At 62.5% G+C, this 56,613-nt stretch carries 53 protein-coding genes (2 of these 53 only partly in view); 31 read left to right on the top strand and 22 right to left on the bottom strand.

The annotated features are described in order from the left end of the window. Nucleotides 1-1,035: the 3' portion of an efflux transporter outer membrane subunit gene (locus JNB89_RS17295; protein WP_220363091.1), read on the top strand. Its footprint begins 468 nt before the window's first position; 1,035 of the gene's 1,503 nt are visible here — the last part of the coding sequence; the start codon falls outside the window, past its left edge; its stop codon occupies nt 1,033-1,035. A 176-nt stretch (nt 1,036-1,211) separates the two neighbouring features. Here the strand turns inward: JNB89_RS17295 and JNB89_RS17290 are convergent, their stop codons facing one another. Then, nucleotides 1,212-1,436, bottom strand: coding sequence for a hypothetical protein (locus tag JNB89_RS17290; protein WP_220363075.1), 225 nt, complete (start codon nt 1,434-1,436; stop codon nt 1,212-1,214). Between the two features lie 300 nt (nt 1,437-1,736). On the opposite strand from JNB89_RS17290, the gene JNB89_RS17285 reads away from it, so the two are divergent. The 8 genes from JNB89_RS17285 to JNB89_RS17250 all read left to right on the top strand — a co-directional run bounded on the left by JNB89_RS17285 (nt 1,737) and on the right by JNB89_RS17250 (nt 7,604). Continuing rightward, complete coding sequence (locus tag JNB89_RS17285) at nt 1,737-2,750, top strand: CobW family GTP-binding protein (protein WP_220363074.1); 1,014 nt, start codon at nt 1,737-1,739, stop codon at nt 2,748-2,750. A gap of 42 nt (nt 2,751-2,792) precedes the next feature. Further along, nucleotides 2,793-3,296, top strand: a complete 504-nt coding sequence (locus JNB89_RS17280; protein ID WP_220363073.1) for a DUF1097 domain-containing protein — start codon at nt 2,793-2,795, stop codon at nt 3,294-3,296. A gap of 36 nt (nt 3,297-3,332) precedes the next feature. Beyond that, on the top strand, nt 3,333-4,076 hold the full coding sequence (gene nthB / locus JNB89_RS17275; RefSeq protein ID WP_220363072.1) for a nitrile hydratase subunit beta: 744 nt from the start codon (nt 3,333-3,335) through the stop codon (nt 4,074-4,076). A gap of 62 nt (nt 4,077-4,138) precedes the next feature. Further along, entirely contained in the window at nt 4,139-4,777 is a 639-nt protein-coding gene (gene nthA, locus JNB89_RS17270) for a nitrile hydratase subunit alpha (protein ID WP_220363071.1), read from the top strand. Between the two features lie 2 nt (nt 4,778-4,779). Further along, a complete protein-coding gene (locus JNB89_RS17265; protein WP_220363070.1) occupies nt 4,780-5,163 on the top strand; it encodes a nitrile hydratase accessory protein in 384 nt (127 codons plus the stop codon). After that, a complete protein-coding gene (locus JNB89_RS17260; RefSeq protein ID WP_346656213.1) occupies nt 5,160-6,197 on the top strand; it encodes a HoxN/HupN/NixA family nickel/cobalt transporter in 1,038 nt (345 codons plus the stop codon). Before JNB89_RS17265 ends, JNB89_RS17260 begins: the two co-directional genes overlap by 4 nt. A gap of 31 nt (nt 6,198-6,228) precedes the next feature. Next, the gene (locus JNB89_RS17255; RefSeq protein ID WP_220363069.1) at nt 6,229-7,254 is read left to right on the top strand and encodes a GlxA family transcriptional regulator; all 1,026 of its coding nucleotides are present in this window, start codon (nt 6,229-6,231) and stop codon (nt 7,252-7,254) included. A 146-nt stretch (nt 7,255-7,400) separates the two neighbouring features. After that, a complete protein-coding gene (locus tag JNB89_RS17250) occupies nt 7,401-7,604 on the top strand; it encodes a hypothetical protein (protein ID WP_220363068.1) in 204 nt (67 codons plus the stop codon). 229 nt (nt 7,605-7,833) lie between these two features. Here JNB89_RS17250 and JNB89_RS17245 read toward each other — a convergent pair whose 3' ends face one another. After that, nucleotides 7,834-8,418, bottom strand: coding sequence for a glutathione S-transferase N-terminal domain-containing protein (locus tag JNB89_RS17245; RefSeq protein WP_220363067.1), 585 nt, complete (start codon nt 8,416-8,418; stop codon nt 7,834-7,836). A gap of 92 nt (nt 8,419-8,510) precedes the next feature. On the opposite strand from JNB89_RS17245, the gene JNB89_RS17240 reads away from it, so the two are divergent. After that, nucleotides 8,511-8,879 carry a winged helix-turn-helix transcriptional regulator gene (locus JNB89_RS17240; protein WP_220363066.1) on the top strand — a complete coding sequence of 123 codons (369 nt, stop codon included), beginning with the start codon at nt 8,511-8,513 and terminating at the stop codon, nt 8,877-8,879. A 197-nt stretch (nt 8,880-9,076) separates the two neighbouring features. On the opposite strand, the gene JNB89_RS17235 is transcribed toward JNB89_RS17240, so the two are convergent. Beyond that, nucleotides 9,077-9,517, bottom strand: a complete 441-nt coding sequence (locus JNB89_RS17235; protein ID WP_220363065.1) for a DUF488 family protein — start codon at nt 9,515-9,517, stop codon at nt 9,077-9,079. Nucleotides 9,518-9,985: 468 nt separating this feature from the next. On the opposite strand from JNB89_RS17235, the gene JNB89_RS17230 reads away from it, so the two are divergent. After that, nucleotides 9,986-10,951 carry a LysR family transcriptional regulator gene (locus JNB89_RS17230; RefSeq protein ID WP_220363064.1) on the top strand — a complete coding sequence of 322 codons (966 nt, stop codon included), beginning with the start codon at nt 9,986-9,988 and terminating at the stop codon, nt 10,949-10,951. On the opposite strand, the gene JNB89_RS17225 is transcribed toward JNB89_RS17230, so the two are convergent. After that, on the bottom strand, nt 10,948-11,892 hold the full coding sequence (locus JNB89_RS17225; RefSeq protein WP_220363063.1) for a cupin domain-containing protein: 945 nt from the start codon (nt 11,890-11,892) through the stop codon (nt 10,948-10,950). The genes JNB89_RS17230 and JNB89_RS17225 overlap by 4 nt on opposite strands. Nucleotides 11,893-12,168: 276 nt before the next feature. On the opposite strand from JNB89_RS17225, the gene JNB89_RS17220 reads away from it, so the two are divergent. Beyond that, nucleotides 12,169-13,224, top strand: coding sequence for an LLM class flavin-dependent oxidoreductase (locus JNB89_RS17220; protein WP_220363062.1), 1,056 nt, complete (start codon nt 12,169-12,171; stop codon nt 13,222-13,224). Between the two features lie 46 nt (nt 13,225-13,270). On the opposite strand, the gene JNB89_RS17215 is transcribed toward JNB89_RS17220, so the two are convergent. From JNB89_RS17215 to JNB89_RS17195, 5 genes are all read right to left on the bottom strand, one after another. Beyond that, on the bottom strand, nt 13,271-14,515 hold the full coding sequence (locus tag JNB89_RS17215) for an acyl-CoA dehydrogenase family protein (protein WP_220363061.1): 1,245 nt from the start codon (nt 14,513-14,515) through the stop codon (nt 13,271-13,273). Between the two features lie 14 nt (nt 14,516-14,529). Next, nucleotides 14,530-15,534 carry an NrtA/SsuA/CpmA family ABC transporter substrate-binding protein gene (locus JNB89_RS17210; protein WP_220363060.1) on the bottom strand — a complete coding sequence of 335 codons (1,005 nt, stop codon included), beginning with the start codon at nt 15,532-15,534 and terminating at the stop codon, nt 14,530-14,532. A gap of 32 nt (nt 15,535-15,566) precedes the next feature. Beyond that, nucleotides 15,567-16,307 carry an ABC transporter ATP-binding protein gene (locus JNB89_RS17205; protein ID WP_220363059.1) on the bottom strand — a complete coding sequence of 247 codons (741 nt, stop codon included), beginning with the start codon at nt 16,305-16,307 and terminating at the stop codon, nt 15,567-15,569. After that, nucleotides 16,304-17,143, bottom strand: a complete 840-nt coding sequence (locus tag JNB89_RS17200; protein ID WP_220363058.1) for an ABC transporter permease subunit — start codon at nt 17,141-17,143, stop codon at nt 16,304-16,306. Before JNB89_RS17200 ends, JNB89_RS17205 begins: the two co-directional genes overlap by 4 nt. Nucleotides 17,144-17,761: 618 nt before the next feature. Further along, nucleotides 17,762-18,151, bottom strand: a complete 390-nt coding sequence (locus tag JNB89_RS17195; protein ID WP_220363057.1) for a VOC family protein — start codon at nt 18,149-18,151, stop codon at nt 17,762-17,764. Between the two features lie 398 nt (nt 18,152-18,549). Between JNB89_RS17195 and JNB89_RS17190 the strand changes: the two genes are divergently transcribed. From JNB89_RS17190 to JNB89_RS17160, 7 genes are all read left to right on the top strand, one after another. Then, nucleotides 18,550-19,296 carry a GntR family transcriptional regulator gene (locus JNB89_RS17190; RefSeq protein ID WP_220363056.1) on the top strand — a complete coding sequence of 249 codons (747 nt, stop codon included), beginning with the start codon at nt 18,550-18,552 and terminating at the stop codon, nt 19,294-19,296. Between the two features lie 126 nt (nt 19,297-19,422). After that, the gene (locus tag JNB89_RS17185) at nt 19,423-21,033 is read left to right on the top strand and encodes a gamma-glutamyltransferase family protein (RefSeq protein ID WP_220363055.1); all 1,611 of its coding nucleotides are present in this window, start codon (nt 19,423-19,425) and stop codon (nt 21,031-21,033) included. Nucleotides 21,034-21,145: 112 nt separating this feature from the next. Beyond that, nucleotides 21,146-22,459, top strand: a complete 1,314-nt coding sequence (gene oxlT, locus JNB89_RS17180; RefSeq protein WP_013343404.1) for an oxalate/formate MFS antiporter — start codon at nt 21,146-21,148, stop codon at nt 22,457-22,459. A gap of 53 nt (nt 22,460-22,512) precedes the next feature. Continuing rightward, on the top strand, nt 22,513-23,289 hold the full coding sequence (locus JNB89_RS17175; protein ID WP_220363054.1) for an ABC transporter ATP-binding protein: 777 nt from the start codon (nt 22,513-22,515) through the stop codon (nt 23,287-23,289). Further along, the gene (locus JNB89_RS17170; RefSeq protein ID WP_135894631.1) at nt 23,286-24,140 is read left to right on the top strand and encodes an ABC transporter permease; all 855 of its coding nucleotides are present in this window, start codon (nt 23,286-23,288) and stop codon (nt 24,138-24,140) included. The genes JNB89_RS17175 and JNB89_RS17170 overlap by 4 nt, the downstream gene beginning before the upstream one ends. Nucleotides 24,141-24,179: 39 nt before the next feature. After that, on the top strand, nt 24,180-25,160 hold the full coding sequence (locus tag JNB89_RS17165; protein ID WP_220363053.1) for an ABC transporter substrate-binding protein: 981 nt from the start codon (nt 24,180-24,182) through the stop codon (nt 25,158-25,160). Nucleotides 25,161-25,180: 20 nt separating this feature from the next. Continuing rightward, the gene (locus JNB89_RS17160; protein ID WP_220363052.1) at nt 25,181-26,542 is read left to right on the top strand and encodes an amidase; all 1,362 of its coding nucleotides are present in this window, start codon (nt 25,181-25,183) and stop codon (nt 26,540-26,542) included. 249 nt (nt 26,543-26,791) lie between these two features. On the opposite strand, the gene JNB89_RS17155 is transcribed toward JNB89_RS17160, so the two are convergent. After that, nucleotides 26,792-27,355 carry a thioesterase family protein gene (locus JNB89_RS17155; RefSeq protein WP_220363051.1) on the bottom strand — a complete coding sequence of 188 codons (564 nt, stop codon included), beginning with the start codon at nt 27,353-27,355 and terminating at the stop codon, nt 26,792-26,794. A 217-nt stretch (nt 27,356-27,572) separates the two neighbouring features. Next, entirely contained in the window at nt 27,573-29,057 is a 1,485-nt protein-coding gene (locus tag JNB89_RS17150) for an HD domain-containing phosphohydrolase (RefSeq protein WP_220363050.1), read from the bottom strand. Between the two features lie 242 nt (nt 29,058-29,299). Between JNB89_RS17150 and JNB89_RS17145 the strand changes: the two genes are divergently transcribed. The 3 genes from JNB89_RS17145 (at nt 29,300) to JNB89_RS17135 (ending at nt 32,322) form a co-directional block, all read left to right on the top strand. After that, nucleotides 29,300-29,896 carry a TetR/AcrR family transcriptional regulator gene (locus tag JNB89_RS17145; protein ID WP_220363049.1) on the top strand — a complete coding sequence of 199 codons (597 nt, stop codon included), beginning with the start codon at nt 29,300-29,302 and terminating at the stop codon, nt 29,894-29,896. Nucleotides 29,897-29,945: 49 nt separating this feature from the next. Continuing rightward, entirely contained in the window at nt 29,946-31,427 is a 1,482-nt protein-coding gene (locus tag JNB89_RS17140) for an MFS transporter (protein ID WP_220363048.1), read from the top strand. A gap of 322 nt (nt 31,428-31,749) precedes the next feature. Continuing rightward, nucleotides 31,750-32,322, top strand: coding sequence for a DUF308 domain-containing protein (locus JNB89_RS17135; protein WP_220363089.1), 573 nt, complete (start codon nt 31,750-31,752; stop codon nt 32,320-32,322). A gap of 39 nt (nt 32,323-32,361) precedes the next feature. Here the strand turns inward: JNB89_RS17135 and JNB89_RS17130 are convergent, their stop codons facing one another. Further along, nucleotides 32,362-33,756 carry a dihydrolipoyl dehydrogenase gene (locus tag JNB89_RS17130; RefSeq protein ID WP_220363047.1) on the bottom strand — a complete coding sequence of 465 codons (1,395 nt, stop codon included), beginning with the start codon at nt 33,754-33,756 and terminating at the stop codon, nt 32,362-32,364. A 41-nt stretch (nt 33,757-33,797) separates the two neighbouring features. Next, a complete protein-coding gene (locus JNB89_RS17125; protein ID WP_013343393.1) occupies nt 33,798-34,334 on the bottom strand; it encodes a carboxymuconolactone decarboxylase family protein in 537 nt (178 codons plus the stop codon). A gap of 132 nt (nt 34,335-34,466) precedes the next feature. On the opposite strand from JNB89_RS17125, the gene JNB89_RS17120 reads away from it, so the two are divergent. Continuing rightward, nucleotides 34,467-35,447 (top strand): cupin domain-containing protein, encoded by a 981-nt coding sequence (locus tag JNB89_RS17120; RefSeq protein WP_223216791.1) that lies wholly within the window; start codon nt 34,467-34,469, stop codon nt 35,445-35,447. Between the two features lie 71 nt (nt 35,448-35,518). Here JNB89_RS17120 and JNB89_RS17115 read toward each other — a convergent pair whose 3' ends face one another. Then, nucleotides 35,519-35,947 (bottom strand): DUF1810 domain-containing protein, encoded by a 429-nt coding sequence (locus JNB89_RS17115; RefSeq protein ID WP_220363046.1) that lies wholly within the window; start codon nt 35,945-35,947, stop codon nt 35,519-35,521. 867 nt (nt 35,948-36,814) lie between these two features. On the opposite strand from JNB89_RS17115, the gene JNB89_RS17110 reads away from it, so the two are divergent. From JNB89_RS17110 to JNB89_RS17090, 5 genes are all read left to right on the top strand, one after another. Continuing rightward, nucleotides 36,815-37,597, top strand: a complete 783-nt coding sequence (locus JNB89_RS17110; protein ID WP_027210408.1) for a DUF3050 domain-containing protein — start codon at nt 36,815-36,817, stop codon at nt 37,595-37,597. Between the two features lie 94 nt (nt 37,598-37,691). Beyond that, entirely contained in the window at nt 37,692-38,618 is a 927-nt protein-coding gene (locus tag JNB89_RS17105) for a diiron oxygenase (RefSeq protein ID WP_013343389.1), read from the top strand. A 9-nt stretch (nt 38,619-38,627) separates the two neighbouring features. Then, nucleotides 38,628-42,347: an amino acid adenylation domain-containing protein gene (locus JNB89_RS17100; protein WP_220363045.1), complete on the top strand. Its 3,720-nt coding sequence runs from the start codon at nt 38,628-38,630 to the stop codon at nt 42,345-42,347. 78 nt (nt 42,348-42,425) lie between these two features. Then, nucleotides 42,426-42,926, top strand: a complete 501-nt coding sequence (locus tag JNB89_RS17095; RefSeq protein ID WP_135894621.1) for an SRPBCC family protein — start codon at nt 42,426-42,428, stop codon at nt 42,924-42,926. A 163-nt stretch (nt 42,927-43,089) separates the two neighbouring features. After that, on the top strand, nt 43,090-44,346 hold the full coding sequence (locus JNB89_RS17090; protein ID WP_220363044.1) for a PLP-dependent aminotransferase family protein: 1,257 nt from the start codon (nt 43,090-43,092) through the stop codon (nt 44,344-44,346). A 244-nt stretch (nt 44,347-44,590) separates the two neighbouring features. Here the strand turns inward: JNB89_RS17090 and JNB89_RS17085 are convergent, their stop codons facing one another. The 3 genes from JNB89_RS17085 to JNB89_RS17075 form a co-directional block, all read right to left on the bottom strand. Further along, nucleotides 44,591-45,070, bottom strand: a complete 480-nt coding sequence (locus tag JNB89_RS17085) for a PPC domain-containing DNA-binding protein (RefSeq protein WP_135894619.1) — start codon at nt 45,068-45,070, stop codon at nt 44,591-44,593. Next, the gene (locus tag JNB89_RS17080) at nt 45,067-45,600 is read right to left on the bottom strand and encodes a PCC domain-containing protein (protein ID WP_220363043.1); all 534 of its coding nucleotides are present in this window, start codon (nt 45,598-45,600) and stop codon (nt 45,067-45,069) included. Before JNB89_RS17080 ends, JNB89_RS17085 begins: the two co-directional genes overlap by 4 nt. A 150-nt stretch (nt 45,601-45,750) precedes the next feature. After that, entirely contained in the window at nt 45,751-46,656 is a 906-nt protein-coding gene (locus tag JNB89_RS17075) for a LysR family transcriptional regulator (protein ID WP_013343383.1), read from the bottom strand. Nucleotides 46,657-46,909: 253 nt separating this feature from the next. Between JNB89_RS17075 and JNB89_RS17070 the strand changes: the two genes are divergently transcribed. After that, nucleotides 46,910-48,082 carry a sigma-54-dependent Fis family transcriptional regulator gene (locus JNB89_RS17070; RefSeq protein WP_013343382.1) on the top strand — a complete coding sequence of 391 codons (1,173 nt, stop codon included), beginning with the start codon at nt 46,910-46,912 and terminating at the stop codon, nt 48,080-48,082. A gap of 237 nt (nt 48,083-48,319) precedes the next feature. Here the strand turns inward: JNB89_RS17070 and JNB89_RS17065 are convergent, their stop codons facing one another. Next, on the bottom strand, nt 48,320-49,261 hold the full coding sequence (locus tag JNB89_RS17065; protein WP_223216790.1) for an ATP-binding protein: 942 nt from the start codon (nt 49,259-49,261) through the stop codon (nt 48,320-48,322). Nucleotides 49,262-49,287: 26 nt separating this feature from the next. Then, the gene (locus JNB89_RS17060; RefSeq protein ID WP_013343381.1) at nt 49,288-50,193 is read right to left on the bottom strand and encodes a DMT family transporter; all 906 of its coding nucleotides are present in this window, start codon (nt 50,191-50,193) and stop codon (nt 49,288-49,290) included. 158 nt (nt 50,194-50,351) lie between these two features. Between JNB89_RS17060 and JNB89_RS17055 the strand changes: the two genes are divergently transcribed. Then, nucleotides 50,352-51,164 (top strand): AraC family transcriptional regulator, encoded by an 813-nt coding sequence (locus tag JNB89_RS17055; RefSeq protein WP_220363041.1) that lies wholly within the window; start codon nt 50,352-50,354, stop codon nt 51,162-51,164. 73 nt (nt 51,165-51,237) lie between these two features. Here the strand turns inward: JNB89_RS17055 and JNB89_RS17050 are convergent, their stop codons facing one another. The 3 genes from JNB89_RS17050 to JNB89_RS17040 form a co-directional block, all read right to left on the bottom strand. Beyond that, nucleotides 51,238-52,227, bottom strand: coding sequence for an aldo/keto reductase (locus JNB89_RS17050; protein ID WP_220363040.1), 990 nt, complete (start codon nt 52,225-52,227; stop codon nt 51,238-51,240). A 178-nt stretch (nt 52,228-52,405) separates the two neighbouring features. Beyond that, nucleotides 52,406-53,983: an acyl-CoA synthetase gene (locus JNB89_RS17045; protein ID WP_220363039.1), complete on the bottom strand. Its 1,578-nt coding sequence runs from the start codon at nt 53,981-53,983 to the stop codon at nt 52,406-52,408. A gap of 66 nt (nt 53,984-54,049) precedes the next feature. Next, a complete protein-coding gene (locus JNB89_RS17040) occupies nt 54,050-55,216 on the bottom strand; it encodes an acetyl-CoA acetyltransferase (RefSeq protein WP_220363038.1) in 1,167 nt (388 codons plus the stop codon). Nucleotides 55,217-55,619: 403 nt separating this feature from the next. Here JNB89_RS17040 and JNB89_RS17035 point away from each other — a divergent pair, with 403 nt between their 5' ends. After that, nucleotides 55,620-56,613, top strand: the 5' portion of a protein-coding gene (locus JNB89_RS17035; RefSeq protein WP_220363037.1) for a TRAP transporter substrate-binding protein. It continues 26 nt past the right edge of the window; only the first 994 of its 1,020 coding nucleotides appear in the window; its start codon is at nt 55,620-55,622; the stop codon falls past the right edge of the window.

Here is a 56,613-nt window from a genome sequence, read left to right as displayed (position 1 = left end):
CAGCGTGAAGCTGCGCTCGCGAACTATTCAGCCACTCAGGCAGCGGCTGTCGCCACCCGGCTTGCTGTCGCAGCTCAAATCGCAGACATCTACGTTACGATACGTGGCCTGCAGACCCGCCTGGATATCGCAAACCGGCAGGTAAAAACACAGGAAGAACTGCTCGCTGACGTAAAGCTCCTTTACTCGAAGGGCGCAGCGGCTGACTATCAGGTTCAGCAGGCACAAGGATCGCTCGACCAGGTCAAGGCAACGGTCCCCGTCCTGAATGCGGGACTGGACGCGGCGCTGAACTCCCTTGACGTCATGCTCGGCTCCCCTCCGGGTACCCACCGGACAGAGCTCACAGCCGCAGGTCCAATCCCCGCGGCCCCTTCCATCTCGGATATGGGCACACCCGCAGACCTGCTGCAACGGCGACCGGATCTGATCGCCGCGGAACGTCACCTCGCGGCGTCCAATGCCCGCATTGGCGCGGCAATCAGCGAGTACTACCCTACGGTCTCGCTGAGCGCATTCCTGGGCAGTGCAACCGCCGCGGCCACCGGCACGCTGTTCACGGGCGGCGCCAGCCAGATGGCAGGTCTCGTCGGGTTACGCTGGCGCCTGTTCGACTTTGGGCGCATCAACGCGGACGTCAAGGAGGCAAAGGGTGCGGATGCGGAAGCCCTTGCAGCCTATCGCCAGGCCGTCCTTCGCGCCACTGAGGATGTTGAAAACTCGCTCTCGTCGCTGGTGAACCGCGGTTCGCAGGCCGACACGCTTTCGCACGCAGAATCCTCACTATCGAAAGCGCGGGATTCCTCGATGGCCGCTTACCGCGGGGGCGCCGCAAGTTTCATCGATGTACTGCACGCCGACGAAACCCTTCTGCGGGCCTCTGACGCGAAGGCACAGGCGCAAACGGAAACGGCTCGCGCGGCTATCGCGACGTTTAAGGCACTCGGCGGTGGATGGAATCCGGATTCACTTCAACCACAGCAATCGCAATCTGCACGCTCCGTCGGGAAGAATGCGGTTGCGGGCGGCGCGTAAGTTCCGCATGCCAGACGCTGGTCGCATCGCCAGACGGATACCCGCAGCGGTGCTGCGCGCCTCCGACTTAGCGCTGCCAGAGGCCTGCAGGGCGGCGTCGCTTGCCCTAAGCCGCTCCGGAAGGAGTGGCAACCATGACGCCGGCCAAACGCGGGCGAAGGCTTGACGACTGTCTTTTATCGAGAGACCCGTATCTTCCTTCTCGCCGCGCTTAAGATGGCCGTCGCGCTCCTCACCCGGCGGGTTCCGGTGAATGAAGCTATCGTCGTTGGAAGATCAGCATCATGGAAATGGTGTTGATCCGCTTTAACTTCGGCGATCGCGCCTTTCACCTGCATGCGCAGGATGCGGTAGTTCGCATGGAGTGCCGCAGCCATCTGCACGCCTAGCAGTTCCTGCATAGCCAAAGGCCTTTCCAGAGCCAACCGCCTTCAACGCGACGCACCGCTTTGGGGTGGAAATGTGCGCTCACGGCACCATCCATGTGTGAAGAGCGGCTCATATGGTGCAGTCCCTCGTGCAATTTCTGAATGCGATCCGCACCGGGCAACGCAGATCGACGTCTCTTTTGGTTAGTTCGGGCCATTCGTGACACGCTACCCGACGCCGCGAGACAGCATTGGGTCCACGCGCGCCAGGCCCTGACTCTTGGCCTGCTCCTCGCTGTTTTCAGGGACGTTCGCTCACCCAGAGGCCATTAAATGTCCGCGCAGACCCCGCACCTCATTCGCAAGCTCCCGGTCACCGTGATCTCCGGCTTTCTCGGCGCAGGCAAGACAACGCTGGTCAATCATCTGTTGCACTCGTATGCGGGTCGTATTGGAATAGTTGTCAACGAGTTCGGCGAAGTGGGTATCGACGGCGAATTAATTGAGGCCGAGGAGCAAGCGCTTGTCGAAATTAACAACGGGTGTGTGTGCTGTACCGTTCGCGCTGATCTGGTCTCAAGCCTGAAAACTCTGCTCGCTCGTCAAAACGAGCAGGGAGCAACGCCCATCGACAGACTGATTGTCGAGACATCTGGCCTTGCGGACCCGGCGCCCGTGCTCCAGACATTCCTGGCGGATCCAGACCTGCGCGAGGCTTTGGATCTCGAGTCCGTCGCGACGGTCGTCGACGCCTGTAACTTGCCGCGCCAGCTTGGCGACGAAATTGCGCGCGAGCAGATTTCGTTCGCGGACGTCGTCATCGTCAACAAAATCGATCTCGTCGACAGCAAGGAGCGCGATCAGATCGAGCGATCCATACGAACGCTCAACCCCATTGCCACGCTCATGTCCGCGAGTCACGGCCGGATTGCCGCCGACTCATTACTTGGCGTACGCCGTTTCGCACTACCCGCCGTACTTGAGCTCGGGCCAGACCTGCTCGATGCAGACGCCCCGCACGATCACGAGCACGACACATCGATTCGTACGTGCTCCGTGACCGATACGCGGCCACTCGATGCCGCGCGCTTCACGCGTTGGGTCAATCAGCTGGTGCAGCGTGAAGGCGCTCAACTCATGCGTATGAAGGGCATCCTCAACTTCGATGGCGAAGCGCGCCGCTTCAATTTCCATAGCGTCCATATGTTGCTCGAAGGCGGCCCCGGTGCAGCGTGGCGCGTCGGCGAGGCGCGCACAAGCCGCCTGGTGTTCATTGGCCGGGATCTCGACGAAAACCGTCTGAGCGAAGCGTTCGCAGACTGCGTCGCCAACTGCGTGTCCGCTTAGCCCGCACCTCCCGCAGTCCACTTCCTACAACTGGAGTCCGTCATGAAGAAGATCGAAGCGCTTACCGTGAGCATTGGATTGCTCGCGTTCGTCGACACGTTTGTCACCGCGACTGTGCTACCCGTGCCTGTATGGGTGACGTTTATTGCATGGGCATCGTTCTTCGTGGTCGGCGGCGGCCCGCACGGTTTCCTGCAAAGTCTCACATCAAACCTCGCCGGTGCCTGCATCGCCTCGCTGTCGCTGCTCGCCATTGCTAGTACCGACGGCACGCCTTTCGCGGCTGCGCTCGCAGTCGGTGTCGGCAGCGCCGCGATGGTTCAGGCCTCGAAGCTCAAACTGCTGAACATTCTGCCGGCTGTCGTCTGGGGTTTCGCTTCGACGGTAGGCACGACGATCGCGACCGGCCATCCAATCACGACACGTGGTCTGCACAACCCCTTGCTGGTGGCTGCCGTGGCACTCGCAATCGGTGCGGTGTTTGGCATTGCCTCCGAGGCGTTTGCAGCACTACTTACGCGCAAGTCTCAACCGAGCTTCCAGTAACCGTCTGACGTCCCCTATTCAATAGGAAAATCAACGATGAAACTTCAGCATCACCTCGGCGGCATCGCCAATCTCGGCCCCGTCAATCTTGATACTCGCGTATTCGTGCAGGACTGGGAACGCCGGATTTTTGGTATCCACACTGTCATGATGGCAACCAGCGCCCATCTTGTTGATTCATTGCCCCGCTACCCGGTCGACAAACTGCCCACCGCGTTCCGTGATAACTGGACTTGGGCTTCGCTTCGCACAGGTGCCGAAGCCATGCAGCCTTTCGAATACTTCAAGTACCGCTACTACGAGAAGTGGCTCATGGGCATTTCGCAGTTCTATATCGATCGCGGCTACATCACCGCTGGGGAGCTTGCGCAACGCACAGCCGAATACCGGGCCAATCCGGATGCCCCGCTTCCGGACCAGCCGAACGCAGCGATCGACTCGCAAGTCGACGCCTACCTGACACAGGGTGACTCGGGACTAAATCCGCGCAAGGCGGCGCCTCGTTTCGCAGCCGGTTCTACGGTGCGTGTCGCCGACCCGGATGCTGTGGACCATACGCGCCTGCCGGGCTACCTGCGCAATAAGCCTGGTGTCATCGATCACGTCTATCCGGGAGCGTTCTCGTACTTCGTTTCGACCGGCGTTGATGGGATCGGCGCCCCGATGCCCGTCTACCGGGTCGCCTTCGACACCGCGGATATCTGGGGCATCGAAAAGAGCGAACCGAATACGACGCTATACGCGGACCTCTTCGAAGCGTACCTCGTCGACAGACACTGACCGCGACGAAGCAAATAGCGCCGGATTTCGCGCGCCGACAAACACCCTACAAGGAATCAACGATGCAAGACCTGTTTAGATACGAAGACGACCGCGAATCTGCAAGCGCCGCAAAGGTTCGTGCACTCGAAGCCCTTCTCATCGAGAAAGGTGTGCTTGGCAGTAATTCCGTCGATACAGTGCTCGGCCACTTCGAAACGATTGCGGGACCATTCAACGGCGCAAAGATTGTCGCGCGCGCCTGGGTGGACGTCGATTTCAAGGCACGCTTGCTAGCCGATACGCCGGCCGCGATCGCTGAACTCGACTTGCCGTCCGGCATGGCCGGCGCAGAAGGCGAACATATGGCCGCCGTCGCGAACGGCACCGGCGTACACAACCTGGTCATTTGTACGCTGTGTTCCTGCTATCCGTGGCCAGTTCTTGGGCTGCCGCCGTACTGGTACAAAGATCCGGTCTTCCGGGCACGCGGTGTACGCGAACCCCGTGCGGTGCTGCGAGAATTCGGCGTGCCTATCGACGAAAACGTTCAGGTGAAGGTGTGGGACAGCAGTGCACAGATTCGCTGGTTCGTCGTGCCGGAGCGACCTGAAGGCACCGACGCGATGACTGAAGAGCAACTCGCGGCACTCGTCACACCGGAGTCGATGATGGGTGTGGCGCTGGTCGCGCCACCGCAAATCGCTCACGGAGGCACCTGATCATGTTTACGCGCTTCGAGGAATTCGCGGCTGCGGAAATGCTCGGTCAGCCCGACTCACCGCCACGTCTACAAGGCAAGCTGCGCTTTGACCGGCCTTGGGAACGACAGGTCTTCGGCCTCGCGATGGCATTGTCGAAGGCGGGCTGTTTTGAATGGGAAGCCTTTCGCCAGAATCTGATCCGCTCGATCGCCTCATGGGAATCCCAACCGTGTTCGGGGCAACCGCCGTGGGACTACTACGAACGCTTCCTGATCGCACTGGAGGAGACGATGCACGATGCGGGCACACTTACGCGAGCTGAGATTGCTGGATGCCTGCCGCAACTGCCCACTCAACGATCGCCAGCCGATACACCGCCTCTCGCCCCAGCAGGAGCAGCATGATGATTCGACAACTGTCCGACGTACTGACTGGGGCCGACCCCGTCGTCAAGCGCCGCCTGCTAGGTACCTATGGGCTCCTCGTCGCATTCAATCTGCTCTCGTGGGCTTGGGCGGCAATTGCGTTCCGGCAGCATCCGGTACTGCTCGGGACGGCACTCATTGCCTATGGACTTGGCCTTCGTCACGCTGTGGATGCCGATCATATTGCTGCGATTGACAACTCGACACGCAAGTTGATGCAGGATGGTCAGCGCCCCGTCGCGGTGGGACTCTTCTTTTCGATCGGCCATTCAACGATCATTGTGTTTGCCTCATTGGGCGTCGCTTTGGTTTCGACCGCGCTCAACAGCCGATTCGTTGCATACAAAGACCTTGGTGCAACGGCCAGCACGCTCGTCTCGACCGGATTTCTGTTCGCGATTGCCATCCTGAATCTGTTTGTCCTGAGGTCGATTGTGCAAGCATGGCGCCGCCGCTCCAGTGGCGAGTCTGAAATCCCGCCACCGTTTGGCCCGTTGACGCGCCTTCTGAGGCCCCTGTTTCTGCTCGTTTCGCGCAGTTGGCATTTGTTCCCGCTTGGATTCCTCTTTGGTCTCGGATTCGATACCGCAACCGAAGTGAGTCTCCTCGGGATGTCCGCGACCCAGGCAGCTCGTGGCATATCACCCTGGAGCGTGCTGGTATTTCCCGCACTCTTCAGTGCCGGGATGTCGCTCATCGACACACTGGACGGACATCTGATGCTGGGTGCGTACGGCTGGGCGTACATGAAGCCGGAGCGCAAGCTGGCCTATAACTTCGCCGTTACCTCGACTTCAGTTGCTGTCGCGCTCATCGTCGGGACGATGGAGGTGTTGGGCCTACTGCAGGACCGCTACGCGCTGCACGGTGTGGTCTGGAACACGGCAAGCGCGCTGGGCGACCATTTTGGCATGCTAGGCTATGCGATCATCGGTATCTTCTCCGCCTGCTGGGTCATCTCGATGCTGCTACACCGCGCACGGCGCTCTGCCTCGCCAAAGGTGGCCGTCTGAACGCAATTCGTTCCCGTCAACAAGGCTCCCAATGCGCAAGATAACCGTAGCGATGCTGCTATTCCCTGGCTTCCAGTTGTTGGATATCGCCGGACCGCGCGACGCCTTTGCCGAAGTGAGCCTTGTCTCAAAACGTACCGCTGAATACGAAATGCTCACCGTTGGTACGACGCGAGGTGCGATCAAATCCTCAAGCGGTTTGACGGTTCAGCCAGATCGAACGATCTTCGACCCGTGCCCCCAGTTCGACACGGTCATAGTGCCAGGCGGTCTCGGGGTCTTCGACGTGCTCGAGGACACGACGATCAGCGACTGGCTGCGCACCCAGCAACGCCAGACACGTCGACTCGCTGCAATCTGCAACGGCGCATTCGCGTTCGGTGCCGCCGGTCTGCTCGATGGCCGGACCGTTGCGACCCACTGGATGGATGTGGCGCGGCTTTCGTCAATGTTTCCAAAAGCGAATGTCGAGCCCGACTTAATTTATATCAAGGACGAGAACCTCTATACGACTGCGGGAGTCACTGCCGGCATCGATCTCGCTCTAGCGATGATCGAGGAAGACTTTGGCCGCGAGATTGCACTCGGCGTTGCGAAATATCTGATCGTCTACGTGCGCCGCGCAGGCGGTCAGTCGCAGTTCAGCTCACTGCTTGAGACTCAGGCATCGGATAACACACATGTTCAGGCGGTTCAGCAGTACATGATGGACCACCTCGACGTTGAGCACAGCGTCGAATCGCTGGCGCAACGTGTCCACATGAGCCCGCGCAATCTCTCCAGGATCTTTAGCCGGGAATGTGGCGTGGGCCTGATAGCGTTCCTGAATCACGCGCGCATCGATGCAGCACGTACCATGCTCGAAAGTACCCAGCACACGGTTGCGGAGATTGCGCGGCGCTGTGGATTCGACAGCGCCGACGCGCTGCGACGTATCTTTGTTCGCCGCCTTGGTCTTAGCCCGCTTGAGTACCGGCATCGCTTCCGGTCAACTGCGGGCGGAGCTTCCGGACGTGCCCGCGCGCAGTTCGAGGTGCAAGACGACTCGCAAACCTGACGGTCCATATAGTCCAGCACCGGGCCTCGGCGCGACTTTCTGGAAGTTGCGTCTGCGATGGTGACCGTAGGGGATTACCAGCGTCCTACACCGCGACCTTGGACCGGCACCTTCCCGACGGAGCGCCTGAGGCTGCACAACTCGTCATGAGTACAGGATCGAACTTGCAGATAGGCAATGGTGTTTATGCGATAGGTTTAATGCTGCGTAATATCGGCGACCTGCCGATTCTCCCAGGCGATTTCGTGCCCTCCGGCCCATTAAAAATCGCAGTCGATCACTCGGCCGAAATCGTCGACGTTCACGCCGTTGCGCCACCCAACCAAGGCAAGTGCGTTCTAAAAATCTGAGTAGACACGCGGTCTAGCTCGACATTGAGTGCATGAACCGGGGCGACTGGTGCGCTGGCGATAGCTAGCCCGAACGATGCGTCCATGCCCCCATTGCAACGCAGACGAAAAATCCTCGCGCTTAGTCTCGGTAACTCTATGCGAACTCGAGTCAGGCCAAGGGTGCGTGCGGGCCGCTATGGTTGTACTAATGCGGGGGCGACTTCTGCGCTTACGGCGCTGCACAGCGTTACCCTAGCCCTTCCCCGGTCAGCGCCTTTTCGACTGACGGTCGCTCATGCATCCGACCATAGTAGGCGTCCAGGAGCTTCGGCACGACGATGCCGTGCGTTCTCGCCCATCTCAGCATCACGTACAGGTACGGGTCTGCGATGGTAATGTGAACGCCTGTGACAAACGGTTTGTCGCCAAGCTGCGCTGCAAGCGCTGCAAAACGCCTGGTCAAGATCTGCTTCGCCGTAGTTTGCTCGGCCTCGGGCGCGCGCTTCCACAACGGCTTGAAACCGCCGTGGAGTTCGGTGGTCATGAACGACACGGCTTCGATTGCATGCCAGCGAACGGGGCCCTCTTTCGGCAGTAACCTTCCGGTTCGTTCGGCGATATAAACAAGATTGGCCAACGCTTCGCTCAGCACGTTTCCATCGTCGAGTTCGAGAGTCGGGACGAATCCGTGCGGATTGAGGTCGAGAAAATCGCGACCATCGGCAGTGCGTTTGTCGCGGCTAATGCTAACGAGTTCGAACGGCAAGCCTGCTTCGATCAACGCGATGTGAACGGCGAGGCTGCAGGCGCCGGGATGATAGAAAAGCTTCATGATATTGTCGAGACACCAGGAGGGCGGAACGAGCACCTAGTATCTGACAAGTGATCATCTGCCGAAAACGCATATCTTCAGGACCAAGTCATATGGATATGACCACGCCTATCGACGCGCCGCGCAACTGCAGTGGTGTCAGCGAAATCTTCAGTCAGGTCGGAGAAAAATGGACGATGCAGGTTGTAGTCGCGCTTCGCGAGCGGCCGCGACGCTTCAATGACATCAAACGGATCGTGAGCGGTATCTCGCAGCAGATGCTGACGCGAACGTTGAGGAATCTGGAGCGCGACGGGATGGTGGAGCGCACGGTGCGTGCCACGGCGCCACCGCAGGTCGACTATGCGTTGACTGAGCTTGGACAGTCACTGGCGGAGTCCGTCCGGCAACTCGCAGAATGGGCACGGGTACATCGGGCGGTGATTCATGACAACCGGTCACGCTACGACGAGCGGCGCTGAGAGCTGCTATCACGGACGATGCAAACGACCAGCGTGCAACCCTTGCAGCCCCCTTCTCGACGACGCTGAAAGTATGGGTCGACAATCCGGGCACCGATGCAGAATGGACGACATTGGCCGAAGCGTGACGGCTAGGGCCCAGTTCTGGTGTCGGGCATTATGAACCACTCCGTTGGCTTTCGTCTGCCACCTTCATACTAGAAAAGATGCGTTACCTTCAGCTTGTCGTCCCAGCACAGGTTCAAATATTCAACGGCAATCCTGCGATGGCAGTGTTCCGGCCTGTCTTCGCTGCACAAGAGACAGGCCCGATCGAATAGCGCGATATCAAGGTTACGCTCGACCCCACGCTTTGCCAGCAGCTCGACGTATTCAGCGGCGTAGTTGTCCCAACTCAGCTCTTTCGCCTGATATCGCTTGAGCATCTGCTTCTCAGGTGCCAGGTCGCGCAGCTCGAGATACGCCACGTCAACAAGTTGCGATAGAAAATATCCAAGGTCCGGCTTCTTTGCGAACCCGGCGAGTTGCGATGTGTTGTTCAAGCGAACGTCGAGCAGCGCGCGCACCTGCGCCTGACGCAATAGACCGAAGAACTTCTCGGCGGACTTGTTGGTGAACCCGATCGTTGCCACGTCCATTTCCGTATTCCTTCGTAGACAGCCTGAAAATAAGTATTGCTCGTCGAGGGCCTGATGCCCGGCGGCTGCACGATGCGGAACCCGCTTCGCCCGTTATTCGCTCGGGCAACGGCGAAGGCATCGTCGCTCTTGAAATGCGATGCGCCGCCCCGCGAGTCTAACTCTGCCAGATGAGGTTCTGCAAAATGGAGCTTCCTACGCGGCCATGAGGGACTACAAGGGACTACAAGGGGCCATAAGGGCCACAAGGGCCCATAAACGGCCCAAAAGCCCCATAAGCGGCCGTTGGCAACCTCCGTCCATCGGCCACACTCTGATATTGAACGATATAATTTGCGCGACTGCTGACCGGCCATGCTCGACCCTGGCAGCATCCGTTTCCACACCGACTGCCCCTTCGCAGTGCGCTTTCAAGGCAGCCAGAAGAAAAGGCAGAAGAAAGCCAGAGCCGCCCCTTAAACTCGTCCCATGGACTACTTCGCCGCAGTACGGGCTTTCGTTCGCGCAGCGGAACTACAGAGTTTCAGCAAGACCGCCAACGAACTGTCCGTCAAAACCTCAACGGTCTCGCGCTACATAAGCGAGCTAGAGAAAGACCTGGGCATTGCGCTATTCAACCGGTCGACACGCGGACTCGTTCTGACGGAAGGTGGCCGTCTCTTTCGCGAACATGCACTGCTTGCGTTGCAAGCGCTCGACGACGCAAGGGAAGTCACGTCATCGCTGAATCGCTCACCGCAAGGCGTGCTGCGGGTAACGATACCGCCTGCGTTCGGACGGCTGCATGTTGTTCCGCATCTGCCAGCCTTCATGTCGCGCTATCCCCACATCGACCTCGACATCGTCTCGACGGACGAAACGCTGAACATGATCGACGCAGGCATCGATGTGGCTATCCGTACCGGCGTGATGCCCGACTCGTCGTTGATGGCGAGACGCCTCGCGCCGCATCGTCGTATCGTCTGCGGCAGCCCGGGCTATTTTGAGCGTAATGGAATCCCGCGCATGCCTGACGATCTGTCCGCGCACAATGCGCTTCGCTTGTCGCTCATGCCGGATGACAAATGGTTCTTCGCGCGAAGCGCCGCGAAGTCGAAGCCGGCGCAGAAGGTGTCGGAGTCGATGGTGGTGGAACTCAAGGGGCGCGTGCGTGCCGGCGACCAGGAAGCGCTGCTCGCGCTCGCCGTGGCCGGTTGCGGCATTGCGCTGCTGCCAACGTGGCTGGCAGGCGCCGACCTGCGCACCGGACGCTTGCAGCAGGTGCTGCCGCAATGGGAGGCGCGAACCGGACGAGCCGCCCCCGCCGTCTGGGCGGCGTATCCGCCCAAGAAAGTTGTTTCGTCGAAAGTGCGTGCCTTCGTGGACTTCTACGCCGAAGCATTCGGCGAGCCGCCGTACTGGGACGACGGGCTCGCACCGGCACCTGCGCCTTAGCGCGCGAAGCGGATGTCCAGCGTGCGCAAATATGTCTGCAAGCCAGCGTCCTGGATCGGAATGACATACGCGTTGTCATCTGTTTCATTGAAGTGCGCGTGCCAGTATCCAGGCGGCGTGACGAACGCCATGCCCGCTTCCCAATCGACACGAGTCGGATTCACGATATCGCCCTGCGCATCGAGTTCGGTGCCGACCAGCGTATAGACGCCTGGCCCGCCGCCGGCGATGAAGTCGAGCGCGATCGACTGGTGTCGGTGCGGCTTCTGCACCGAATGCGGCGGCACGATGCCGAACATTGCCCACAGCACGTGCGTGACCGTGCGCGTCTGCGGGAAGCGGGCGTTGCCCATCAGCACGCTGATGCGATTGCGGCGGCCCGCGTTGCTTTGTTCCGCGACTTCGCGCAATGCTGCCTGCGCGCGAGCGGCCGGATAGCGGGTTGGCGCAAAGCGCGCCTGTACCTGCGTTGTACCGAGATAGGTCAGCAGCGGCGCATCATTGACGTAATACAGCGTCGCGGTCGTATCCGCGGAAAGCACAGCAGCAGCGCCGCCCGGAAGCGTAAAGAAGTCGCCCTGTGCAAACGGAAAGTGCGTTGCGCCCTGCTTCATGCTGCCGGCTCCGCCGATCACGTAGCAGACCTGGGAGGTCGCGTTGGGGTCGAGGGTCAAGGCTTCGCCCGCCACGATACGCAGAAAGCTCGCGCTCAAACCAGGACCGGTCGCGGGGCCGGGACACCCCAGTTCGGCGGACAGGTCGAGCGGCACGACCCGGGTCGCGCCGTCGGCATAAAGCGTGGGCGGGAAATTGCGGAACGGCACGCGCGAGATGAGTTTCGAGCCGATGGGATTCGCGGATGACGTGTATTCGAAGTACTGTGCGTCTTCGGTCGCCACGTCGGGTTCGGCGAGAAGCGCGGAAGATGTTCTTGTCAGCATGTTTGCTCCTTTCGGCTGTTAGACGCTTCGTGCGGGCCCATTGTGGTGAAGAGTGCCGCGTCCGAAGGTTGTGCTGACTGTAGGCTCCAAGCGTTGTCGCAAGAAGTACCGAACGTCGAAATCAGTTTTGCGCAAAACGGTGCGCCATCCGTTGTGGTCGCGGCTCTGCACCCTAATGCCGATCCGGCAATTGCATATCGTCAGAAGTTCGAAAGCCATCAGCGGGCGCGCGTTAGGATAGACAGTTTCCTCACTCTATCTCCGGAGTCACAGGCGATGTTTAATCCTCCCCGCTTCGGCGTTTGGGCGCTCGTACATGGAAGCCGTGCGGCGCTTCAGGATCCCGCGGAACCGTACGACGCTTCGTGGGCGCGCAACAAGGCGCTAGTGCTCGAAGCCGAGCGGCTCGGCTACGACTCTGTGCTCGTCGCGCAGCACACCGTCAATCCGCATGACCCGTCGCTCGATCAACTCGAAGCGTGGACCGCGTCGGCCGCATTGGCGGCGCTGACGTCGCGCATCGAGATCATCGCCGCAATCAAGCCGTATCTGTACCATCCGGTCGTGCTCGCGAAAATGGCGCAGCAGATTGAACACATCAGCGGCGGACGTTTCGCGATCAACCTCGTCAACGCGTGGAATCGTCCGGAGCTTGAACGGGCCGGCATCGGCTTTGCCGAACACGACGAGCGCTATGCATACGGCCGCGAATGGATCTCGGTCGTGGACGCATTGTTGCGGGGCGAAGCCGTCACGCATCGCGGAGACAACTTCCGCATCGACGACTATCAGTTGCGTCCGGCCGATCCGTTCCGCGCGCGGCCGCGCATTTATGTCGGCGGCGAGTCGGAGCCGGCGCGCTCGCTCGTGGCGGCTCATGGCGACGTGTGGTTTATCAACGGACAACCGCACGACGACGTGGTGCGCCTCATAGCGGACGTCTCGTCGCGTGCGCGGCCTCCTCACCAGGATGCGTTGCGCTTCGGCCTGTCGGCCTTCGTGATCGCGCGGGAAACGCAGGCCCTCGCCGAGGCTCACCTCGATCACCTGTTTGCGCTTGCAGAGCTCGACAAGCCGCTGCGCGAGCGGCAAAAGGCCAACATCGATCCGAATGCAGTCATGCACCAAACGTTCGCGCGCTCACCTCGCGTCGGTTCGAATGGCGGCACGGCTGCGGGGCTCGTTGGCGACTACGACACGGTCGCTCGACGCGTCGTCGACTTCCACCGTGCCGGCATAGAACTGTTCATGCTGCAGTTCCAGCCTTTCGAGGCCGACATGGCCGTTTTTGCCGAGGAAGTCATGCCGCGCGTGCGTCGTCTGCTTGGCTGAGCGCTCGGGTCATCGCACCCGAGTCGCAAAGGAAGACCGGGCGGGTCTAAAAGAACGCGCCGGTCGGCGGCAACTGGCCGGTCAGCAGATGCTGTCCGAGCAGGCGTTCCTTATATAGCCGCGGATTGTGCGATGCAATCACCTTGATGTTGCGCCAATGCCGGTCGAGCGCGCCGAAACGCGAGACGACCGAGCCCGAGCCAAGATCGATCAGCCAGCTCGCTATTTGCGGCGCGAGGTCGTCGATGACGACTTTGGCCTCCGACGCCGCGAGCGTGGCAGCAAGCGTGGCTTCGTATTCGCCGCTTGTATCGTAAGCGTCCCACGCTTGCTGGAGCGCAGCGACCGCGCGGTCTGCGGTCGCTTCCACACTTGCCGCATACGCACGGATGCGCCCAAGTTGTGACTGAAGCACGGGTTCGTCGGCGGGATGCGCGGCTTCGCCGTGATAGAAATTGCGGCTGCGCGTGCGCAACACTTCGACGGCATCCAGTGCGACCCGGCGCACAATGCCCGCAATGCAGTTGGTCAGATAGACCTGATGGAACGTAAAGCCCCAGGGCGCGGCCTCGTCCGGTCGTGGAGGATCGAGCGGGTACAGGTGTGCCGCGGGCACGGTGACGTCCCGAAAGCGGGCCGTGCCCGAGCCGGTCAGCCGTTGGCCGAACCCGTTCCAGTCGTCGTCGTTGCTAACGCCCGCGCCCCGCGCCAGCACGTATTGGACAGTTCGCCCCATACGGCTTTCCACCGCCGAGCCGACAAAGGCGTCGTTGTAGAGGTTGCCCGTCGCGTAGACCTTCTCTCCAGAACCGATGTACACGTCGCGAGCAGCATCCCATTCGAGTCGCGTCATTACCTTCGTCGGGCGCGCTCCGGCCGCCGTCACATCGCTCTCGGTAAAGCTCAGGCCAACGGTCTTTTTCTGCGCGGCAAGCCTCAGCACGTGCGCGTGGAACGGATGGTCCTTCTTCCTTAGCGCCGTCTCGACCTGCCACAGATGATTGCGGAACGCGTGCGCAATGTTCGAATCCGCCGCCGCCAGGTCGCGAGCGACGACGAACAGATCGCCAAGCGACACGCCGTGGCCACCCTGCTCCCGCGACAGGCGCAGCGCGCCGAAGCCGAGCGCCTTCAACTGCGCGATCTCATCGTGCGGTAAGCGATGCTCCCGTTCGCGCGCCGCCGCGGTCGCCGCAATATCGGCGATAGTCTTCGCGAAACCGAGTGAGACGGTCAACGGCGAGATGCCCTGTGCGCGGCTCGCGTCCTTGCTGCTATTGGTATCAGTCATGCGGGCGCCCGGGTTCAAACTCTGATGCTGTAGTCAGCGACCTTGATGCGCGAGTTGATGATCTTGCGCTCCGCGAGCCAGTCGGCGGCGCGCTGAAACTGCGCGATGAAGGCAGCGTCGTCGGCCTCGTAGAAATGGTTCACGCGCTTGAGACTCGCGAGATAGTCACGCACCTGATCCGGATACTTGCCCTCGCGCTGCACAAGTTGCTCCGCTTCGGCCGAGTGTGCCGATTGCCACGCGCCTTCCACGTGATATGCGTCGATTACCGCGCGAATCAGCTCCGAGTTTTCTTCGGTGAACTTGCGGCGTGTGACCAGCGAACTGTAGTCGATCAGAAAGTCCAGGTCGCGGCCTTCGTTGAAGATGTCCTTCGCGTCGTTCGAGAAGCGCGCAATGTCCACGCCGGGGGACCACATCGACCACGCGTCCACCTTGCCCTGGGCAAAAGCCGGCGCGGCATCGGGCGGATTCAGATAAACGAACTGCACCTTGTCACGGTCGACGCGATGCTTTTCCAGCGCCGCGATCAGCAGGAATTCGCCAAGTCCCGAGCGGTTCACGGCGACCTTGCGGCCCGCGAGATCCGCAACCGAGTTGATGCCGCTGGTCTTCTTCACGATGATCGCAGTGGAGCGCGGCGAATAGATGTCGAACGCATTGAAGACGATCGGCGAGCCGGCCAGCATTGCGGCAAGCGCCGGTGTCGTCGAGCCCCAGAAGCCGAAGTCCGCGCTGCCGCCGACTACGGCCTGAATGGACGGCGCATGGTTCGGGAACGGCCCGATCCATTCGACCTTGATACCCTTCGCCGCGAGCGTCTTTTCGAACACGCCGCGTTGCTTTGCGATGTCGGGCAGGCTGCCATAGCCCCAGCCAACGCGTACCGTGTCGGTGTTGCGCGTCAGCTTGCGCGGCTCGGCTGCGTGCGCAGGAAAGAGCCCTCCGGCAGCGACGCCTGCCAGCAGGCCGCCCGCCGCGCGCAACACCTGGCGGCGGCTCAACAATGAATCAGTCATGCTTTTGGGTCCTTCTATTGATAGCGATATGGTTAGTGAGAAGGCACGCCCAGTTCGTCGAGCAGAATGGGACGCAGCTCGCCGGCCTGCTCTTTCGGCCGGAAGGAAGCCGCAATGCGACCGGCGCGCATCACGAGTATCCGGTCGGCGAGGGTCAGCGCTTCGTCGACGTCGTGCGTGACGATCAGCACGCCGGGCTGGTGCAGCGCGACCAGTTCCTTGACGAGTCCGTGCATCTTGATGCGAGTCAGCGCGTCGAGCGCGGCGAACGGCTCATCGAGCAGGAGCAGCGCCGGCTCCGGAACGAGCGCCCGTGCGAGCGCCACACGCTGAGCCTGACCGCCTGAGAGATTGCGCGGCCAGTCGTCTTCGCGGCCGGCGAGTCCCACCTCGGCGAGCGCAAGCGCGGCGCCGCGGCGGTCAATCGTTTTCTCGTGACCGAGCGAGATGTTTTCCCACAGCGTCGCCCAAGGCAGCAGACGATGCTCCTGAAATACCACCGACGGGCGCTCCGGCGCGCGGATGGTCCCCGCGTCGGGCAGATCGAGTCCCGCAAGCGCGCGCAATAGCGTTGTCTTGCCGCAGCCGCTCTCGCCGAGCAGTGCGACAAATTCGCCCTTGTGGATGTCGAGATCCAGTGAGTCGATCACGACGCGGCTGCCATAGCGCCGCTGTAATCCACGGACGGCTACGGCCAGTGTGGGCGCGCCGGCGCTGAGGTTGACCGCGTCTGCGGCGACACGATTGCGGACGGTGGCGATGCTTTGGCTCACTTGCTTGCTCCTTTCGCGTAGTTCGCATGCCACGAGAGGAAGCGGGCTTCCAGCAGGCGCACGAGCGCGTCGGCCACGACACCGATGATCGCGTAGACGATCACGGTCAGAACGATCACGTTCGTGTTGAGAAATTCGCGCGCGTCCATCGCGAGAAAGCCGATACCTTTGGTGGTGGCGAGCGTTTCGGCGATGACCAGCGCGAGCCATGCATGCGCGAGCGCATAACGCACGCCGGTGAGAATCGACGGCATTGCTCCCGGAAGAACGATTCGCCGCACGATTGCCGTCCGCTCGAGCCCGACGACACGCGCGAGCTCCAATAGCTTCGGGTCAAGCTGGCGAATGCCGAGCATCGTATTGATATAGATAGGGAAGAACACCGCCAGCACGACCAGGAAAATTTTTGCGGTTTCGCCGACTCCGAACCACACGATCACGAGCGGCAGCATCGCGAGGAACGGAACCGCGCGGACCATCTGGATAGAGCGATCGAGAAGCGCCTGCGCGAGCGGCGAAAAACCGACGACGATGCCCAGTGCAAGGCCTAGCGTTCCGCCGATGACAAACCCGCTCACGGCGCGCAGCAGCGAGACGCCGAGATGAACGAAGAGGTCGCCGTTGCGGGCTAGATTGAACGCCGTTTCGAGCACGCTGCTGGGGGCAGGCAGCACTTGCGGTGCGATGAACCCAAGGCGGGCCGCAGCTTCCCATAGCAGCAGTACCGCGGCCGGGATCATCCACGAAAGCCAGCTGTACAGCGCCGTCCGGGAAACGCCGGTGCGAGTTGGTTGGGCCGCGACATAGCGGCTGCGGGTAGAGGTCAGGTCGGCCATGCCATTTCCATGTCAGCTGTGCAGACGGCGCGCGGCAGTGCGGATCAGAAGCCGATCGTCACTGCGCAGAGCGCGATTGCTTTGCCGTTGATGAAGGAGACTCGGGGTGCGGCTTGCTGGCGGGCGTCGAGCCGACTCGTTCGGGGCAGCGAGCATGGACGCTCGCTCCCGGTGCAAGTCGCTTTCAACCCACCGCGACAAGCTGATTATTAGAAGCTGTCAGGCAAGGCCCTGACAAACGCTTTTTTATGCTTTGCTTTCCCGCAATTTCCAGATGGAAGGTCCGACGGCCATTTTTTGCATTCGGGCCGTGAGCGATTGTTGATGCGCCTGGAGTTCTGCTCTTTCGGCGCCGTGGCGCGCGCCGATCTTAGCGGTGCATCAGCAGGTTGGTTGGCCGGGGCTGTTGCGCTGAAGCCCGATTGTTGACGGCGGCAAGCCTTCTCCATTGTGTCGAAGGTGCCGGCAGAACTGAGGCAGCGCGCAAGCCCGCCCTGCTCACCCACGCCCCACCGTCAACGAATAGTATGTGCATTGATAACGCCCGCGCATGCTTCTAAAAGGCGACGCCACCTGCTGAAAAGCGCTCGAACCGGCGTCCAAGCGCATTCGCATGAATCATCGCGACCATGCCGAGTTTTGCAAAACGATTCGGTAGCCGTCGTGGTCTTCAAAGGTTCTACCGGACACGTCCCAATAGGGGTTGAGCGACGGCACGCAAACAAATCCCCTCCCGGCCAGGCGATCGCAAGTCGCCTGCCACTCAGTTCGATCAGGGACGTAAAACACCAGCAGATCCTCACGCGTCGGTGTTGGCGCTACCGGATGTTCCCGGCACTGTGTGAACTCGAAGTGATAGTCCATGCCGGAACGTCCGAGCATCACCCCATCGAACCCTTGATGGTCCTGGAATTTTGCCAGCACACTCAGGTTGAGCGCTGCGCAATATATCTTTTCTGTCCGCGAAAGGTCGCTGACAGGCCTGGCGATCCTGAGATGTGATTGCATTGGTTCCATTAAATCTGTGGCTTCTGGCATCAACTTCTGCCGAAGGCCTCTGCGATAAAAACCCTCCTCGCCCTCTCAGTTCTGGCACGGCCCTCGGATCACCAGAACTTTCAGCCGGCTTCCCTGAGCCGGCTTTTTTTAAAAGCGCACTGCGCGCATTCAATACTATTAGATAGCTCCTGCCGCGCCCCGAGCGCTCACTCGACACCATACGCGATCACAAGCGGTATAGTTCAACGCCGCTCGGTCCTCGGGCGATCGAGCCATAGCTCGGAGAGCTGCTGATGTCGTCAAAGTCTTTGGCTTCACGATGGCACCGGCACATTAAATTTCTGTTGACGGATGTTTTGACGGTGACCGATAGTCACTGCCGAAATCCGTTTATCCTGGGCTCGTGCGTGAAAGACACAACCCGCTCCACCTCATCGCGCGCTGACCACGTTTATTTCAGCGTGCGCGACGATATCTTCGACATGCGCCTGCTGCCCGGCGATCGTCTGACCGAAGGCAGCATCGCCGATCGTTTCGGCGTTTCGCGCACCCCGGCGCGCGAGGCGCTGCAACGCCTTCAAAGCGACGGTCTGATGCGCGGCTATGTGCGCGGCGGCTGGGAAGTCGTGCCCATCGACTTCAAGCGCTTCGAAGATCTGTATGAAATGCGCAAGCTGATCGAAACGTATTCAGTCAGCCGGCTCTTTGGCCCGGACGGCTCGCTCTCAGAGACCGCCCGGCAGATGCTCGATCGGCTCGACGGCATCTGGAACGTCCCTCAGGCACAGCGCGTTCGCGACGGCCGCGAAATGGTAGCGCTCGACGAAGCCTTTCACGAGGCGCTAGTCAGCGCCGCCGGCAACGCCGAGTTGACCACGGCCATGCAGCGCGTGACCGACCGCATCCGCGTGGTGCGGCGGCTCGACCTCGTTTACGGCGATTGCATAGACGACACTTACGACGAACACGTCGCGATTCTGGCCGCCATCCGCGATCTCGCTGCGGATCGTGCCGTCGAATTATTGGGCCGGCATATAGAAGGTAGCCGCGCGGAAGTCCGAACACTCACGACCGAGCGCCTGCAACGCGCCCGCACCGCATCGGAGCCTCACAGCGCTCCTTATGCACCACCGAGGTTGCGCGGCACCATCTAGCGACATGCCCTGGGATACCAGCGTCTCTTAAGCGCCTTCTGGAGAAGGCTCTCAGCAGACACGGCCTGCTGGCACGGTTTTCGCAAAAGCATCGGGCATGTATACAAGCAAAAGCCTGGGTTTCCGATGCCATCCGAACTCCTGAACCCCAGCCGCGCAAGCCGCGGCATGGCGGTGGCGCCCCACGCGCTCGCCGCGCAGAGCGCTCTGGCGATCCTGCGTGAAGGAGGCAACGCCGTCGAAGCGATGATCGCCGCCGCCTCGACAATCGCGATCGTCTATCCGCACATGAACAGCATTGGCGGCGACGGCTTCTGGCTGATCTCGCGCCCCGGCGCCGAGCCGGTCGGCATCGAGGCGTGCGGTGCGGCGGCGCTGGCCGCGACCATCGACGAATACCGCTCGCGCGGATTCCAGGCAATTCCCACGCGCGGCCCGCTCGCAGCCAATACGGTGGCCGGCACCGTGTCCGGCTGGCAGCGCGCGCACCGCTGGTCGGCTGAAACACTCGGCGGCCGGCTGCCGGTCAAACGCCTGCTGGAAGACGCGATCCATTACGCGAAGCACGGCGTGCCGGTCACACGCAGCCAGTCGCAGTGCATCGAAAGCCGTCTCGCCGAATTGCGGCCGATCCCGGGCTTCGCTGACGCTTTTCTGCCTGGCGATCGCGTGCCCGCGACAGGCGAGCGCTTCGTCGCGCCACGTCTTGCGGCCACGCTCGAACGTCTCGCCGACGCGGGCTTCGACGACTTCTATCGCGGCGACCTCGCACGCAGCATCGCAAGCGATCTACAGTCGGCGGGCTCGCTGCTGAGTCTCGCCGATCTCGAACGGCACGAGGCGCGCATGCGAACGCCGCTCGCGCTTCAGCACTCGCTCGGCACCATCTACAACATGCCGCCGCCGACCCAAGGGCTCGTGTCGCTGCTGATTCTGGGCATGCTCGATCGCGTGCTGACCAAAGACATGGACCCGCTCGGCCCGGAGTTCGTGCACGCATGCGTGGAAGCGACCAAGCTCGCGTTCGCCGTACGCGATGCCGAGATTACCGATCCCGATCACATGCAGGTCGATCCGCGCGCGTTGCTCGAGCCGGCCGCAATCGACGCGATGGCCGCGCGTATCTCGCACACGCAAGCCGCCCCGTGGGGCGCCGGCCACGGGCCAGGCGATACGGTGTGGCTTGGCGTGACCGACAGCAACGGCGTCACGGTGAGCTTTATCCAGAGCATCTATCACGAGTTCGGCAGCGGCATCGTGCTGGCCGGCACGGGCATCAACTGGCAGAACCGCGGTTGCAGTTTCTCGCTCGACGAGCGCGCGCGCAATCCGCTGATGCCGCTGCGCCGGCCTTTTCACACGCTGAACCCCGCGCTCGCACGTTTTGACGATGGCCGCACAATGGTCTACGGCAACATGGGCGGCGACGGTCAACCGCAATCGCAAAGCGCCGTGTTCTCGCGCATCGCGACGTTCGGCTGCAATCCGCAAGCCGCGATCGACGCGCCGCGTTGGCTGCTGGGCCGCACCTGGGGCCAGTCGACCGACACGCTCAAGCTCGAAGCGCGCTTTGGGCACGGCACGGTGGCCCGGCTCGAAGCGCTCGGCCATGAAGTAGAGACGATGCAACCGTACGACGAAGCAATGGGACACGCCGGCGCAATCGTTCGGTATCCAGACGGATTGATTGAAGCGGGCTACGACCCGCGCAGTGACGGGGCAGCCGCGGGCTGGTAGACGCACACGCGCGCTAATTTTCAATCGGATTGCAGGTCCGGCCTCGAAGGCCCGGAGGACGCTGCACGCCTGCCGGTTGCCGGCAGGCACTTGCTCAGTAAATGGAGTCACCATGACCACACGCTTGCAATCTTCGCTTCAACCCATCGTGTCGGAGGAACCGGGCGCCGCCTCCGCCAGCGCGACCCATAACCGTTGGCTTCAGCTCGGGCTTGGTCTCGTCTGCATGATGGCAATTTCGAGCCCGCAATATGTATGGACGCTCCTGACCAAACCGCTTGCCGCGAAACTCGGTATTGCGCTGCCTGAACTGCAAGTCACGTTTTCGCTGCTGATCATCTTGCAGACGTTTTTCTCGCCGTTTCAGGGCAAGCTGATCGACCGCTTCGGGCCGCGCATGCTGATCTCGATCGGCACGGTCATGTCGGGTTTGAGCTGGGTGCTCGCCTCGCAAGTGCATAGCGCGCCGATGCTCTACCTGACCTATGGCCTGGTGGGCGGCCTCGGCACGGGCATTGTGTATGTCGGCGTGGTGGGGCTGATGGTGCGCTGGTTTCCGACCAATCGCGGCTTCGCGGCGGGCGCGGTCGCGGCCGGCTACGGCATGGGTGCGATCGTCACGACCTTCCCGATCTCCACGTCGCTGCAGGCGCGCGGTATCGACGCGACGCTGTGGATGTTCGGCATTGCGTTCGCGGTGGTCGGTCTGCTGGCTTCGCAGGGATTGCGTGTGCCGCCGGCGCACGATGCTGCCGCGCCTTGCAATTCCGGCGCTTCGGCGTCCGCGCCGACAGGCCGCCATTTTCGCCCGTCGCAGACATTGAAGACGCCTCTGTTCTGGCTGATGTTCGCCATGATGACCATGATGTCCACGTCGGGCCTGATGGTCACCTCGCAGATGGCCACCTTCGCCGCCGACTTCGGCGTGACCAAGGTGCTCGTGTTCGGCATGGCCGCATTGCCTTTGGCGTTGACGATAGACCGCTTCACGAACGGGCTGACACGGCCGCTATTCGGCTGGGTGTCTGACAGGATGGGACGCGAAAACACGATGTTTTTCGCGTTCGCGCTCGAAGGCGTGGCAATGGCGCTGTGGCTGCTCACGCGCGATAACGCCGTGCTGTTCGTCCTGCTGTCGGGTGTCGTGTTCTTCGGCTGGGGCGAAATATTTTCGCTGTTCCCGTCGACGCTGACGGACACCTTCGGCACACGTCACGCCACCGAAAACTACGGTTGGCTGTATATCTCCCAGGGGATCGGCTCGATCTTCGGCGGCCCGCTCGCGGCCTTGATGCATCAGTACGCGGGAAGCTGGGTGCCGGTGTTTTCGACCGCGATCACGCTCGACATCGTCACCGCGCTGCTGGCCATTGCCGTTCTCAAGCCGATGCGCCGCCGCTTCCTCGCCGCGCAGCAAGGCGTTTGATTCTACTCGCCGTTCATTGCAGTGCACTCCGGAAACGTCGACGAGGACGAGACATGCCAGTTCAGCTTGCGTTACGCAATATCCGTAAATCGTTTTCAAACAAACTCGGCTCCATGGAGGTTCTCGGCGGGCTGACATTCGATATCCACGAGCGGGATTTCGTCAGCATCATCGGGCCTTCGGGCTGCGGGAAGACCACCGTGTTCAACGTGATCGCCGGCCTGCTCGAGGCGGACAGCGGCGATATCGTCTATCGCGGGCAAAGCGTCGGCGGCTTGCGCGGCAAGGTCGGCTACATGATGCAGCGCGACTTGCTGCTGCCGTGGCGCACCGTGCTGCAAAACGTGCTGATCGGACCGGAACTTTCGAAGATGCCGGCCGCGCAGGCGCGTGACATGGCGATGGAATACCTCAATACGTATGGCCTTGCGGGCTTCGAGAACGCGTATCCGCGCATGCTGTCGGGCGGCATGCGTCAGCGCGTGGCGCTGATCCGCACGCTGATCAACGATCCCGACATCATTCTGCTCGATGAGCCCTTCTCGGCTCTCGACTACCAGACGCGGCTTTATCTCGAAGGAGTGTTGATGGAAGCCGTCGAGACGTTTCACAAGACCGTCGTGCTCGTCACGCACGACATTGACGAAGCGGTGGCTTTATCGAAACGCGTGGTGGTGCTCGGCGGCCGGCCTTCGCAGGTGAAGAAGATCTACGACATCGAGATTGCCGCCCGTTCGCCGATCGGCGCTCGCAGCGACCCCAACTTCGCGGGTTACTTTCACGCATTGTGCGGCGAGCTGGATATTCAGACGGAGGTGAAGGCAGCATGACGCAATCCGCTTCCATCGGTAAATCGGCGCCGGCACAACGTGCAGCGAAGCCCCGCGTGCGCTTTGTGCTCGACAGCGGCTGGGGCCGTGCGGCATTACAGTTCTTTGCGGTGATCGCGTTCTTTGCCATCTGGGAAGGCGCGGCGCGTGTCGGCTGGGTATCGAATTTCCTGGTCGGCTCACCGTCGAAAATTTTCGCGGCGCTGGTGCGCGACGTGCACTCGCATCAGCTTTTTATCGACACCGGCTATACGCTGTTCGAAGCCATCCTCGGTTTCGTACTCGGCACGGCCGTCGGTTCCGTGTGCGGGCTCGCGTTGTGGTATTCGCCGTTCGTCGCGCGGCTGATCGAGCCGTTCATCGTCGCGATCAACAGTGTGCCGAAGATCGCTTTCGCACCGATCGTGATTCTGTGGTTCGGCACCGGCCTCATCTCGAAGGTCGCGCTGGCTATTTCGCTCACCGCGATCGTCGCGCTGATTGCCGCTTATGAGGCCGCAAAGGACGCCGATCCCGACTTGCAGGCGTTGCTCGTCACGCTTGGCGCGAACAAGAACGATGTGTTCATGAAAGTCGTGGTGCCGTTCACGCTGCCCTATGTGATCTCCACCTTCCGCATCAACGTCGGCTTCGGTCTGGTGGGCGCGGTGGTCGGCGAGTTCATCTCGTCGGAAAAAGGTCTCGGGCACATGATCTTCACGGCCTCCAGCCTGTACGACCTCAATACCGTGTGGGAGGGGCTGTTCGTCCTGATGGCGATCGGCTTCGTCCTTTACTTCCTGATCGATATGCTCGAGCGCAAGCTGCTGCCGTGGCGGCAGGCGTCGAACGCTAGCACGCTTAAGGTTTAACGCATTCCGACAGTCCAACCCTTCAATACAGGACAAACGATGGCACTGACCGCAACAAAGGCGCTCGCCGCGCTCACCACCGCTTTCGCATTGACCGTTGCAGCCGTCTCATCGCCGGTGCTTGCCGCCGGCAAGAAAGTGACTATTTCGCAGGCATTCCAGTCGATGCTCTATTTGCCGCTCTATGTCGCAATCGACGGCGGCTTCTTCGAAAAGCAGGGGCTCGACGTCAACAAGCAGACGGCGGGCAGTCCCAGCGCGGCGCTTTCCGCCGTGCTGTCGGGCAGCGCCGATTTCTCGCTGCACGGTCCGGAATGGACGGCCGTGGCCGCGGAAAAGGGTGCCGACGTCGACGTGATCGCGAATGTCGTGAACGGCGCGGCGGTGTGGATCGCAGTTGCACCGGACGTGAAATTCAGCGGCATCAAGGACGTCAAGGATCAGGTCGTGGTATCGGGACAGATGCCGACAACGAGCACGTCGCTGTTCTTCAAGCTGTTGAAGGAGAACGGCATGTCGCAAAGCGACGTGAAGCTGGTTCAGGTGCCGCTCGGCTCGGAAATCGGGCCGCTTGTCGCGGGCCAGGCGAAGATCGCGGTCATGTACGAGCCGGGTCTCGATCAGGCTGTCGCGAAAGGCATGAAAGTGGTGCTCGGCTTTCCGAAGCTCTATGGCGAATATGCGTTCTCGTCGATCTCCGCGAGGCGCAGCATCGACCCGGATGCGGCCGCGCGGTTCGTGAAGGGTCTGCAAAACGCGCTGCTCTACATGCAAAGCCATCCTGCGGAAACGGCCGCCATCGCGCGCAAGGAATTCCCGACACTCGAACCCGCAGTGGTCGACGCGGCGGTCAAGCGCATGCTGGACGAAGGGGTATATCCGAAGAACGTAGGCATCACGCCCAAAGCGCTGAGCGTCGCGATGGACACGCAGATCGCGTTGGGCAACCTCAAACAACAGCCCAACTACGATAGATTCATCGTTCAGAATTACATCCAGCCGGCGCTTGCCGCGAAATGACATCGTTGACCGACGCCTCCATGACCACCTTCTCTGCTTCTTCCAGCATCGGCGCGACGGCCTCCATCGCCCGGATCCGTACCGCGGTTTCCTCGGGCGAGGCCGCGCTCGGGCATTACGTCGCGCGCGCCTACGATGCGGCCCGGGAATCGCAAGCGTCGTTGCACGCGTTCTGCTATTTGCCGCAGACCGCGCCAGCCGGGGCCGTCGATGCGGCCGCGCCGTTGGCGGGCGTGCCGGTCGCGGTGAAAGACGTTATAGATACCGCCGACATGCCGACTGAATTCAATTCGCCCGCCTACACAGGCCGGCGCCCGGAGCAGGATGCCTGGGTGGTCGCGCGTCTGCGTGCGGCGGGCGCATCGATCATCGGCAAGACGGTGACGACCGAATTCGCGTGGCGCAAACCGGGGCCGACCGTCAACCCGTGGAATGACGGCTTCACGCCGGGCGGTTCGTCGAGCGGCTCGGCGGCCGCGGTGGCGGCTGGCATCGTACCGCTCGCGCTCGGCACGCAGACTCAAGGCTCGGTCATCCGGCCGGCGGCGTATTGCGGCATTGTCGGATTCAAGCCGACTTATGGTGCGATCGCACGCACGGGCGTGTTGCCGCTCGGGTGGTCGCTGGATCACGTCGGCATGTTCGCGACGAACGTCGCGGACGTGGCCTACGCACTTGCGCTCATCACGGGCGTCGATGCGGCGGATCCGCACGTATCGCACGTACCGCACGTACAGCAATCGGCCACGACCGCGCGCGGCACGGGCACGCGGCGCATCGGCGTGCTGAGGAAACAGGCGGGCGGCGACATTGATCCCGCGCAGCAGGCTGCGCTCGACAGGCTCGCGGCTCAACTCGCGCAAGACGGCGTCGAGATCGTGCAGGTCGATCTGCCGGCCGAGATCTTCGAAACGCCTGGGCATGCGTTGAAACTGATGTCGGTTGAAGCGGCGATCACACACGGCGGCCTGGTCGATCGCACGCCCGAACTCGTGAGCGAGGCGATGCGCGGTCTCGTCGAAGAGGGGCGCTCGCTGCCCGCGACCGTCTACGCCCGCATCAAGGCGGCGCAGATGCCGATGGCGCACCGCTTCCACGACTGGCTGACCCGCGCGATGGCGCTCGATGCTCTACTGGTGGCGCCGGCCACCGGTGAGCCGCCGCGCGGGCTCGACTACACGGGCGACGCGTCGTTCTGTGCGCCGTGGACCTTTCTCGGCGTGCCGGCTGTGACCGTGCCAGTCGGATTCGGGCCGGCCGGTTTGCCGCTCGGCGCGCAACTCGTAGGCGCCGCTCACCGTGACGCCGATCTGCTGACGCTCGCGGAGTGGGTCGAAGCACGCACCGGCTGGCAAAGGGCGGTGGCTCAGCGGCAAGGGTGACGGCAGAAAGCTGCACTGTGTACGCCATAAGCCGTATCTGTGGCGGGTTCGCGTTGTAGCGTATCCGCCCGGCGGATCGGCAGACGATAGGGCCAAGCTCAGCGCAATCGGCGCCCAGGGTATGCGTTAGCAACAGTGGCGTCAGGCAGCGCACATTCCGGTGATGGGTCGTTCAACGGCTCGATGGAGGGCGGCCCGACGCGGAAGTGGCCGTTGTCAGCGATCCGGGGGCGGGATGTCGCACGATCGCTATTGGCCGCAGTGAGCCGAACAGCAGATCGGTGGTGGCTCCGCCATACCCATACCGCCCTCTGCCCTGCTCCATTGCGCGACCCATTCGGGCAGTTCGGGTGATGGCTCGGTCACGCCGATCCACGCGAGTAGTTCGTTGGTCGGCACGCTCCCTCCGCCGCGCTTCAGAAACCGCGTTCGCACGACGCCGAGCGCGACCTGGTCCCCTCCCCGGTTGAACCCCTGCTCCAGAAACACATGCTTTTCGTCCCAACCGATCACGCGCGTGGTGACATCGTAGCGCTCCCACAAATGCAACGACCGACGAAATCGTATTGTCTCGAGCGTGACGACGGGATACCACCCTTTCGCATTGACGCGTTGCCAGACGCGCGAACGCAGCAACAGATCGACCCGCCCCAGATCGAGAATGGCGAAGTAGCGTCCATTGGTCATGTGGCGCAGCACATCGAGGTCGTTGGGCCACACGCGAAACGGCGTGACGCAGGTGTCGAGGATATGCAGCCGCTGACGACGCCAGCTAAGCAGGAACGTAAGGCACAAACGCAACAGTAGGTTCATGAATGGCGAGCCTTGACAATGCCGTCGCACAGCGCGCGTGACGGCATCCATACCGAGCGGGAAGCAATTGAAGTGCTTGAGCTTACGCTACGCCCCATGCCACGCGTATCGGTCGAGTGACCGATACGCTTCGAGTCACGCCCGGCGCTGGCCACCCGCTCGCGCGAGCGCGTCGTCGCCGGATCGCGATGCATTTGGACCGGGCGACGCATGATCGCTACAGCAGCCCCAGCGCCGACGCCTTGAGCGTGGCGGCCGCACGAGTCGAGCAATCGAGCTTGCGAAACATGCTCTCCACGTGAGTGCGCACGGTGCTTGGGCTCATCGCCAGCTCGCGCGCGGCCTCCTTGTTGCTCGCGCCACGCGAGATCATGCGCAGCACGTCCATCTCCCGCGCCGACAGGCGCGCGCCCTGCGTGGCGCGTGTCGCGGACCGTTTGCCCGCGGGCGCCGGGTCCATTAGCGCGTCGACCACCTCGTCGCTCAATCTGCCGCGCTCGACCTCCTCGCGCAAGATCTTGCGGGCGGCATCAGCCGGCAGCGCGTCGCGCCAGGGCCGAGGCGAACGCAGGGCCACCCACACGACCGAGGCGGCCAGCACGCGCGCCTCGAGCGTCAAGGCACGTCCGGCCGCACCGCGGAAGTATCCCGAGCCGTCCTGCCTCTCGTACGCGTAAGAAGCGAGCTCCGCGGCCTCGGCGAGGGCGCCGGTTTGCCTACCCGCGCGCGCCGTCCAGTAAGGCACGAGCCGAATCTTTTCCCAGGCGCTGGCCGCCAGCGTCCCGCGCTGATTCCACACCGCGTTGGGGACGGCGGCACGGCCTATGCCGTGAATCAACGCAGCCTGGTACACACGGATTTGCGCGGGTTGATCGAGTGAAAGCCGCGCGCAGCATGCTGCCGCAGTGGTCGCGACAGCACGCGAAAAGCCCGTCATCCACGGCAACTTGAGATCGATCACATCGGCCACCAGCTCGGCCGAGGTCGTCCGTTGCATGTCGGGCGTGATCAACGCGGCGTCGAAATCGTCGAGCGTCGCGCGCCCCGCCTCGTCCAGCCAACCGCTTGCGTTCCTGACAGCCGTGCCGACGAGATGGGCCGGATATCGACTGTTCGAACGTTGCTCAATGAGCTCAAGCGCCCGTTCGGTGCCGTAAGTACGGCTGAATATTTCCAGATCGCCCGCCACCGCAACGACGAACACCGGCATCGGCACCGACGCGTGAGCCGTTTTCGCGGGAAATCCCGAGCCGTCCCATGTTTCGAAGATGTGACGCAGCGACGTCTGCGTCATGCTCGACAGGCCGGACATGCTCGCGATCTCTCCCGACACCTCGCAGTGCGTCTGCGCGAGCGGCAACATGACGGAGGCCGCGCCGCCCAGCGCCTCCAGCGGCGCGGCCCAGTCCGATCGTCCCTCGAGCATCGCCAGCCTGACTGCGATATCGTCGCCGAACACTTCGGCGAAGCCCGACGCGTTCGCGGTGCAGCCCGACCAGCGCAGCAGCGCCACCTCGCGCACCGTATCGCAAACCTGCGAGTCGAGCCCGGCTGCGCGGGCGAGCCGTGCCGCCAGCCAGCCGGTGCGCAGTGAGTGGTCCGTCGGCTGCCCCATACTGAGATCGCCGACGAACGCCAGCGCTCTTACCGAATCGAACACCCGCAGCGCGGTCTGATTGGGATCGACGTTGAACGTGGACATGAGTGCGGAAGATCGTGGTGGTCGCCGCAGATCATACGCGAAGCTTACGATCCGCATCCCGCTGCGCAGCCGTCCTGCGCTTACAACGATACGGTCCGGGGCACCGAAAGGCGTTCGCCACGCCCGGCACGGACGGATTTTCCGGCGGTCCCCGCCTTCCCCGCACACGCGCGTTGACATTGGAACCGATCGGTCCATATAATGATTCCACTTTCACGCACCGCACGCTTTACGAACCGATCATGGCAAATCCGGCTGGCGCGGGACGTCCCCGCGAATTCGAAGTCAGCGACGCTGCGCGCGACGCGATGAACGTCTTCTGGGACCGCGGATACGAAGGCGCGTCCCTGCCCGACCTGATAGCCGGCACCGGCCTGTCGCGCGGCAGTCTCTACAAGGCATTCGGCGACAAGAAGGCGCTGCTGCTGGCGGCGCTCGATCTGTACATGGCCGACGGGCTCAAGGCAACCGCGGACATCCTGTCGCAACCCGGCCCAGTGAAGCAGGCGATTCGCGACTCGCTGCTGCGCTATGCGCGACTGTCGGTCGGCGAAGCCGGCCGGCGGGGGTGCCTCGTCGTCGCGATGACCACCGAACTGGCCGCGCACGACGCGGAGGTTGCAGAGCGCACGGGGCGCATGTTCCGGCGCCTGCAGCAGCTCTATGCGGGCGCGATTGTCCGCGCGCAGGCGAGCGGCGAAATCGCCGAGCAGGATGAACAGGTGCTGGCGCGCTTGCTCGTCTGCCAGGTGCAAGGCATGCGCGTGCTCGGAAAGACCAGTGTACCGGAGAGCGATATGCTCGCTTTGGTCGACCGCACCATGCGCATTCTCGAGTGAATTTTTTTACCCAATTTGGAACCAATTGGTTCCGTATGGAGAGTCGTTTATGTCACGGAATCGTTCTGAATCGCCCGACCCGCGTCGGTGGGCAATGTTTTCGGTGCTGCTTGTCGGCGCGTTCCTGCCGCCGCTGGACTTCTTTATCGTCAACGTCGCATTGCCGTCGATCCGCGCGGAACTGACCGCCTCGTCGTCGGCCGAGCAACTGGTCATTTCGTCGTATGCCGGCCTTTATGCGGTGACGCTGATCACCGGCGGGCGGTTAGGCGACCTGTTCGGCCGCGGCCGGGTGTTCTTTCTCGGCTTGATCGGTTTTGCGGCCGCCTCGACCCTGTGCGGCCTCGCGAATTCGCCGTGGACGCTCATCGCGGGTCGTGCGTTGCAGGGCGTGACGGCCGCGATCATGGCGCCGCAGGCGCTCGCTTCGATCCAGGCGATTTTCCCCGAATCGGAAAAGCCGCTCGCGCTCAGCTTGTATGGCGCGGTGTTCGGCCTCGCCGCCGTGATCGGACAGGCGCTGGGCGGTATCCTGATTTCGCTGGATCTGTTGAACCTGGGTTGGCGCACGATCTTCCTCGTCAACCTGCCGCTGGCGATTCTGGTCGTCGTGTTCGGCATTCCGCTGCTGAAGGAAACGCGTGCACAGCATGCGCGCAAGCTCGATCTCGGCGGCACCGCGTTGTCGATGCTCACGCTCGGCGCGCTGATCGTGCCGCTGATCGAGGGACGCGAGGCGGGCTGGCCCGTGTGGGCCTGGGTATCGCTTATCGCAGTGCCAGCCCTCGCCGGGTTGTTCTGGCGTTACGAGCGCCGGCTGGGCAGCCGCGGCGGTGCACCGCTGCTCGATCCCGCCGCGCTGCGCGCGCCGGGGCTGGGTCAAGCGCTGCTGATCGCGCTGTTGCTGTACTCGATCGGCGCGTTCTTCCTGCTGTTCTCCGTGTATCTGCAAAATGCGCTGCACGTGGACGCGCTGAGCGCAGGCCTCGTGTTCTTGCCGTTCGGCGTGGGGTTTCTGCTCGGCCCGTTGTCGACGCCTTTTTTCTCACGCTTCATCGGCGCTTATGTCAATCCGCTCGGCATGGCACTGGAGGTCGTCGGGCTCGTAGGCCTCGCGTGGTTGATCGAAGCCACGCCGACCGCGACGCCGCTTGCGTCCGCGCCGCTCGCCGCCGTGCTGTTCGTTACCGGTTTCGGACAGGGGCTCGCGCTGCCGACGCTGATGCGCATGGTGACGGGGCGCGTCGCACCGGCGCTGTCCGGCATGATTGCGGGCATCGCGAGTTCGACGCTGCAGGTCAGCACGTCGCTCAGTGTGGCGATCATCGGCGGAATTTTTTATACGGTGCTCGGCGCACGCCAGGACCCGGCAAGTATTGCGCACGCCTTCATCGTCGCACTGCTGTCGATCTCGTTGTTCCTCACGATTGGCGCCGCGCTGAGCGTCTCGCTCGCGCGTGCATCCGCCGGCCCTCTTCCGATGCGGGCCGCTGCGCGGCCGGGCTTGTGCGCTGAACGCAAACGGTCGTAGGCCCACGTATCGGGATTCGTCGCCCTACTCGTGCTGTGGGGCCAGTTTTGAGATCGGCACCGCAATGCGTGGCTCGAAGGTCGCGGGCACACCGTCGCGAACGATCTGACCTGAACGGCACAACCGCCATTGCCGACACGCGAGCTCTGCCTGCACCGGATAGAGGAGCCGGCGAACGATTGCCATCGGACATCTGACCGATAGCCGCAGGTCCGGACGATAGCGATACTCGAAGCGTTAGAGATCCGGTCGGCACCGCATCCGCATGGCGGACACCCTGCGCGCCGGCCGGATCGACGATTCAATGTACAAAGGAATGCAAATGGTCGAGCACTACCCCGGATTCAACGCCCCTGGCAATGAGCAATGGCTGACACGGTACTACTTTTCGAGGGCGATATTTTCCCTGATCTGGGTCGCGCTGGCGTTTTCCGTCGGCCGGCAGAGCACGGCAGGCGCGGCGATCCTGCTGATCGTCTATCCGGCCTGGGATGCGCTCGCCAATTTCGTCGACCTGTCCCGCAACGGCGGAACGGCAGCAAACCGCACGCAGGCGATCAACGTAGCGATGAGCGCCATCGCGACCCTGGCGGTATTTCCTGCGTTGAAGACGGGCATGCATGCGGTACTGACGGTGTTCGGCATCTGGGCGATTCTCTCCGGCGCGCTGCAGCTCGGCACCGCCGTGCGGCGCTGGAAGCATGTCAGCGCACAGTGGGTGATGATACTGAGCGGTGCGCAATCGGCGCTGGCCGGCCTGTTCTTCATTGCTCAAAGCCACGCGTCCACGCCGCCCGTGATCGTGAAGATCGCAGGCTACGCCGCGATCGGCGCGCTCTATTTCCTGATCTCAGCCATCTGGTTGCAGGTGCGGCGGATGCGGCGCAGCACGTAATGAGCGCTGGATAGGTGTGTATGCGCTGCGAGCGCGATGCTACGCCGCAACCCGCAGCTTTGCCACCGCATCGCGCAGCGCCGTCCTCAAACCTTCTTCGACTACCGGGTGATAGAACGGCATACCGAGCATATCGTCGACCGTGACCCGCATCTGCAAGCTCCACGCGAGCAGATGCCCTATGTGCTCCGCGGCCGGGCCGAACCATTCCGCGCCCAAGAAGCGCCGTGTAGCACGGTCGACGTACACTCTTGCCAATCCACGGTTTTTCAGCATTACGCGGCTGCGCCCCTGGTCTTCAAAGCTCACTTCTCCAGCGACAAAGCTTCCCGGTGCGAGGTCCCGGTGCCGCGCCCCGATCATCGCAATCTGAGGGTCCGAGAAAACGATCGCAAGCGGCGCCCGCCTCACGAGCGGCACGACATCCGGATACAGCGCGGCATTGCGGCCCGCGGCACGGCCTTCGTCGGCGGCCTCGTGCAAGAGCGGCAGGATGCCGTTCGCGTCGCCGGCAATGAAGACCGGGTGCTCGCCCGCTTGCAGCGTGTCGCGACTGAAGTGCGGCACGCCATGACTGTCCAGTGCAAGCGATGTGTTTTCAAGGCCTAGGTCCGCAACGTTCGGCCGCCGCCCGGCCGCAGCCAGAACGTACTCATAGGTGCGTTCAACATAACTGCCGTCCGCGCGCGCATAGCGAATCTGCACGCCGCCCTCGACTGCCGTCGCGGCCTCGAGCGTGCCCTGTGGCTCGAAGTGAAACTCTTGCGCAAACGTCGAGCGTGCCTCTTCCACGACCACGGGGTCTGTCAACGGTCCCACGCCGCCGCGCGCGCCGAACACGCTCACCTCCACGCCAAGGCGGGCGAGCGCCTGGCCGAGCTCCAGCCCGATCACGCCCGGGCCCACTACCGCCACGCTGCGCGGTAGCGTCTGCCAGGCAAACACGTCGTCGTTCACGATCACGCGCTCGCCCACGCCACGAAGCACATCGGGAATGACCGGCGTGGAGCCCGTCGCAATCACCACGCTCGCCGCCCGCACGAGCGTATCGCCGCCGACCTGCAGCAGCCGGTCGTCGATAAAGCGCACGTGGCCAACCAGCCGGTCCTCTTCCGGCAACGCGTGAACGCCGTCCACGACGAACCCGACGAAGCGGTCACGCTCGCTGCGCACCCGATCCATGACGGTCTTGCCGTCCACCCGCACTCCCTCGACCCGCACGCCGAATGCGCCGGCGTGGTTCGCGGCATGTGCGGCTTCGGCCGCTGCGATAAGCAGCTTCGACGGCATGCACCCCACTCGCGCACACGTCGTGCCGTATTCACCGCCTTCGATAATCACGGCCGTGCGGCCTTCGGCTTTCGCGCTGCGGTAAGCCGAGAGCCCGGCCGTCCCTGCGCCGATCACGGCGACGTCTGTACGAATGGTGCGCATGACAATCTCTCCTGTCGAGGACTGGGTGCCAAAGCTACGGCTTACTTCACTGCCGGAAAGTCAAGCGTCGTATCGTTCACGCGATTCACGAGATTGGTGAACGTGATCGACGCAATCGCAAGATTGATTTCGATGATCTGGCGTTCCGTGTAACCAGCCGCCCGCACTGCATCGACAGCCGCCGCGGGCACCGTGCCACGCGTGCCGACGAGCGTAAGCACATACGTCACCAGCGCATCGCGCTTCGCGTCGCCAGTTGCAACGCCAGCGCGCACCTGCTTCATGTCATCGCTCGACAGTCCAGCCAGCTTGCCCATCAACGTATGAGCGGCGACACAGTAGTCACAACCCACGTGTTCGCTGACAGCCAGTTTGATGACTTCGATATCTGCCTTGCTGAGCGTACTGGCGGACACCGCTGCGTCGAATGCCAGCACGGCGCTGAGCGCTTCGGGGCTGTGCGTGCCGACAGTCGCGTACGCATTGGGCACCTTGCCGACAGCCTTCTTTATCTTCGCGAACACTTCAGCTGCTGCGCCAGTTGCTTCTTCAGGGCGGATGGTGGTCAGGCGGGACATGATTGACTCCTTCGTTCAGGGTTGTGGTGGTTGAACCGCTTAGCCATGTCGTATGGCATGGGAGTCAGTGTAGGGATGCGCGGCGAGTTCTTTAATGCCATACTTCCGCAACTTCATGCTCAAACGTCTCATATGGAACTGCTGGACCGACTGCTTTCGCTGATGCCGGTCACGGGACGGCTGGACGTGCGATGCCACTTCGGCTCGCCGTGGCGCATCGACCATCCTGAGTCGAGCGAGTGGGAATTCCCGTATCACGTGCTGTTGCGCGGCGAAGCCGTGGTGGAAAGCGAAGCTGAAGGGAAAACCGAACCAGCGCTTCGCATGAAGGCCGGCGATATCGTGCTGTTTCCTTCCGGCAGCGCGCACCGCTTGCATGACGGCAGCGGCACTCCGCCCCGCCCTGCGCGCACGCAGCTCAAGGACGGCTTGACCGTTGTCACGAACGGCAGATCACGTGACGGCGCGGACGTGCTGTGCGGCCGCTTCGTGCTGCCGGCAGTGCCGCAGCAGTTGCTGCGCGACCATCTGCCGGGGCGTCTGCTGGTGAGCAGCGTGAGCGAGGGCGACACACAAGCGCGCGACGCCGCATTTGCAGCAACCAGGCTTGCGCGGGTCATTCAATTGATGCGCGAGGAAGCGTTCGAGCAACGCCCGGGCAGCGCGACAGTGGTGAACCAGCTATCGGGCGCCCTCTTTGCGTTGACCCTGCGCTGCGCATCCGATACCGACCAGGCGCCGCGCGGCCTGCTGGCGCTTGCGCAGCGTCAACGGCTGCAACCGGCCCTCGCGGCCATGTTCGACGAACCCGCGAAGCCGTGGACGCTTCCGCAACTGGCCGAGCTCTGTCACATGTCGCGTGCGACGTTTGCGCGCCACTTTGAAGAAGCGATCAGCCGCTCGGCGAGCGACGTGCTCACCGAAATCCGGATGGCGCTCGCGGGGCGCAAACTGGCGCAAACCACGATGTCTGTCGCCGAGATCGGCGAAGCGGTGGGATATCAGTCGGAAGCCGCGTTTCAACGCGTGTTCAAACGGCAGGTAGGGATGACGCCGGCGAAGTGGCGCGCCCGTTCCTCGAAAACCGGCAACCCCGAAGAAGAACCGGCCTGAAAAAGCTCAGCGGACCCACGCCCGACAACCATCCGCGCCGGCCTGCCGGCACCGCTCGCTTAGATCGCACATCAGTCGCGCGGCAGTCTCGCGATGGTTTGCGGATCCGCTTGGTCGTCGCAGTACTTGCGCAGTGCCGTCCGGAATAGCTCGTTGTCTTGCGCCGCGCGGGCAAACAGCGTCATCGATGAACAGAACTTGAGGTTGTCCGGATAGCCGAATATTTCGTCGAGCGTCTTGCCCTGAATGCCGTTGACGATCGCCGTGCACTCGCGCAGACGTGCTCCGAGCAGCGGATGCGCGAGGTAGTCGCGCGCCTCGTCGAGCCGGGTGATCGCGTAGAGTTGTGCGGTCGGGCTGTGCCCTATTCCCTCTATCTGCGGGAAGATGAACCACATCCAGTGACTGCGCTTCTCGCCTGCGCGCAGTTCATCGACTACGCGCGCATAGACCGGCTGCTGCGCGTCCACGAAGCGTTGAAGATTGTATGGGTCGGTCACGACGATGCCCTCCGTTTGTCAGTGTCGTCGAGCGCGATGACATCGCTCACTCCGGGGCCACCGTCGTACTGAAGGCCGGGAGTCGGTAACGACAGCTCCTGTTTAACTGTACATGCTCGAAGACACAGCTGCGCGGCGTGGGCGACAAAAACGGCAACTGCGGGATTGGCCGATCTGCCGTGGATGCTTGCGGGGCGAGTTGCGAGTCTGGTTTGTATCTCCTGAAAACGGAACGCTAGTTTCTCGTTTGGCTTTCATCTTTTATGCCGTTTGCAGTCGACCCAAATAATAACGTGGCCGACCGATAATCCGGCTGCGCATAACCTTCCGGTCGGTTTATTTATTTGCACTGCGCAAACAAGCGGCGACGATGCAGCCTGCATAATCAAAACGCCACCGATTATATTGCAGCCTCTTCATAAGTGACCTGAAAGACAATTCCCCGCACAACCGCATGTCGCAAATCAATACTGGTGGCTCAGTAAACCATGCATTACGAATAAGAAACTGACCGCATAGCCGGAACACCACGCCTCAAGCGTGGCTGACAAACACTCAGCACCCGCAGCCCGGGATGCGCGCTGGCCGCCGGGATTATCCTCATTTTCAAACCGGCCCAATCGCGTTAAATGCCGCACTCCATTTTAAACGCAATATTCATACGATTAAGCGACACGTGTTTAACACCATCTACACCTGGAATAACAACTGTCGATTTAAATACCCAGCCATTTAACGGAAAGCCTTATTCAACGGCGCCCGATTAACTGGCATCGAATTTGCCTTAATAAATTCGCGACAACGGTTGGCCTCCGCGGTCGTATTTCCCTTTATCCGATACCTGAGAGACATACGAGGATGACTATCGTGAACAGCATTGAAACCCTCGAAGCACAACTCGAAAAACAACATGCGGCGCTCGCCCACCATCCCATCTTCCATTCGATCGAAACCCGCCAGGGACTGCGCACGTTCATGGAATGGCACGTGTTCGCCGTGTGGGATTTCATGTCGCTCGTCAAGCGGCTGCAAGCCGATCTCACCACCATCACGTTGCCCTGGCTCGCGCCCCGCAACGCGAACGCGGCACGGCTCATCAACGAGATTGTGCTGGGTGAAGAATGCGACGAGACGCCCAAGGGCCACATGAGCCACTTCGACCTGTATCTGCATGCAATGCGCGATGTGGGCGCGTCCACCGAACGCATTGACCGGATGGTGGCGCTGTTGCGCAAAGGCGCCAGTGTGCAGGCCGCGTTGAGCGCGGTGCAGGCGCCTGCGCCGGTGATCCGTTTCGTCACGTCGACCTTCGCGACCTGCTACGAAGGAGCGACGCATCAGGTGCTCGGCAACTTCTTCTACGGTCGCGAGAACGCGATACCTGACATGTTTCGCACGCTGCTGGCAGACTGGAAAATCGATCGCACCAGTGTGCCCTTGCTCACCTATTACCTGGACCGTCACATAGAAGTGGACTCCGGCGAACACGGTCCCGCTGCGCGCGCGATGATCGCCGAGGCAGCAGACGGGGACGAACGCAAGCTACGCGAAGCGCTCGAGGCGGGCATAGCCGCGATCGACGAGCGGCTTCGCCTGTGGGACGGCCTGCACGCGCATCTGATCGCGCAGAAAGACGCCGTCGCGGCCTGACTCCCTGCGGGTTCAGGCGCAGGCGCCCAAGGCAGCGGCACGACTGCCGGCGCCCGCGTCCTTCCGGTTCCAATACTCTCCTGAGGCAATGGCCATGATGTCACTCCAGAGTTATGTCAGTCACGCGGATCAATGGGAGCAGCGCGCGACCATCCGCTCGCGTCCCCGGCGCGTCGTCGAGGACGACGCACTCAGTTACTACCCGGTCGAGCGTCAGCCGCTCTACGCGCACCCCACCATCGTCGATGCCGGTTCGCAGGTGCAGGATTTCATTCTGCTGCAGAGCTTTTATAAGTACATCAACGACGTGATCATCTTCGAGACCGAGATCGTCAACCGCACGGCGCTCGCGATTGCGAAGGGGCGTTTTCCCTTCGACTTTCCGTTTGCCTGCAGGAGCGACGCGATGTCGGTGGTGATCGACGAGCACTACCATGCCTACGTCGCGATGGATTATCTGGACCAGGTGGAGCGCAACACCGGCATCGCACCGATCGAGCAGAACAAGGAGATCGAACTGTCGCGGGCCATTCCCCGCGCGATTGCGTACGTACCGGCCGAATACGCCGCGGGCATGGAACTGCTCGCGGTCGCTATTTCGGAGAACACAGTAACCGCCGAAGTCGCCGCGTTTTCGCGCGACGCCACCCTGAAACGCTCCGTGAAGGGTGTGATGGCCGACCATCTCGCCGACGAAGGGCGTCACTCGGTGTTCTGGATCAACCTGGTCAAGCTTTACTGGTCGCAGATCGACGAGAACGCGCGGGTCGCACTCGGCATCGGTCTGCCGTACTTCCTCAAGGAGTATCTGACCAACGAACTGCAACTCGAATTCGACCGCCGTCTGATCGACTCGCTGGATCTGCCTGCCGCGAGCCGGGCGCAGATCGCGAGCGACATGGTCGGCGCTTATCCGATTACGGCCAGGCATCCAATGATCGTCAATATCCGCAAGTTCCTGAAGATGGCGGGCTTGCTGGAACACGAACCCACGCGCGCGGCGATCGCCGCGTACCTGTGAGGAGCGGGCATGAGAACCCTTACTTTTGCCGTTAGCGGCAATCATCGGCTCGGCGCGAGCCTGCTCGAAGCGCTGCATGAAATCGGCCACACCGTCGTGATTGCCGATACGCAGCCAGGACCGTTGCACGAAAGCGCGGCGGCGCTGGGCGTCGCGGTGCCGGTGGCAGACCACGCAGGCCACTCGCCTACGCCGCTCGCGCCCGACTGGCTGGTGCGCAGCGGCAACGCGGACCCGGCTGGCGAGGCGCTTTTCGACGCCGCTCGCGTGCTCGAACTGCGGGTCAGCGCCGCAAGCTTTCCGCCGGCCACCGTGTCGGTTGAATGGCGCTCGCCTGATCACGCCGGCGCGGCGCGGCAACTCGCGAGCCGTACCATCGAACTGGCACCCTCCCCATGCGGGGCCGACATGGTCGCTGAAATCGAGGTCGCCGCGCGAGAGCTTTTCGATGAAATCGTGAGCATGCTCGGCCGCGGCACGCTCGACGAAAACGCCTGTGCGCTCGCAACGGATCGGCCGGACGAGCGCCCGCTCGATCTCGACGCAATGGCAGGCTGGCACGCCAGCAACCGTACGCAGCAATACTTCGAACTGGAGCCGTCGCTGCCGGAAATGGTGTCGCGCACGGCGCGCGCCACACCCGACGCAATTGCACTGCACGACGAACACGGTGAGGTCGACTACCGCACCTTCGTCGGCGCCGCAATGAAGCTCGCCCAACGGCTTTCGGCGGCCGCGGCTCGCCCCGTCGGCACCGCCGAGGCGACGGCAGACGTTGCCGGGGACGAGCCTGCACCGCGTCTCATTGCGGTGCGGCTGCGCAAGTCGTCGTTGCTGTATGTCGCGATACTTGGTTCGATCGGTTCGGGCGCCGCCTATTTGCCGCTCGATCCATCGTTTCCGTCCGAGCGGGTGCGGCTCATTCTCGAACAGTCGCGCGCCGACTGCCTGATCACCGACGACGCTTTCGACGACGCCGTGCTGGCCGGTCTGCCGATCGACGTGGTGCGCCTCACGCAGCTCGATGCTGCCGGCATCGACATACACCAGACCGCATGGCCGGTAGAAGCCGATCAGGAGCGCGAACGGCGCTGCGCCATCACCATCTTCACGTCCGGCTCGACCGGCGTGCCGAAGGGCGTGATGCTCACGCATCGCAACCTCGTGCACTTCTGCCATTGGTACCGCGATTACATCGAACTGAATGCGGCGTCGCGCGTGCTGCAGTTCTGCACGGTCGCCTTCGACGTGTCGCTGCTCGATATTTTTCCGACCTTTCTCGCGGGCGCGACGCTCGTGATTCCCACCGAAGAGCAGCGGCACGCGCTGGACGATCTGAGCCACCTGATTGCGCGGCAGCGCCTCACGCATGCGTTCCTGCCGCCCGCGTTGCTGGCGGTCATGCCTTCTGCCGACTGGCCCGATCTCAAGCATCTGCTGACCGGCGGCGACGTCTGCTTTCCGGAGACCATCGCGCGCTTCAGTGCGAAGCACCAGTTCCACAACATCTTCGGTCCCGCGGAATGCACGGTGCTGGTCACTATCGCGCGGCTGGGGGCGAGCGACAACAACCGCATGATCGGCCGCCCGATTGCCAACGTGCGCTGCTATGTGCTCGACGAAAGCGGACGACCGGTGCGCACCGGCGAAGCGGGCGAACTCTGCGTGGCCGGTGCGGGCGTGGCGAGCGGCTATCTACGCCGCCCGGATCTGACTCGCGAGCGGTTCGTGCCGAATCCGTATGCGGGTTTGAAGATGGACCCTGCTGCGAATGCGGGGAATGCCGCCGATGCGGCCGATGCAGCCGATGCCTGGCCGCACGCGCACGACGAAAAACTGTACCGCACCGGCGACATCGTGCAGTGGGACAGCCAGGGTGCGTTGCATTTCATCGGCCGACGCGATGCCCAGGTCAAGATTCGCGGCTTCCGGGTAGAACTCGGCGAGATCGAAAACGCCGCGCTCGCGACGCAGTTGTACGGTCAGTGCGCGTGCGTAGTCGACGATCGCAAGCGTATTCGCATCTTCGTGAGCAAGCCGCGCGACCAGCACAGCAGCGCCGACGCACTGCGCGCAGCGCTTGCTGTAAAGCTGCCCGATTACATGCTGCCGCACGAAGCGATCGTACTCGACGCACTGCCCTCCACCGGTAACGGCAAGATCGATCGGGGCGCGCTCGCGCGAATTCCGTCGCAACGTGCGGCAGCGGCCGCTCGCGACGGCGAACCGGCTAATGCGACCGAGCGTCAGTTGCGCCTGTTGTGGGCCACGTTGCTCGATCTCGACGAAGCCGAAATCGGCCGCCATGATTCGTTCTTCGACCTGGGCGGCCATTCGCTGCTGGTGTCGAAGCTCATGCTGGCGGTTAAGCGGCAAATGGCGGGAAACGCGCCGCTTGCGCGTTTCATGGAGAAGCCGACCATCGAAGCGCTCGCGTCGCTGCTGACCGATCGCGACCGCAAGAAAGGCGACCGGATTCCGCCGCGCGTATTCGCCGACATGCGTCTGCCTGACGAGATTCGTCCACTCGAAGGCCTGCGGCCTGATCCCCGGCGCGTGCAGAACGTGCTGCTGACTGGCGCCAACGGCTTCCTTGGCAGCTTCATCGCTAATGAGCTGATCGAGCACACCGATGCCACCGTCTGGTGCCTCGTCCGCGCGAAAAACGCCGACGAGGGCCGCGCCCGGCTGGATGCCGCGTTCAACGCCAACGGGCTGTCTGCTCTTGCCGGGCAGCCGCGGGTAAAGGTCGTGACCGGCGATCTGGCCGAAGACCGTCTCGGATTGTCGAAACCCGTATGGGAGCAGTTGGCCGGGCAGATCGACGCGATCTATCACAACGGCGCACACGTGAACCACGTGTACGACTACCCGTTCCTGTACCGCGCCAACGTTGCGTCGACGCTCGAACTGCTGCGCCTTGCCTGCGAGCGGCGCAACAAGTCGCTGCATTTCGTATCGACACTCTCGGCGGCGAGCGCTGTCGACCGTCATGGCAAGGTGATAGAGGAAGGCCCGTCGCTCGACGCACCCGCGTTCGTCAATAACGGCTACAACGTGACCAAGTGGGTGTCCGAGCACCTCGTGTGGGAAGCCGCGCAACGCGGCGTCGACGCGACGATTCTGCGGCCGGGCAACATCACCGGTGTCGCGCACAGCGGCTTTTGCCTGCCGGATCGCAATCGCGTGCTGCTGCTCGTCAAGGGTTCGCTGCAACTCGGCTATGCACCCGCCGGCGACACCGCGTTCGACTTCACGCCGGTGGACTTTCTGGCCCGCGCAATCGTTTCGTGCAGCCTCGATCCGCAACGGGAACAGCGCGTCTTTCACTTCCAGAATCCGCAACCGCTGACGTGGGAAGGCTACCTCGGCGCGTTGTCGCGGCTCGGCTATCCATTGACGCTCGAAGACCCGGCGGTGTGGCGCGAGCGGCTCATGTCGATCGACGAATCGAACGCGCTCTTCGACGTCGTGGCGTTCTACCTCGACGACTCGCAGGAAGACATAGGCGATATGGCGCGAATCGAGCACAGCATGACCGCCGCCACGCTCGACCGTCTTGGCCTGCCTTATCCGGAGAAAAGCGCGGCTTTGCTCAACGCGCATTTCGGCTACCTCGTGACGAGCGGCTTTTTGCATGCGCCGCCTTCCACCGCTCGGCCGGCAGCGACCGTGAGGACAGTGCGCGATGCGCGAAACGCTTCGAACGATGCTGCCCAGTCGGCCTGAAGCGCTCTTTTCAACTGTTAATCCGGGTCATTGTTGACTCTTCACCAGGCGTCACCCCAACCGTTCAAGGAGAACATCATGTTGCAAAAAGTACGCAATGAACTGCGCCCCGACACGCTGATCCGCAACCTCGACACCACCGTGCACGCGGGCGTCGCCGAACTGGACGCGCCGGCGCGCAAGGTGTGGGAAACCGTCGGGCGCTTCGACGGCTATAACCGCTTCGTCACCGGTCTCGAGCGCATTGAGATGACCGGCACCGCGACCGGCCTGCGCTCGCTGCGTAACAAGTTTTTCACCGGCGGCGATCTCGTGGTCGAACAGCTCAACTCGCGTGACGACGAAGCCATGCAGATGACGTGGACGCTGATCTACACGACCTTCGATATCGGCAACATGTGGGCGTCGATGGAAGTCCTGCCACGCGGCGACAACGCGTGCACCGCCATCTACCGTATCGCAGGCGAAGCGCGTTCAGGCGACCCTAAGGATCAGCCCGCATTTGACAAGTTCGCGGTCGACTTCCTGAAGATGGCAATGGACAACCTGCGCTCGATGTTCAACCACGCAAAAGCGTGAGATAGACGCGCGGACGACGGCCCTCAATCCGTCTGCGCAGCGAAGATGCCTTCGTCCGCCACCCCTGCGGTCGCGGCGAAGGCGCCTTCCCCTCAGTCATCAGAACGCTTGCCGAAACCTTTCTTGCCCGCCCTACCCAACCTCCGATCCCGAGCCCGAAGCCATGGATAAACACACCCCGCGAGCCGGCCGCTGGAAACTGGCCAGACGTGCGCAGCAAATGAAGCATTCCGCGCTCAGGGAACTTCTCAAGGTGACTGAGCGCCCCGAGATGATCTCGTTCGCGGGCGGCCTGCCCGCGCCCGATGCGTTGCCGCTAGCGCGCGTCGCCGAAGTCGCGCAGCGCATTCTCACCGACGATGCGATCGGCACACTGCAATACGGCCCGTCGGAGGGCTATACGCCATTGCGCGAAGCGATTGCCGAGCGCTTTACGCAGGGCGGCTCACCAGTGCGCGCGTCGCAGGTGCTGATCACCACAGGCTCACAGCAGGCGCTCGACCTGATCGCGCGGGTGCTGATCGACCCAGGTAGCCGCGTGCTTGTCGAAACGCCGACGTATCTGGGCGCGGTGCAGGCTTTCTCGCAATACGAGCCGTGTTTCGAACAGGCCGCGAGCGACACCGGAGGCCTGGTTCCCGAGCGTCTGGTGCCGGGGCAATTGCGCGGCGCCACGCTGTTGTACACGCAACCAAATTTCCAGAATCCGACTGGACGGCGGCTGTCACTCGCGCGACGCCGCACGCTCGCGGAGCTAGCCATTGAAACCGGCTTGCTGGTGGTCGAAGACGATCCCTACGGCGAACTGGTCTACGAAGGCAGCGCATTGCCGTCGATCCGCTCGATGGCGCCCGACACGGTCGTCTATCTCGGGTCGTTTTCGAAGATTCTTGCCCCGGGCCTGCGGGTGGGCTACGTGATCGCGCCGGATGACCTGATGGTCAAGCTGGTACAGGCCAAGCAGGCGAGCGACCTGCACACTGCCGGACTGACGCAGCGCATCGCGCATCAGGTGTTCACGCAGGGTTTTCTCGAACCGCATTTGCAGCAGTTGCGGGCGCGTTATCGGGAGCAGTGCGCGATCATGCTGCGCAGCCTCGCGATGCATATGCCGAGCGGTGTGACGTGGAGCCGGCCGGAAGGCGGCATGTTCCTGTGGGTCACGCTGCCCGTGCAGCTCGACGCACAGCAACTGTTCGACGACGCCATGCAGGCTGGCGTGGCCTTCGTGCCCGGCGCGGCGTTCTATGCCACAAGACCACAGCGGAACACGCTGCGGCTGTCTTTCACTACGGCGACGCCTTCGCAGATCCAGCGCGGCATTGAAACGCTGGGGCGGATCGTGGCCGCGCGTCTGGCCGATAGCGCCGGCGGCAAGCCGTTCAACGACGAACGGCTCAGCGAAGCGACGTGGACCTGAAAACGAAACCTGAGCGAGCACCAGAACGCGGGTTCAAGTGCAAACTCAAGTGCAAACAACGGGCGGCAGCCGGCAATAAGAAGGGCCATAAGAAAGGCAATAAAGAGCGGCAATAGAAAGCGGAGATAAAAAGCCGCCAGCGAGAAGGGCAGCCTCTCGAGCTGCCTCTCTTTGGCTCCGCAATCGTGTTGGCGTAGCAACGCGATGACGCGTTCGCCTCTACAACCACCCGTCACGCAGCCCGTCAAATATCATTCACGAGGCCCGCCGCATCCGGAATCCACTCCTGCAGCGTTACCTCGACTGTGATGAACGAGAGATTCATGCCTCGCACTACTCTGCCAGCGAATACCTGACTGTCGGTGCCGGAAAGAATCGCGGTGAGTTCAGACACTCCTAATGCACGGCCGTCAACCGGCACACCTGAAACCTCACCGAACAGCCCGACAATCTCGACGCCAGGCCCCTTCACCACTTGCACCGTCGATGCGGCACCCGCGCCGCTTGCAAGATGGCCGTCGATCAGACTGCCGACCGCGCTGCGCACCACGGCCCGGCCGATTCCGTACTGCCCGCACAAGCGCTCGAGCGCTTCGACGATATCCTCGTTAGGCTTCAGCCGTGCAATGACGGTCCGGCCGTAATGCCCTGCCTCGAGTCTGACATCGGCCGAAGCTGAAGAAGACGATGAAGACGTCTGGGACGAACTGGATAGCGGCGTCATACGGCGTCCTCCCCACTCGGACCGAACAGCGTGTACCGCGTCTCTTCGTCCACATACTGCGTGAAGCCGCCGCGCGCGAACGCGCACAGCCGCAACACCAGCGCTTCGTCGCCCACCTCCAGGCGATCGAGGACGACGTGTCCGCCATGCAGCCTGCCGTCCCCGCCAACGAACGCGCCGTGACAATGCAGCGCGACGCTGCCGCCGCGGCCCTGGCCGATCGTCACTGCGCCGTGCAGCAACGACACTTCGCCGCTCTCGATGGTGGGGTTGCCGTACACATAAGGACGCTCGCCTTCCGCGGCTTTCACGACTACGTGATATTGCAGCGCACGCGCGCTGCCGCTGCAGATGCGGCCGCTTGCGCCATGAAAACCGTGGCGCTGCATCAACCCGCGCAGCACTGTGCCGGCGTTGCGTCCGCTGGGTATTTCAACGCGCAGTTCGCGCGGCTTCCGCACTACCGAAGCGAGCACCCGCGGATAAGCGGCTGCGCCCGGATGGCGGAAAGCTTCTGTCTTCGACGTCATGGGAGAGGTCATGTGGTTGGGAAGACCCTGTAAATAGCAACTTCGATGCCATTTTCAGCGCCACGTGCCGACCGCCTACATAGCGCGGCAGACAGCGTGCGGACAGTTTTCCACCTGCATGACACCTGTCGCGCGAGGAGCGACAGGTGACTACACCGTCGTGTCGCGCCGCGTGCCGGCGAGTCCCATTTGCGCCGCAATATCGACGAAGCGCGCCACGCACGGATTGAGTGTGTCGGGACTCCACACCAATGCGACGTCGACATACGGCGCATGCATGAGCGGCATGAACTTGACGTTGTCGGCGTGAGTGCTGCGCATCGAGCTATGCACGAGCGCGACACCCAGCCGTTGGGCGACCAGGTTCACAATGGTCTGCTGAAAATTCGTTTCCAGCCGGATACGTGGCGTAAACCCCGAGCGGCGGCAGTGCTCGACAATGGTGTTGTAGATGAAAGGCGACGCGGCATGCGGCGAGATGATGAACCATTCGTCGCGCAGCTCCGACACCGAAATGGCGGCCCGCGTGGTGAGCCGATGTCCGTCTGGCAGCACCGCGACCAACTGCTCGCTGAAGATGGTGCGAGTCTCCAGTTCCACCGCCGAGTCCGACGGATACATGATGCCGACGTCGGCCTTGCCGCTGCGGATATCGGCCACGAGCGTGGTGGGAATGCTCTCGCTCAGCTTCAGCTCGACACGCGGAAACGCCGATGCATAGGCACGCGTGAGTACCGGCACGATGCTATAGGCGGCAGCGAACATGAAGCCCGCCATCAGGGTGCCTTCTTCGCCCAGGTCGGCGGCGCGCGCATGACCTCGGGCCTGATCGACAGTGGCCATCACTGTCTTTGCATCGCGATAGAAACGCTGCCCCGCCGCTGACAGCCGCACGCTGCGGCGCGTGCGATCGAACAGCACCACGCCCAGTTCGGCTTCGAGCAACGCGATCTGCCGCGACAGCGGGGGCTGCGAAATATGCAGCAACGCGGCCGCGCGACCGAAGTGCAAGGTCTCAGCGAGTGCGACGAAATAGCGTAATTGCCTCAGCTCCATGTTTAGCTGCCCCGAGTAGGAGACGTATGCCAGCAGTAAATGGAAGACAGCGCAAATGCAGTGGCGGATACAGGCTGGAAATTTTCCGTCGACTTATACCTGAGCCGTATCAGTCGTCGCATCATAATGTATTGGAGACTATTAATGAATCGCACTATGCTTGGGTTCGGAGACAAACCACTGGCAGCTTTTGCGATTCGCCGGGCCACAAGCCGGGCTGATCCTGCCACCTAAATCGATAAAGAGAGATGCTATGACCGCCCACGACCCGTTGGACCGCGCCCGTGCAGACTCACCTCATTCAGCAGCGCTTCCCCTTGGCCGGCTATGCGGCAACGACGCCACGATGCTCGCGGTGCTGTCGCGCGCCCGCCTTCTCATCGACCGGCAGTTGCCCATTCTGATTCTCGGTGAAACCGGCACGGGCAAGGAATATCTGGCGCGTGCGCTGCATGACTACAGCAGTCGCCGGCATGCGTCGATGGTCTCGGTAAATTGCGGCTCGATTCCCGAGAACCTGATCGAAAGCGAACTCTTCGGTTATACCCGAGGCGCTTTCTCCGGCGCACTGTCGAGCGGGATGAAGGGCAAGGTCGTGCTCGCGCATCGCGGCACGTTGTTTCTCGACGAGATCGGCGATATGCCTGCCGCGCAGCAGACCCGTCTGTTGCGTGCGCTATCCGAACGCGAAGTCACGCCGATCGGCTCCGCCGAGCCGATTGCCGTCGACCTGCAACTGATTTGCGCGACGCACCAGAACATAGAGTCGCGCGTGGAAGCCGGCACGTTTCGCGAGGACCTGTATTACCGGATCGCGGTCGGCATCATTCACCTGCCCCCGGTGCGTGAACGCCATGATCGCGCGTGGCTGCTGCAATCCATACTGGAACGGGAAGCGCCAGGCTTCACGTTGGAGGGCAATGTCGACAGCGAAGCGCGCGAGATGCTGCTGCACTGCAACTGGCCGGGCAACCTTCGCCAGATGCGCGCGGCGATTCAGTATGCGTGCGCAGTGAAAAGCGGCGAGCTGATCCGCGCATGCGATCTTCCGGCGAACGTGCAACCGGGTAAGGGCCTCGGCGTTCGCCGCGAGCCGCGCGCATCGTTTCATGCGACCTTGCAGGCAGCACCGCCTGCATACGCGACATCGGATGATCTGCCTCACGCAGCCGCGGCAAACGATATGCCGTACGCCGCGCGCGGTGCTCGCGGCGCGCCGCACGCCGACATTGCGCGTCTGCCGGTCGCTGCGCCGAGCGAGCGCGACAACATTCTGCGGGCGCTATCGGCGAGCCGCTGGAACATATCGGCCGCATCGCGCGAGCTGGGCATTTGCCGTGCCTCGCTCTATCGCAAACTGCGGCAGTTTCGCATTCCGCACGTGCGCGACCTGGGCTGCGATATGTTGATGGCAGACCATGGATAGCGCAAGCGGTGCATAGGGACGTCCCGCTCGCGGGGTATAGGAACGCCCCGCGCACGGGACATGGGGACGTCTGCGTATTATCGTTAGTCGCAGACGTCCCTCTCCCACGCCCCCTCTCACGGCGCTTTCACAGCGCCCTCACAGCCCCCTGCTAAAACCATCTGGCTCTCCTCGCCCGCGCACAGCGTCGCACGTGCCTATCAGACGCATTGGACGCGTTAGTCCTGTTCCAAGGCGCTAGGAGTGATCCGTCGCGGGCACCGCTTCCCGTTCGGTACACGCGAGACGTCCCGCGTAGTCCTGCGCGAATTGCGTCGCGATGCGGCCGGAGCGCGCACCGCGTGCAAGCGCCCATTGCAACGCGGGCTGCTGCGCGGCCTCGATTTGCGCCGCCGTGAAGCCGAGTGTGCTTAGCCGTTGCGCGACCACGCCGAGATATTGGTCCTGCGTGAACGCGTAGAACGTCACCCAGATTCCGAAACGCTCGGACAGCGAAATCTTTTCTTCGACCGCATCGCCCGGATGCAGCTCACCGTTTTCCGCCACCGTGTACCCAGTGTTGTCGCTCGCGTTTTCAGCCAGCAGGTGGCGGCGATTCGACGTTGCGTAGATCAGCACGTTGCTCGAATGCCCGGCCACCGAGCCGTCGAGTACAGTCTTGAGTTCCTTGTAGCCGGTCTCGCCCGGCTCGAACGACAGGTCGTCGCAAAACACGATGAAGCGCTCTGGACGATGCCGCACGCGATCGATGATGGCGGGCAGATCGTTGAGCGATTCCTTGCCGACTTCGATAAGCCGCAATCCCTCGGACGCAAAAGCATGCAGGCACGCTTTGACGAGCGACGACTTGCCGGTGCCGCGTGCGCCCGTCAGCAACACGTTGTTGGCCGGGTAGCCCATCACGAACTGCCGCGTGTTTTGCCGGATCACTTCTGCCTGACGCTCGACATTGCACAGTTCGCTGAATGCGATCAAGGCGGGATCGGCGACCGCTTGCAATTGCGCGGCGCCAAACGGACCAGGGCCGCGTTGCCAGCGGAACGCAATGGCGCGGCGCCAGTCGGGTTCGTCGTTCGACGCAGTGCCGAGCGCCGCTTCCACCAGCACGGCAAGCCGGTCCAGCCGCTTGAACAGAGCGAGCGCGTGGCGCTCCAGTGAATCGTCGGTATCGATATCCATGGTGAGTGCGGGTTGTTCGTGCACAGTCATTCGCTTACCGCACCGATGGCTGGGGCCGGCCGTTTGAAGCGTTGCGCGACAAACACGCCGAGCAACGCCGTGCCGCCGCCGAGCACGTGATATGCGTGCAAGGTCTCGCCGAGCATGACGATGGCTATCAGCGCGGTGGCAATCGGCAATACGTTCATGAACAGTGAGCAGCGGTTGGGGCCAAGATGCTTGACGCCTTGCATCCACAAATACGGAAGCACCACGGACGCGAGCACGCCGGCATACAGGATCAGCGGCACGCTGGCGCGGGTCGGCACCGCTTGAGCGGCCGGCAGGCGCAGCAACAGCGGCAGCATGAACAGCAGCGCGAACAGAGCCTGCAAATAAGTGGATTGCCATGACGGCAGACCGACGTGCCAGCGTTTGAGCAGCACACCGTAGAGCGCATAGGCGAGCGACGCGAAGATCATCAGCAGATCGCCGAGATGCACGCCGTTGGCGAGCAGCATCGAAGGACGGCCCTGCGTAATCAGATACACGACGCCGAGCAGCGACAGTATCCCGCCGCCCACCATGCCGGCGCTCGGCGCTTCGCCGAGCAGCAAGGTGCTCGCGACCATCGTCATCAGCGGCACGAGCGCGGTGATGATCGACATGTTGGTTGCCGTGGTCGTCTTTGCCGCTTCGTACGAAAGGCTTTGGAACAGGGCCATGGCGAGGAAACCGAGCAGTGCGAGCTTCGGCAATTGCGGCACGATTGCCGCGCGGTTGCGCCAGGCCGGCCTGAGCGTGAACAGGCTCATGAGCGCAACGGCCAACAGCAGCCGATAGAAGGTGATCGCAGACGGATCGATGGTGTGCGCGGAGAGCTTCGACACGATCACATTGCCGGCCCACAGCAGGATTGCCAAAAAAGGAAACAGGAAATACGATCTCTTCATAACGGGCTCTGAGTCACGATGATTGAAATTCAGTTGAAACCGGCTGCATTGGTTGAACTGAATCGTGCGCTCGCAGAGAGGGTCTGTCTAACGCCAAAGAGCCTTCACTTGTCGCGAAACGGTCAAATGCGCGATTGCATGCAGGCACGCCATCACGAATGAACGCACGCACTACTCCGCCGGCCGAACGTCACCCGGACACACCTGTCGAGCCCGGCGCACATGTGCCGTTTGAAAGCACGCCCATGCCTGTCTCGGCAATGGCCGCCTGGTATCCGCACGGCACGGTGATCGCCGCCCACCGTCATCGGCGCGCCCAGTTGTTGTATGCAATCGAGGGAGTCATGCACGTCGAATCGGCCACGGGCTCGTGGGTGGTGCCGCCCACGCGAGGCGTGTGGCTCGAACCGGAGATCGATCATTCCGTGCAGATGAGTGGCGACGTGAAAATGCGCACCGTGTTCGTCGAACCGGGCGCAGCCGCGCACTTGCCCACCCGCAGTTGCGTGGTGGAAGTGCATCCGTTGCTGCGCGAGTTGATTCTGGCGGCGATCGACGTGCCACAGGATTACAGCATGGGTTCGCGCGACGATCATCTGATGCAGCTATTGCTGGCGGAACTGAACGCGGTGCCGTTGCTGCCGTTGTATCTGCCGTGGCCGACCGATCGTCGGCTGCGCGCGGTGTGCGACAGTCTGCTCGCTGCTCCCGACGACAATCGCACCATTACCGCGTGGGCCGCCACACTCGGCGTGTCGGAGAAAACCTTCCACCGCTGGTTCCAGCGCGAAACCGGCATCACGTTCGGCCGTTGGCGCCAGCAGGCGCGGTTGCTGCTCGCGCTGAAGCGCCTTGCGCACGGCGAGAAGATCATCGCGGTCGCCATGGATCATGGCTACACGAGCCAGAGTGCGTTCGCCGCGATGTTCAAGCGGCACTTCGGCGTGGTGCCGTCCGCTTTTTATGCGTGAGCAAGCCGGCGATCGCGGCGCGGCTTGCATGGAGCCGCACTCCAGCCGGCCGCGCTCAGGAGGCCGCGGTCGTTCAGCGATCCACCATCCGCTCCATTGCCGCGGTGTAACGCGGGCCGACCGTGGCCCCGCGCGGCAACGCGTCATTCAGTTGTGCAAGCAACGAAGGCGCGACGTTTAGCGAAGCGGCTGCCAGGTTCTGCTCCAGATTTTCCACGCGTCGCGTGCCGGGGATCGGCACGATGTCCGCACCCTGCGCGAGCGACCACACGAGCGCCAGTTGCGCGGGCGTGCAGCCTGCTTCGGCAGCAAGCTCTTTCAGCACGCCGGCGAGGCGCATGTTCGCGTCGAAGTTCGCTCCCTGCAAACGCGGGTCGGAGGTACGCCGGGTATCGCCCTCCGGGAAGTCTTCCGCGCGCCGCGCCGAGCCGGTCAGGAAACCGCGGCCGAGCGGCGCGAACGGCACCAGTCCAATACCCAGTTCGCGCAGACACGGCAGAATCTCTGCTTCTATGTCGCGCTCCCACAGCGAATATTCGCTTTGCAGCGCGCTCACGGCATGCACTGCATGCGCGCGCCGCAACGTGCGCGGCCCCGCTTCCGACAATCCGAAATACAGTACCTTGCCTTCCTTCACCAGATCGCCCACCGTGCCGGCCACGTCCTCGATCGGCACTTCGGGATCGACGCGATGTTGATAGAGCAGATCGATGTAGTCGGTGTTCAGCCGGCGCAAGCTGGCGTCGACCACCTCGCGGATATGCGCGGGCCGGCTATCTGTGCCGACGATCTTGCCGTTGTCCATGCGAAAGCCGAACTTGGTCGCAAGCTTGATGCGATGGCGCCGCCCTTCGAACGCGCGCGCGAGCAGCTTCTCGTTTTCAAAAGGACCATACACCTCGGCGGTATCGTAAAAGTCGCAGCCAAGTTCGAGCGCACGATGCAGCGTGCGCAACGATTGCCCTTCGTCCGCGGGACCATAGGCAAAGCTCATCCCCATGCATCCGAGACCCAGCTCGGACACTTCCAGACCCTGCGTTCCCAGCTTGCGGCGTTTCAACATTTCCAATCCTCCTCAGTAAATGCGGCGTGCCTGCGTCGGCGCACCGAAGCGGCCGTTGGCGGCAACGGCGCGCGGGCAGCACTTTGGCGCTGTTTTGCGCTGGTTGCGCTGGTTGCGTTGCATTGCGCTGTATTGCCCCAGCTCGCGCGGTCTCGCGCTGCGTCTCTGCCATGCCGTTTCAGGCGGCCGTTTCCTGCGGCGCCGCGAGCATCAGCTTGATATCCTTCTTGACGATTTTTCCATACGCCGACTTGGGCAACGCGTCCCAGAACACGCAGCGCTTCGGCCACTTGTAGCGTGCGAGATATGGTTCGAGATGCGCGAGCAATGCTTCTTCCTCGAGCGCCCAGCCTTCACGCAGCACGACCACCGCCACGCCGATCTCCCCCCACTTGGCATCGGGCATGCCGACCACCGCCACTTCCTGCACGGCCTTGTGAGTCAGAATGGCCTCTTCGACCTCGCGGGGATAGACGTTCGAGCCGCCGGAGATGTACATATCCGACGAACGCCCCGTGATGTACAGGAAACCCTCTTCGTCGAGATGGCCCAGATCCCCGGTGTGGAACCAGCCATATTTGAAGGCTTTCGCGTTGGCCTCCGGGTTGTTGTAGTAGCCGATGAACACCGCCGGCCCGCGCACGCAGATTTCGCCGCTTGCGCCAGCAGACAGGCGATGCCCCTCGTCGTCGAGAATGCCGATCTCCATGCCGGTGCGCGCATAGCCGCAGGTGCCGACGCGAGCGTCGGCGCTGTCGTCGTCCGCGCGATGCAGCGACGCCGGCAGCACGGTGATGTTTCCCGTTACCTCGCCGAGTCCGTAGTACTGAACCAGCACGTTGCCAAGCGTACGCAGCGCGTGTTTCTGGTCCTCGCGATACATTGGCGCGCCCGCATAGATCACGTATTTCAACGAACTGTGGTCATAGCGGCTCACCGATTCGTGCTCCGTCAACATCTTGACGATGGTGGGGACCGTGAACATGTTGTCGACCCGGTACTTCTCCACGAGTGCCCATGCTTCTTCTGCATCCAGCTTCTCGGACGCGGGCAACACGCTGGCCGCCGCGCGCGCGACGTTGACCATCGCGTGAATCCCCGCGCCGTGCGACAGCGGCGCGACCACCAGTGAACGCGACTCGTGCGTGAGACCGGGCATAAGATCGGCGATATGGTTGGTCAGCACAAATGCCATCTGCCCATGTGTGAGCACACCCGCTTTGGGCCGCCCGGTCGTGCCCGACGTATAGAAAAACCATAGCGGATCGTCGCGGTCCACATCCGCAGCGGCGAACGGCGGCGCATTCATCTGCCGTGCGAGCACCTCGTACTCCAGTTCGCCCACGCGGGCTTTGCCGATTGCGACCACGTGCTTGAGCGCCGCTGAAGCCGCACGCACTGCATCGACATGCGCGTCGAAACCGGCTTCGTAAATCATGACCTTCGCGCCGCTCGATTCACCGAGGTAGGCCGCCTCTGTAGCGGTGATCCGGCAATTGGTCGGCACCCACACCGCGCCCAGCTTGAACGCGACCCACGCGCTCTCGAACAACGCGATGTTGTTGCGCGAATGAACGAGGATCCGGTCGCCCTTGCCCACACCAAGACGGCTCAGACCATGCGCGACGGAATCGACGCGCGTATTAATTTCGTGCCAGCTCATGCTGCGTCCGGCGTGGATAAAACCGGGTTGATCGGCGTGGCGTCGGGCTGCATCAGTGAGCAGATTCCCGAGATTCATGACGGTGGTTAGCATACGCAAGTGCTTTGAAGAAAAAGAAGGGACGCGGCGCGCATTGCATCGTTCGCGCGGGGCCGGGCTTTAGCGGCGTGCTTCGAGAATGCTCAGGTAATTCGTCACCGCGGCGCCGCCCATGTTGAACACGCCGGCCGTGCGCGCATCCGGAATCTGCATATCGCCGGCAACGCCCGTCACCTGCATGGCTGCCATCACGTGCATCGACACGCCGGTCGCGCCGACCGGGTGGCCCTTTGCCTTCAATCCGCCCGATGGATTCACCGGCAAGCGCCCTTGTTTCGTCGTCACCCCGTCGAGAATCACGCGCGCGCCGTGGCCCGGCTCGGCTAGGCCCATTGCCTCGTATTCGATCAGCTCGGCAATCGTGAAGCAGTCGTGCGTTTCCACCAGCGACAGATCGGAAAGCGTCATGCCCGCCTGCGCGAGACCGCGCGTCCACGCGAGGCGCGCGCCGTCGAACGCGATTGGATCGCGGCGCGACAACGGCAAATAGTCGCTCACCTGTACCGTCGCGCGAAATTCGACAGCATGCCGCGCGCTTCGCGCAAGTTCCGGCGAAGCGATAATCATTGCGGCCGCGCCGTCGGAAATCATCGAGCAGTCGGTGCGCTTTAACGGCCCGGCCACGAACGGGTTTTTCTCCGACGGAGTACGGCAGAAGTCGTAGCCGAAATCGCGCCGCATATGCGCATACGGGTTCGCTACGCCGTTGTGATGGTTTTTCGCGGCGATCGCCGCCAGTGCGTCCGACTGATCGCCGTAGCGCTCGAAATAGGTCTGCGCGAGCCCGCCGAAGATCCCCGCGAAACCGCCTGGCACATCTGCCTCTTCCGACGCATACGAGCACTTTTGCAGCACCTTGCCGACTTCGGCAGTGGGCAAGCTCGTCATCTTCTCGTAGCCGATCACGAGCGCGCACGCCGAACGACCCGCGCGGATCGCGTCGAGTGCGGAATACACCGCTGCCGATCCGGTCGAGCACGCGTTTTCACAACGCACAGTCGACGTATAACGCAATTCGGGAATCGAATTGAAGACCAGCGCCGACGGAAAGTCCTGATAGATGAAGCCGCCGTTGAACGTGCCCACGTGAATCGAATCTATCTGGCCTGGCTCTATGCCAGCATGTTCGATCGCCCCTCGCGCACTGTCGGCAATCATTCGTTCGATGTCGATCGCATCCAGTTTGCCGAACGGCAGATGACTCCATCCGATGATGGTCGGTTGCATTAGATACCACTCCTTCGCTTGAGAATGGCGCCACTCAATGCAAGAGCCAGGCCAATGCCGTTACGGCACCTCGCGGCTGTTGCCCGCGGCAGCCACAGCCGCCTGCGTTCCTGTCCAGCAACGCTTGCCTGGCAAGACCGGGGCGCGCGCATGACCGTGCTTGCGCGGATTCGCGCTTGCCCGGCATACGCCTGCCCACCGCAACGCCGACTGATCAAAGCATGCGACAGGTGTCGCATGCGCTAAACACATGAGTGCGTCGACGCGCCATCCGACGCCTGGCAAAAACCCCAATGCGCACAGTCAATGTCAGTGCTGCAGCGGCCTGCAAAAAATGGCACTGCTCTTGCTTTTAGCTGAGCGCCGCCTCGATGCGGCGAACATAAAACTCAGGAGACAAACGATGAGCGTTACCTCCCGGCGCGACTTTCTCAAGTGCGCCTCTCTTGCCGCCGCTGCCTCGTTTGCCGGCCTGCATGGCCGCAGCGCGCACGCCGCCGAGTTCACCTTGAAGTATGCGAACAACCTGCCCGCCACTCATCCGATGAACGTGCGCGCGAAGCAGGCAGCAGCGCGCATTGCTTCGGAGAGCAAAGGACGCATCGACTTCCAGGTGTACTCGAACAACCAGTTGGGCAGCGACACCGACATGCTCTCGCAGGTGCGCTCAGGCGCAATCGACTACTTCACGCTATCGCCGCTGATTCTTGGCACGCTCGTGCCGGCGGCGCAGATCACGGGCGTGGGCTTTGCGTTCAAGGACTACGACCAGGTATGGGGCGCGCTCGACGGTGCGCTCGGCGCGCGCGTGCGCGAGCAGATCGCAAAGACCTCCGTGTTCGCGTTCGAGAAGATCTGGGACAACGGTTATCGCCAAACGACCACCAGCAACCGCTCGATCCATGTGCCCGACGATCTGAAAGGCATCCGGCTGCGCGTGCCGATGAGCCCCATCTGGACGTCGATGTTCCAGTCGCTCGGCGCGTCGCCGGCCAGCATCAATTTTTCAGAGGTGTATTCGTCGCTGCAAACGCGGGTGGTCGAAGGTCAGGAGAATCCGCTCGCGACCATTACTGCCGCCAAGCTCTATGAAGTGCAGAAGTACTGCTCGCTCACGAATCACATGTGGGACGGCTTCTGGTTCCTTGCCAACAAGCAGTCATTCGAGCGGCTGCCCAAGGACCTGCAGGTCATCGTTCGCAATGCGATCAACGACGCCGCCGTGCAGGAACGCGCGGACGTCGCCAAGCTGAACGCGTCGTTGATGCCGGAGCTCAATTCCAGGGGTCTGCAATTCAACGACGTCGACATGAACGCGTTTCGCAAACAGTTGACCGCTACTGGCTTTTACGCCGACTGGCACAAAAAGTTTGGCGACGACGCATGGACCGCCCTCG

This window comes from Paraburkholderia phenoliruptrix, from assembly GCF_019511605.1.
GTDB classification, from domain to species: domain Bacteria; phylum Pseudomonadota; class Gammaproteobacteria; order Burkholderiales; family Burkholderiaceae; genus Paraburkholderia; species Paraburkholderia phenoliruptrix_A.
This window is presented reverse-complemented; position numbering and strand designations above follow the sequence as displayed.

Excerpts from the sequence above, each read along its gene's own strand:
- JNB89_RS17290 (WP_220363075.1), bottom strand. The coding sequence starts at position 1,436 with ATGCAGGAACTGCTAGGCGTGCAGATGGCTGCGGCACTCCATGCGAAC.
- JNB89_RS17285 (WP_220363074.1), top strand. The coding sequence starts at position 1,737 with ATGTCCGCGCAGACCCCGCACCTCATTCGCAAGCTCCCGGTCACCGTG.
- JNB89_RS17280 (WP_220363073.1), top strand. The coding sequence starts at position 2,793 with ATGAAGAAGATCGAAGCGCTTACCGTGAGCATTGGATTGCTCGCGTTC.
- nthB (WP_220363072.1), top strand. The coding sequence starts at position 3,333 with ATGAAACTTCAGCATCACCTCGGCGGCATCGCCAATCTCGGCCCCGTC.
- nthA (WP_220363071.1), top strand. The coding sequence starts at position 4,139 with ATGCAAGACCTGTTTAGATACGAAGACGACCGCGAATCTGCAAGCGCC.
- JNB89_RS17265 (WP_220363070.1), top strand. The coding sequence starts at position 4,780 with ATGTTTACGCGCTTCGAGGAATTCGCGGCTGCGGAAATGCTCGGTCAG.
- JNB89_RS17260 (WP_346656213.1), top strand. The coding sequence starts at position 5,160 with ATGATGATTCGACAACTGTCCGACGTACTGACTGGGGCCGACCCCGTC.
- JNB89_RS17255 (WP_220363069.1), top strand. The coding sequence starts at position 6,229 with ATGCGCAAGATAACCGTAGCGATGCTGCTATTCCCTGGCTTCCAGTTG.
- JNB89_RS17250 (WP_220363068.1), top strand. The coding sequence starts at position 7,401 with ATGAGTACAGGATCGAACTTGCAGATAGGCAATGGTGTTTATGCGATA.
- JNB89_RS17245 (WP_220363067.1), bottom strand. The coding sequence starts at position 8,418 with ATGAAGCTTTTCTATCATCCCGGCGCCTGCAGCCTCGCCGTTCACATC.
- JNB89_RS17240 (WP_220363066.1), top strand. The coding sequence starts at position 8,511 with ATGGATATGACCACGCCTATCGACGCGCCGCGCAACTGCAGTGGTGTC.
- JNB89_RS17235 (WP_220363065.1), bottom strand. The coding sequence starts at position 9,517 with ATGGACGTGGCAACGATCGGGTTCACCAACAAGTCCGCCGAGAAGTTC.
- JNB89_RS17230 (WP_220363064.1), top strand. The coding sequence starts at position 9,986 with ATGGACTACTTCGCCGCAGTACGGGCTTTCGTTCGCGCAGCGGAACTA.
- JNB89_RS17225 (WP_220363063.1), bottom strand. The coding sequence starts at position 11,892 with ATGCTGACAAGAACATCTTCCGCGCTTCTCGCCGAACCCGACGTGGCG.
- JNB89_RS17220 (WP_220363062.1), top strand. The coding sequence starts at position 12,169 with ATGTTTAATCCTCCCCGCTTCGGCGTTTGGGCGCTCGTACATGGAAGC.
- JNB89_RS17215 (WP_220363061.1), bottom strand. The coding sequence starts at position 14,515 with ATGACTGATACCAATAGCAGCAAGGACGCGAGCCGCGCACAGGGCATC.
- JNB89_RS17210 (WP_220363060.1), bottom strand. The coding sequence starts at position 15,534 with ATGACTGATTCATTGTTGAGCCGCCGCCAGGTGTTGCGCGCGGCGGGC.
- JNB89_RS17200 (WP_220363058.1), bottom strand. The coding sequence starts at position 17,143 with ATGGCCGACCTGACCTCTACCCGCAGCCGCTATGTCGCGGCCCAACCA.
- JNB89_RS17195 (WP_220363057.1), bottom strand. The coding sequence starts at position 18,151 with ATGCAATCACATCTCAGGATCGCCAGGCCTGTCAGCGACCTTTCGCGG.
- JNB89_RS17185 (WP_220363055.1), top strand. The coding sequence starts at position 19,423 with ATGCCATCCGAACTCCTGAACCCCAGCCGCGCAAGCCGCGGCATGGCG.
- oxlT (WP_013343404.1), top strand. The coding sequence starts at position 21,146 with ATGACCACACGCTTGCAATCTTCGCTTCAACCCATCGTGTCGGAGGAA.
- JNB89_RS17175 (WP_220363054.1), top strand. The coding sequence starts at position 22,513 with ATGCCAGTTCAGCTTGCGTTACGCAATATCCGTAAATCGTTTTCAAAC.
- JNB89_RS17170 (WP_135894631.1), top strand. The coding sequence starts at position 23,286 with ATGACGCAATCCGCTTCCATCGGTAAATCGGCGCCGGCACAACGTGCA.
- JNB89_RS17165 (WP_220363053.1), top strand. The coding sequence starts at position 24,180 with ATGGCACTGACCGCAACAAAGGCGCTCGCCGCGCTCACCACCGCTTTC.
- JNB89_RS17160 (WP_220363052.1), top strand. The coding sequence starts at position 25,181 with ATGACCACCTTCTCTGCTTCTTCCAGCATCGGCGCGACGGCCTCCATC.
- JNB89_RS17155 (WP_220363051.1), bottom strand. The coding sequence starts at position 27,355 with ATGAACCTACTGTTGCGTTTGTGCCTTACGTTCCTGCTTAGCTGGCGT.
- JNB89_RS17150 (WP_220363050.1), bottom strand. The coding sequence starts at position 29,057 with ATGTCCACGTTCAACGTCGATCCCAATCAGACCGCGCTGCGGGTGTTC.
- JNB89_RS17145 (WP_220363049.1), top strand. The coding sequence starts at position 29,300 with ATGGCAAATCCGGCTGGCGCGGGACGTCCCCGCGAATTCGAAGTCAGC.
- JNB89_RS17140 (WP_220363048.1), top strand. The coding sequence starts at position 29,946 with ATGTCACGGAATCGTTCTGAATCGCCCGACCCGCGTCGGTGGGCAATG.
- JNB89_RS17135 (WP_220363089.1), top strand. The coding sequence starts at position 31,750 with ATGGTCGAGCACTACCCCGGATTCAACGCCCCTGGCAATGAGCAATGG.
- JNB89_RS17130 (WP_220363047.1), bottom strand. The coding sequence starts at position 33,756 with ATGCGCACCATTCGTACAGACGTCGCCGTGATCGGCGCAGGGACGGCC.
- JNB89_RS17125 (WP_013343393.1), bottom strand. The coding sequence starts at position 34,334 with ATGTCCCGCCTGACCACCATCCGCCCTGAAGAAGCAACTGGCGCAGCA.
- JNB89_RS17120 (WP_223216791.1), top strand. The coding sequence starts at position 34,467 with ATGGAACTGCTGGACCGACTGCTTTCGCTGATGCCGGTCACGGGACGG.
- JNB89_RS17105 (WP_013343389.1), top strand. The coding sequence starts at position 37,692 with ATGATGTCACTCCAGAGTTATGTCAGTCACGCGGATCAATGGGAGCAG.
- JNB89_RS17100 (WP_220363045.1), top strand. The coding sequence starts at position 38,628 with ATGAGAACCCTTACTTTTGCCGTTAGCGGCAATCATCGGCTCGGCGCG.
- JNB89_RS17095 (WP_135894621.1), top strand. The coding sequence starts at position 42,426 with ATGTTGCAAAAAGTACGCAATGAACTGCGCCCCGACACGCTGATCCGC.
- JNB89_RS17090 (WP_220363044.1), top strand. The coding sequence starts at position 43,090 with ATGGATAAACACACCCCGCGAGCCGGCCGCTGGAAACTGGCCAGACGT.
- JNB89_RS17085 (WP_135894619.1), bottom strand. The coding sequence starts at position 45,070 with ATGACGCCGCTATCCAGTTCGTCCCAGACGTCTTCATCGTCTTCTTCA.
- JNB89_RS17080 (WP_220363043.1), bottom strand. The coding sequence starts at position 45,600 with ATGACGTCGAAGACAGAAGCTTTCCGCCATCCGGGCGCAGCCGCTTAT.
- JNB89_RS17075 (WP_013343383.1), bottom strand. The coding sequence starts at position 46,656 with ATGGAGCTGAGGCAATTACGCTATTTCGTCGCACTCGCTGAGACCTTG.
- JNB89_RS17070 (WP_013343382.1), top strand. The coding sequence starts at position 46,910 with ATGACCGCCCACGACCCGTTGGACCGCGCCCGTGCAGACTCACCTCAT.
- JNB89_RS17065 (WP_223216790.1), bottom strand. The coding sequence starts at position 49,261 with ATGGATATCGATACCGACGATTCACTGGAGCGCCACGCGCTCGCTCTG.
- JNB89_RS17060 (WP_013343381.1), bottom strand. The coding sequence starts at position 50,193 with ATGAAGAGATCGTATTTCCTGTTTCCTTTTTTGGCAATCCTGCTGTGG.
- JNB89_RS17055 (WP_220363041.1), top strand. The coding sequence starts at position 50,352 with ATGAACGCACGCACTACTCCGCCGGCCGAACGTCACCCGGACACACCT.
- JNB89_RS17050 (WP_220363040.1), bottom strand. The coding sequence starts at position 52,227 with ATGTTGAAACGCCGCAAGCTGGGAACGCAGGGTCTGGAAGTGTCCGAG.
- JNB89_RS17045 (WP_220363039.1), bottom strand. The coding sequence starts at position 53,983 with ATGCTAACCACCGTCATGAATCTCGGGAATCTGCTCACTGATGCAGCC.
- JNB89_RS17040 (WP_220363038.1), bottom strand. The coding sequence starts at position 55,216 with ATGCAACCGACCATCATCGGATGGAGTCATCTGCCGTTCGGCAAACTG.